At 41.9% G+C, this 57,671-nt stretch carries 40 protein-coding genes and 1 pseudogene (1 of these 41 only partly in view); 19 read left to right on the top strand and 22 right to left on the bottom strand.

What is annotated here, in order from left to right:
* The 5 genes from TOL9009_RS0106345 to TOL9009_RS0106325 form a co-directional block, all read right to left on the bottom strand.
* Nucleotides 1-803: the 5' portion of an alpha-amylase family glycosyl hydrolase gene (locus TOL9009_RS0106345; protein WP_029631931.1), read on the bottom strand. 1,216 nt of this gene lie to the left of the window's left edge; 803 of the gene's 2,019 nt are visible here — the first part of the coding sequence; its start codon is at nucleotides 801-803; the stop codon falls past the left edge of the window.
* Between the two features lie 289 nt (nucleotides 804-1,092).
* Complete coding sequence (locus TOL9009_RS38370) at nucleotides 1,093-1,578, bottom strand: GtrA family protein (RefSeq protein ID WP_051502819.1); 486 nt, start codon at nucleotides 1,576-1,578, stop codon at nucleotides 1,093-1,095.
* Between the two features lie 84 nt (nucleotides 1,579-1,662).
* Complete coding sequence (locus tag TOL9009_RS38365; protein WP_051502818.1) at nucleotides 1,663-12,909, bottom strand: non-ribosomal peptide synthetase; 11,247 nt, start codon at nucleotides 12,907-12,909, stop codon at nucleotides 1,663-1,665.
* Nucleotides 12,910-12,984: 75 nt separating this feature from the next.
* Complete coding sequence (locus TOL9009_RS0106330; protein ID WP_029631929.1) at nucleotides 12,985-22,089, bottom strand: non-ribosomal peptide synthetase; 9,105 nt, start codon at nucleotides 22,087-22,089, stop codon at nucleotides 12,985-12,987.
* Between the two features lie 18 nt (nucleotides 22,090-22,107).
* Nucleotides 22,108-22,683: an aspartyl/asparaginyl beta-hydroxylase domain-containing protein gene (locus TOL9009_RS0106325; RefSeq protein WP_029631927.1), complete on the bottom strand. Its 576-nt coding sequence runs from the start codon at nucleotides 22,681-22,683 to the stop codon at nucleotides 22,108-22,110.
* 271 nt (nucleotides 22,684-22,954) lie between these two features.
* Between TOL9009_RS0106325 and TOL9009_RS0106320 the strand changes: the two genes are divergently transcribed.
* Nucleotides 22,955-23,719 carry an SDR family oxidoreductase gene (locus tag TOL9009_RS0106320; protein WP_029631926.1) on the top strand — a complete coding sequence of 255 codons (765 nt, stop codon included), beginning with the start codon at nucleotides 22,955-22,957 and terminating at the stop codon, nucleotides 23,717-23,719.
* A 270-nt stretch (nucleotides 23,720-23,989) separates the two neighbouring features.
* Here the strand turns inward: TOL9009_RS0106320 and TOL9009_RS38360 are convergent.
* Together TOL9009_RS38360 and TOL9009_RS0106310 are read right to left on the bottom strand one after the other, a co-directional pair.
* Nucleotides 23,990-25,345 (bottom strand): annotated as a pseudogene (locus TOL9009_RS38360) (CIA30 family protein); the annotation flags it as partial.
* Between the two features lie 162 nt (nucleotides 25,346-25,507).
* Nucleotides 25,508-26,248 carry a dienelactone hydrolase family protein gene (locus TOL9009_RS0106310; protein ID WP_029631924.1) on the bottom strand — a complete coding sequence of 247 codons (741 nt, stop codon included), beginning with the start codon at nucleotides 26,246-26,248 and terminating at the stop codon, nucleotides 25,508-25,510.
* 517 nt (nucleotides 26,249-26,765) lie between these two features.
* Here TOL9009_RS0106310 and TOL9009_RS0106305 point away from each other — a divergent pair.
* Nucleotides 26,766-27,791, top strand: a complete 1,026-nt coding sequence (locus tag TOL9009_RS0106305) for a J domain-containing protein (protein WP_029631922.1) — start codon at nucleotides 26,766-26,768, stop codon at nucleotides 27,789-27,791.
* Nucleotides 27,792-27,856: 65 nt separating this feature from the next.
* Nucleotides 27,857-28,738, top strand: coding sequence for an alpha/beta fold hydrolase (locus tag TOL9009_RS0106300; protein WP_029631919.1), 882 nt, complete (start codon nucleotides 27,857-27,859; stop codon nucleotides 28,736-28,738).
* Between the two features lie 224 nt (nucleotides 28,739-28,962).
* Here TOL9009_RS0106300 and TOL9009_RS43160 read toward each other — a convergent pair whose 3' ends face one another.
* A complete protein-coding gene (locus tag TOL9009_RS43160) occupies nucleotides 28,963-29,196 on the bottom strand; it encodes a hypothetical protein (RefSeq protein WP_029631917.1) in 234 nt (77 codons plus the stop codon).
* Between the two features lie 31 nt (nucleotides 29,197-29,227).
* Here TOL9009_RS43160 and TOL9009_RS0106285 point away from each other — a divergent pair, with 31 nt between their 5' ends.
* Nucleotides 29,228-29,860, top strand: coding sequence for a hypothetical protein (locus TOL9009_RS0106285; protein ID WP_029631916.1), 633 nt, complete (start codon nucleotides 29,228-29,230; stop codon nucleotides 29,858-29,860).
* Here TOL9009_RS0106285 and TOL9009_RS46950 read toward each other — a convergent pair.
* The 4 genes from TOL9009_RS46950 to TOL9009_RS0106270 all read right to left on the bottom strand — a co-directional run bounded on the left by TOL9009_RS46950 (nucleotide 29,847) and on the right by TOL9009_RS0106270 (nucleotide 32,318).
* Nucleotides 29,847-29,999 carry a histidine kinase gene (locus TOL9009_RS46950; protein WP_186227495.1) on the bottom strand — a complete coding sequence of 51 codons (153 nt, stop codon included), beginning with the start codon at nucleotides 29,997-29,999 and terminating at the stop codon, nucleotides 29,847-29,849. The genes TOL9009_RS0106285 and TOL9009_RS46950 overlap by 14 nt on opposite strands.
* Nucleotides 30,000-30,179: 180 nt before the next feature.
* Entirely contained in the window at nucleotides 30,180-30,527 is a 348-nt protein-coding gene (locus TOL9009_RS38355; RefSeq protein ID WP_242055073.1) for a hypothetical protein, read from the bottom strand.
* 166 nt (nucleotides 30,528-30,693) lie between these two features.
* Nucleotides 30,694-30,903: a hypothetical protein gene (locus TOL9009_RS0106275; protein ID WP_029631914.1), complete on the bottom strand. Its 210-nt coding sequence runs from the start codon at nucleotides 30,901-30,903 to the stop codon at nucleotides 30,694-30,696.
* Nucleotides 30,904-31,013: 110 nt separating this feature from the next.
* Nucleotides 31,014-32,318, bottom strand: coding sequence for a glycosyltransferase (locus TOL9009_RS0106270; protein ID WP_029631912.1), 1,305 nt, complete (start codon nucleotides 32,316-32,318; stop codon nucleotides 31,014-31,016).
* Nucleotides 32,319-32,433: 115 nt separating this feature from the next.
* Between TOL9009_RS0106270 and shc the strand changes: the two genes are divergently transcribed.
* Together shc and TOL9009_RS0106260 are read left to right on the top strand one after the other, a co-directional pair.
* Entirely contained in the window at nucleotides 32,434-34,335 is a 1,902-nt protein-coding gene (shc, locus tag TOL9009_RS0106265) for a squalene--hopene cyclase (RefSeq protein WP_029631910.1), read from the top strand.
* Nucleotides 34,336-34,457: 122 nt separating this feature from the next.
* Nucleotides 34,458-35,267: a prohibitin family protein gene (locus TOL9009_RS0106260; protein WP_029631908.1), complete on the top strand. Its 810-nt coding sequence runs from the start codon at nucleotides 34,458-34,460 to the stop codon at nucleotides 35,265-35,267.
* Nucleotides 35,268-35,442: 175 nt separating this feature from the next.
* Here TOL9009_RS0106260 and TOL9009_RS0106255 read toward each other — a convergent pair whose 3' ends face one another.
* Complete coding sequence (locus tag TOL9009_RS0106255) at nucleotides 35,443-35,901, bottom strand: hypothetical protein (protein ID WP_029631907.1); 459 nt, start codon at nucleotides 35,899-35,901, stop codon at nucleotides 35,443-35,445.
* A 512-nt stretch (nucleotides 35,902-36,413) separates the two neighbouring features.
* On the opposite strand from TOL9009_RS0106255, the gene TOL9009_RS0106250 reads away from it, so the two are divergent.
* Complete coding sequence (locus TOL9009_RS0106250; protein WP_029631906.1) at nucleotides 36,414-37,607, top strand: serine/threonine protein kinase; 1,194 nt, start codon at nucleotides 36,414-36,416, stop codon at nucleotides 37,605-37,607.
* 69 nt (nucleotides 37,608-37,676) lie between these two features.
* On the opposite strand, the gene msrA is transcribed toward TOL9009_RS0106250, so the two are convergent.
* From msrA to kdpA, 5 genes are all read right to left on the bottom strand, one after another.
* Complete coding sequence (msrA, locus tag TOL9009_RS0106245) at nucleotides 37,677-38,336, bottom strand: peptide-methionine (S)-S-oxide reductase MsrA (protein WP_029631905.1); 660 nt, start codon at nucleotides 38,334-38,336, stop codon at nucleotides 37,677-37,679.
* Nucleotides 38,337-38,411: 75 nt separating this feature from the next.
* Complete coding sequence (kdpC, locus tag TOL9009_RS0106240; RefSeq protein WP_029631904.1) at nucleotides 38,412-39,035, bottom strand: K(+)-transporting ATPase subunit C; 624 nt, start codon at nucleotides 39,033-39,035, stop codon at nucleotides 38,412-38,414.
* Nucleotides 39,035-39,304, bottom strand: coding sequence for a potassium-transporting ATPase subunit F (locus TOL9009_RS0106235; RefSeq protein WP_029631903.1), 270 nt, complete (start codon nucleotides 39,302-39,304; stop codon nucleotides 39,035-39,037). The genes kdpC and TOL9009_RS0106235 overlap by 1 nt, the downstream gene beginning before the upstream one ends.
* A 230-nt stretch (nucleotides 39,305-39,534) precedes the next feature.
* Nucleotides 39,535-41,661: a potassium-transporting ATPase subunit KdpB gene (kdpB, locus tag TOL9009_RS0106230; protein WP_029631902.1), complete on the bottom strand. Its 2,127-nt coding sequence runs from the start codon at nucleotides 41,659-41,661 to the stop codon at nucleotides 39,535-39,537.
* Between the two features lie 181 nt (nucleotides 41,662-41,842).
* Entirely contained in the window at nucleotides 41,843-43,588 is a 1,746-nt protein-coding gene (gene kdpA, locus TOL9009_RS0106220) for a potassium-transporting ATPase subunit KdpA (RefSeq protein ID WP_029631901.1), read from the bottom strand.
* Between the two features lie 423 nt (nucleotides 43,589-44,011).
* Between kdpA and TOL9009_RS0106215 the strand changes: the two genes are divergently transcribed.
* From TOL9009_RS0106215 to TOL9009_RS0106200, 4 genes are all read left to right on the top strand, one after another.
* Entirely contained in the window at nucleotides 44,012-45,136 is a 1,125-nt protein-coding gene (locus TOL9009_RS0106215; protein ID WP_260675853.1) for a sensor histidine kinase, read from the top strand.
* 11 nt (nucleotides 45,137-45,147) lie between these two features.
* The gene (locus TOL9009_RS0106210; protein WP_029631899.1) at nucleotides 45,148-45,819 is read left to right on the top strand and encodes a response regulator transcription factor; all 672 of its coding nucleotides are present in this window, start codon (nucleotides 45,148-45,150) and stop codon (nucleotides 45,817-45,819) included.
* A gap of 73 nt (nucleotides 45,820-45,892) precedes the next feature.
* Nucleotides 45,893-46,507: a hypothetical protein gene (locus TOL9009_RS0106205; protein ID WP_029631897.1), complete on the top strand. Its 615-nt coding sequence runs from the start codon at nucleotides 45,893-45,895 to the stop codon at nucleotides 46,505-46,507.
* 59 nt (nucleotides 46,508-46,566) lie between these two features.
* Nucleotides 46,567-46,839, top strand: coding sequence for a DUF2281 domain-containing protein (locus tag TOL9009_RS0106200; RefSeq protein WP_144238170.1), 273 nt, complete (start codon nucleotides 46,567-46,569; stop codon nucleotides 46,837-46,839).
* 151 nt (nucleotides 46,840-46,990) lie between these two features.
* On the opposite strand, the gene TOL9009_RS0106195 is transcribed toward TOL9009_RS0106200, so the two are convergent.
* Nucleotides 46,991-47,371, bottom strand: a complete 381-nt coding sequence (locus TOL9009_RS0106195; protein ID WP_029631894.1) for a hypothetical protein — start codon at nucleotides 47,369-47,371, stop codon at nucleotides 46,991-46,993.
* Between the two features lie 388 nt (nucleotides 47,372-47,759).
* On the opposite strand from TOL9009_RS0106195, the gene TOL9009_RS38350 reads away from it, so the two are divergent.
* The 7 genes from TOL9009_RS38350 (at nucleotide 47,760) to bioF (ending at nucleotide 52,301) form a co-directional block, all read left to right on the top strand.
* Entirely contained in the window at nucleotides 47,760-48,122 is a 363-nt protein-coding gene (locus TOL9009_RS38350) for a hypothetical protein (protein ID WP_063628679.1), read from the top strand.
* A gap of 176 nt (nucleotides 48,123-48,298) precedes the next feature.
* Nucleotides 48,299-48,559, top strand: a complete 261-nt coding sequence (locus TOL9009_RS0106175) for a hypothetical protein (protein ID WP_029631890.1) — start codon at nucleotides 48,299-48,301, stop codon at nucleotides 48,557-48,559.
* Between the two features lie 87 nt (nucleotides 48,560-48,646).
* The gene (locus tag TOL9009_RS0106170; RefSeq protein WP_029631889.1) at nucleotides 48,647-48,919 is read left to right on the top strand and encodes a hypothetical protein; all 273 of its coding nucleotides are present in this window, start codon (nucleotides 48,647-48,649) and stop codon (nucleotides 48,917-48,919) included.
* Nucleotides 48,916-49,293: a hypothetical protein gene (locus tag TOL9009_RS0106165; protein ID WP_029631887.1), complete on the top strand. Its 378-nt coding sequence runs from the start codon at nucleotides 48,916-48,918 to the stop codon at nucleotides 49,291-49,293. The genes TOL9009_RS0106170 and TOL9009_RS0106165 overlap by 4 nt, the downstream gene beginning before the upstream one ends.
* A 335-nt stretch (nucleotides 49,294-49,628) precedes the next feature.
* Nucleotides 49,629-50,375 (top strand): sucrose-phosphate phosphatase, encoded by a 747-nt coding sequence (locus TOL9009_RS0106160; RefSeq protein WP_029631885.1) that lies wholly within the window; start codon nucleotides 49,629-49,631, stop codon nucleotides 50,373-50,375.
* Nucleotides 50,375-51,013 (top strand): Holliday junction branch migration protein RuvA, encoded by a 639-nt coding sequence (gene ruvA / locus TOL9009_RS0106155; RefSeq protein WP_029631884.1) that lies wholly within the window; start codon nucleotides 50,375-50,377, stop codon nucleotides 51,011-51,013. The genes TOL9009_RS0106160 and ruvA overlap by 1 nt, the downstream gene beginning before the upstream one ends.
* 124 nt (nucleotides 51,014-51,137) lie before the next feature.
* Nucleotides 51,138-52,301, top strand: coding sequence for an 8-amino-7-oxononanoate synthase (gene bioF, locus TOL9009_RS0106150; RefSeq protein ID WP_029631882.1), 1,164 nt, complete (start codon nucleotides 51,138-51,140; stop codon nucleotides 52,299-52,301).
* Between the two features lie 297 nt (nucleotides 52,302-52,598).
* On the opposite strand, the gene TOL9009_RS0106145 is transcribed toward bioF, so the two are convergent.
* The 3 genes from TOL9009_RS0106145 to TOL9009_RS0106135 form a co-directional block, all read right to left on the bottom strand.
* Nucleotides 52,599-52,856 carry a hypothetical protein gene (locus TOL9009_RS0106145; RefSeq protein WP_029631880.1) on the bottom strand — a complete coding sequence of 86 codons (258 nt, stop codon included), beginning with the start codon at nucleotides 52,854-52,856 and terminating at the stop codon, nucleotides 52,599-52,601.
* A gap of 13 nt (nucleotides 52,857-52,869) precedes the next feature.
* Nucleotides 52,870-55,386 (bottom strand): COR domain-containing protein, encoded by a 2,517-nt coding sequence (locus TOL9009_RS38345; RefSeq protein ID WP_072022104.1) that lies wholly within the window; start codon nucleotides 55,384-55,386, stop codon nucleotides 52,870-52,872.
* A gap of 188 nt (nucleotides 55,387-55,574) precedes the next feature.
* Nucleotides 55,575-55,853, bottom strand: coding sequence for a hypothetical protein (locus tag TOL9009_RS0106135; RefSeq protein ID WP_029631878.1), 279 nt, complete (start codon nucleotides 55,851-55,853; stop codon nucleotides 55,575-55,577).
* 645 nt (nucleotides 55,854-56,498) lie between these two features.
* On the opposite strand from TOL9009_RS0106135, the gene bioU reads away from it, so the two are divergent.
* Nucleotides 56,499-57,521: a (S)-8-amino-7-oxononanoate synthase BioU gene (gene bioU, locus TOL9009_RS0106130; protein ID WP_029631876.1), complete on the top strand. Its 1,023-nt coding sequence runs from the start codon at nucleotides 56,499-56,501 to the stop codon at nucleotides 57,519-57,521.
* Nucleotides 57,522-57,671 lie beyond the last annotated feature (150 nt).

Genomic DNA, 57,671 nt, shown 5'->3' with positions numbered 1-57,671 from the left:
TTGACAACATCTAAAATGACAGCAATATCAGCTTCATGAGCTGTCTTCACCAGATCACGCAAACACATAAGTGTACCCAGACGTGGATCTACCATCAATAGATGGATGGGATGATAGCCATGATAGCCGTCAGCCGCATTGACATAGACCGGGCTGAGGATAATGGCTCGAATTCCTAATGACTTTAAATAATCTATCTGCTCAATTACACCCCGAATTGTTCCTCCATGACTTGCATGTGGGGAAGTGGGATCATACTTGACTGCACTCATACCAGCGCGATTGCTGTCTGCACTGCGAGCAAATCGATCAATGATGATGGAGTAAAATAGACGAGAAGCCCAATCATCGGGGCTAGATGTCATTTCAACCCTTGGTTTTGGTCCATATAAAGGCTGATGATTCACGTATCCCAGAAACTCCGAGGGAATTTCAGTCATTGAGCGTGGTGCTTCATCGCAGACAAACAAAAAATGCGATCGCTCTGTTGTATGTTCATTACCAAATGTATCCACATAACCTAATCTGTACTGATATCCTCCCCCATTACTGATAGGGGGTAGGATAGCTGAGAACATTTGGAAGCCATTGTCTATTACATTTTCTTTTTCTGCTGTAATGTGATCTACATCCGAATAACCTTGTCCATCATTTAATTCATAAGCTATCTGCCCAAAATCTGGATGTTTAGATAAGTGAACACCAAATCTGATATAGATTTTTTCGTTAGTTCTAAACACCCAAGTATAGGGTGCAGTATTAGGGTCTAGATGTACTTCACAGTATTCATCAAAATAGCGCATATAGCATTCCTACGAGTTAAAAATAGTACGTTGGCAAACAAGTTTGTACAGGTATAAACTTAATGATTTCATGAATCAAACTTTATTACCAGTAATTAAACTAGTGAAAATGCAACTGTATTAAATGTGTTAAGCATTCTAAGCATTTTCGCCAAGTGACCAAGCCCCGTTGGGGCGGGGTGTGGGGTGTGGTGAGAGAAAGAGCAACTACAACCAGTGGGTCCAAGCCCCGTCCTTCAAGGACGAACGCATTGGTCGGGCATCCTCGCCCCGACCAATGCCGTCTTCCCTACCCCCTACACCCTACCCCTACATCCTTCTTTTTGACTTGCCAGTTCAACCTCAAATTGATGGCAAAATTCCAAAATGTCACACAAATAATTGCTACCAATTTTGCCATATATTCATTCATCCCAAACTTATAAACCAAAAAATTAACAATTAAAATATTCAAAATTAGTCCAAAAAAGCAAATTAGATTGAACTTCAAAAAACGTTGGAATCGTTGATTGCCTAACTGTTCTGGATCAGACACATCACCAAATGTCCATACATCATTCCAGAGAAAATTATTTATGATTGCCACTTCTGTTGAAAGCATTGCACTTGGAGTTAAAGCTAAACCTAATAACGTATGCAGAAAATAGAATCCTCCCAAGTCTACAAATACACCACTAAAACCCACTATGGCAAAACGAATTAGGCGACTGACAAACACCCAGGAACGATTTAATCGCAGTAGTTTTATTCGTTCATTAATTTCACAATAATTCATTCTGCTTCTTCTTGTTTGATATTATTACTCCAAGACTAAAGGAAAGTATCCCCAGTCCCTAATCCCCAGTCCCCAGTCCCTTTTTCAATTGATTTTTCGCTTTGCTTCTAGAAGTTTGGCTTTTTCTTCTGGTGTCATTTGTTTAAGACGTAAAAAGGCTTTGGCTATTTTTTCAGTGCGTCCCGATTGAGGTTCTCGCTCTAATAGAAGTTGTGCCATTTTTTCAATTGTTACCGTGTTAAAAAGTTCGCGTAATTCTAAATCAATCAAGAATACTTTTCTGATACGAGCATGAACTTGACCAGCTAAGAGAGAATGTCCCCCTAGCTCGAAAAAGTTGTCCATTACTCCCACTTTTTCCACTGGCAAAATTTCTTGCCAAATATAGGTTAATGCTTCTTCAATGGCATTTCTCGGCGCTATATAAATGCGACTATCAGACTGATTTGGTAATGGTAAAGCACGACGATCAACTTTATTATTAGGTGTTAAAGGCATAGCATCAAGAAATACCCAATCTGAAGGCAACATATAATCGGGCAGTTTTGCTAATATATATGACTGTAGACTTTCCAAACTGGGTTTTTCGATTTCAGATTTGACAACGAGATAGGCAACAAGTTTTTTACCTGCTACAGTATCGTCAATAGCTTGGACAATAGCTTGAGCGATCGCCTGATGCGTTTCTAAAATTGTTTCGATTTCTCCTAGTTCAATGCGATAACCACGGATTTTAACTTGGTAATCGATGCGTCCCAAAAATTCAATTTCACCATTCGGTAGCCACCGCGCCAAATCACCGGTACGATATAAGCGATCGCCAGGATTTGCAACAAAGGGATTGGGGACAAATTTTTCTGCGGTTAAATCTGGTCTTTGGCAATAACCCCGCGCTAATCCGATTCCCCCAATCAACAATTCACCCACAATTCCTTCAGGAACTGGATTACCAGCACTATCTAAAATATAAATTGAGGTGTTGGCAATTCCTCGTCCGATAGAAAGTGCATCTTCTGGCTGCTGAATTTTCTTGATGGTAGACCAAATTGTAGTTTCCGTCGGTCCGTAAACATTCCACAGATCAACCTGAGAATTGAGAAGAGAAGCCGCTAACTCAACTGTTATGGCTTCCCCACCGCAGAGAATGCGAAAATCATTATTTGCTTTCCAACCTGCTGCTAACAGCAATCTCCAGGTAGTTGGGGTGGCTTGCATGACTGTGGCTTGGGATGTTTGCAATAGTTGGGCTAGCTTAAAGCCGTCTCTGGTGGTTTCTTTGTCAGCTATGACTAATTTGGCACCAGTAATTAGTGGTAATAACAATTCTAATCCAGCAATGTCAAAGGAAATTGTAGTTACTGCTACCAAAGTATCAGCAGATGTCAGTGCCAGTTTTGCTTGGAAACTGAGGAGGAAATTGACTACAGATTCATGCTGAATTTGTACTCCCTTGGGTTTGCCAGTGGAACCGGAAGTATAGATAATATAGGCTAAATGATTGTTACCCACAACCGCAGGCGGTGCTGTATCTGGTTGTGGAGATAGGGCATCTAGCAATAGAACTTTTGCTGATGATGGTGGAAGTTCACTCTTAATTTTCTCTTCGGTGACGATCGCACTTGCCCCGCTGTCTGCAAGCATCCAAGAGAGGCGATCGCGATTTAAGCTAGGATCTAGTGGTAGGTATGCTGCACCTGCTTTCATAATTCCCAGCAGCGCGATGGGCAAACCTGCATGACGTTCCAGACAAACTGCTACCAAAGTTTCCCGCGTTACACCTAGTTGCAGTAGTGCGTGGGCAACTTGGTTAGATTTGCGTTCTATGTCTGCGTAAGTTAGGTCAGGAAAAACAGCGATACCTGCGGCACGCTTAACAGCGATCGCATCGGGAGTCTGAGAGGCTTGTTGACTAAATAATTGATGTATGGGGGTAATGGGTACTTGGTAAGGGGTAATTGGCTGTGTTAAATCAGCTACTTCCCCTGGCGACAACAAACCAATTTCACCGATAAATTGCGGTTTTTCTGTAGCAATGCTAGTCAGTATTTGCGCTAGATGATGTAATATTTGTTCTCGTTCTTTGGCACCGCCGATATGCTGCCCAAAGGCAACTTTCAGCGTCAAATCATCTCCTGGCAAGGCGTAGAGACTGATGGGGTAATGGTTTTTCTCCAGAGATTCCACAGAATGAATCGCCAGTTCTCCTGGGTTTTGACGTAGACTTTCTGACACTGGGTAATTTTCGTATACCACGATGGATTCAAACAACGGTTCTCCCCTGGGAATGTCACTCCAGGCTTGAATATCTACTAACCGAGTGAAAGAATAGTGATTGATTTCCGACAAGCGATCGCGTAGTGAGTTTAACCATTGTGGTAAAGGTGTGGCTGCATCTAATTTCAAGCGTAAGGGTAGGGTGTTAATAAATAAACCCACCATCTCTGCAAACCCTGATAATTCAGTTGCACGTCCCGACACGGTGACACCAAAAACCACTTCCTCACCACCGCTATATCGGCTTAAAAGAATGCCCCAAGCAGCTTGGACTAATGTACTTAAAGTTACCTGATTCTTTTGGGCAAAGACTTTAAGTTGGGTGCAAATCTCTTTGGGAATGGTAGTTTGTAAGGTTTGATAATCCTGATTCGAGTCTTTTTTAATACCAAAATTAGTAGCTTCCCGGAAACCACTTAATTCTTGTTGCCAGAAAGATGCTGCGGAACTAGATTCTTGTTTGTGTAACCAAGCGATAAAGTCGCGGTAAATGGGTGGTTGGGGTAAATTTGGTTTAGCTTGGTAAAATGCGATCGCGTCTCGAAAAACTAGCGGTAATGACCAGCCATCTAACAACAAATGATGGTGAGTCCACAAGAAACGCCATTTTTGTGCTTGAGTTCTCACTAAAGTCATCCGCATCAGTGGTGCTGTTTCTGGTGATAAGTTTTGCTGACGGTCTGTTGTTAATAACAATGACCATTTTTCACCTATTTCATCAGCATTGAAATCGCGCCAATCTTCATATACAAAAGGCAAATTCACTCGGCGATGAATGCGCTGTAATGGTCGGGGTAAATCTTGCCAGACAAAGGAAGCGCGTAAACTCTGATGACGGTTAATACAAGATTCCCAAGCAGTTTTAAATCTTTCTACATCCAAAACTCCCTCAATTTCACCACTCACCTGTTGCAGGTAAATATCTTTTTCTGATTCATAGTTTGCATGGAAAAGTATTCCCTCTTGCACAGGAGAGAGGGGATAAATATCTTCTACATCGATATTCCCTGCTAAGGCTATAGTTAATTGTTCCGCATTGAGTGCAGCTAGGGGAAAATCCTCAGGGGTGAAACTGTATTCTTGATTACGACTAGTTGCTAACAGAATCTGCAAATGTTTAGAGAAACTATCTGCTAAACGGCTAATCGTTGCTTCTTGATGCAAAGCTTTGCTAAAAACAAACCGCATTTGTAATTTATCGTTAGCAATTAAACTAGTAATTTCTAGTTGAAAAGCACGTTTATTTTCTGGATGTCGGGATAGTCCCACATCTTCAGTCGCGGGGGTAAAGGGTGCTGAAGAACCAAAACTTTCATCAAATTGTCCCAAATAATTAAAGAGGATACCTTCAGGAATTGGCGGTAAGATAGAAGCAAATTCTGGTTTTTGAGAGAGGATACCGTATGCAAAGCCATTATTTGGCAAGTTCCGCACCTGTTCTTTAACGCTTGCCAAATTTTCTAAAATGCCGCCTTTCTTCTCTAATTTACAGGGGTAAAGAGATGTAAACCAGCCTACAGCATCAGAGATATCAATTGCCGTAAAATCGCTTTCTCTACCGTGACTTTCTAGGGCAATTAAGATGTTTGATTCACCTGTCCATTCTGTCACTACTGACAACAAAACAGCTAAGAGAACTTCCTGAATTCTGACTTTGTGGGTGCGTGGTAATTCGTACAGCAGACTATCAGTTTCATCCTGACTGAAATTGCACTCTATTTGAGTGGCAGAACTTTCTTTGTTATCTGCTATGCGTTCTGGAAAATCTAGAGGAATTTGGGAATGAGAAATATGTTGCTGTTTCCAGAAACCAACTTCTTCTTCCCATGTGGAATTTTCAGTTAGGTTATGTAGATGTTGAGTCCATTGTGGGAAACCGACACTATGAGTAGCTAAGGAAATTTTTTGTTGCTGTTGTAAAGCATTACAAGCTATTCCTAAATCTTGCAAAATAACGCGCCAGGAAATACCATCAACGATGAGGTGATGGATAATTAGTAGTAGTTTATCGGATGTATTTTCGTTAGTCTGGAAGTAGACGGCGCGAAACAGAGGTCCGGTTGCTAAATTAAGTTGAGCTTGAAATTGACTAGAGATGCTTTGCAGTTGTGCTGATAATTCTGCTTGGGGAATAGCCTTGAGGTCAACAATATCAAAGTTGAAAACCTGACTCTTATCGTCTAACTTTTGTATCCAACCAGTTGCAGTTTGACGGAATCGTAGGCGAAAAGCTGGGTGAATTGCAGTAATATGACTTAGAGCAATTTGAAATTGTGCGGCATTAAATTTTGGGTTAACATCCAAGAAGACAGCTTGATTCCAGTGTTCTGGATGGGCTAAAGACTGCTGAAAAAACCATTTTTGAATGGGAGTGAGCGGTACTTCACTACCTACAGGAATTGCTAAAACATTGGGAATCTTTGCCGATGTTCTTACTTGTGATGCTAGAGTCTCAATTTGAGGATTTTTAAACAAATCTTGTGGCGTGAAATAAAATCCAGCATCCCGCGCTTTCGCAATAATTTGTAAAGCGAGAATGGAGTCTCCACCTAATTCAAAAAAGTTATCAGCAACTCCAACACGAGATACTTGCAAAACTTGTTGCCAAAGTTGGGCAAGGATTTTTTCAGTTTCAGTTTGTGGGGAAATATATTGTTGATGCGTAACAATATTTTCCTCATCAGGAACAGGTAAAGCGTTGAGGTTAATTTTCCCATTTGGAAGTAAAGCCCAAACATCGACACTGACAAACAGCGAAGGAATCATATAATCCGGGAGTAGCCCAGATAAATGCGATCGCAATAATGTTTGCCAATTTGCTGGTGGTGTATTCAGTTCCACATAAGCAACCAGTCGATTGGGTTGATCATCAGTAGCAATAGCTTTAGCAACAGCTCGAACTACCCAAGCTGGTTGTTCCAAAGCTGCGACAACTTCCCCAGTTTCGATGCGGAAACCCCGGATTTTGACTTGTTGATCGACACGTCCCAGAAACTCAATTCTACCATCAGGTAAATAACGAGCGCGATCGCCTGTGCGATACATCCGACTCCCTGCATTTTCTGCAAAGGGGTCAGGTAAAAAGCGTTCTGCGGTCATCCCTGGTGCATAAGCGTATCCCCTAGCCAATTGACAGCCAGCCACAAACAACTCACCGATTGTGCCAATAGGCACAGGCTGCATCCGCGAATTCAGAATATATAATCTAGTATTTATAGCTGGTTTGCCAATGGGAATTACATCAGTATTTTCACTTGGTTCACAATAATGGAAAGCTACATCAATTGTTGTTTCCGCCGGTCCATAAAGATTCACCAAAGGAATCCCCAAAATTTGCTCAAACTCATCCCAAACCCGTTTTTTCAGTGCTTCACCACCACTAAAAACTAGACGCAGAGATGAACATTCAGCAAATTCTGGTTCACCTAACAGTATTTCTAAAAGGCTCGGCACCAATTGTAGCAGAGTCACATTTTCTTCCACAATAGTGTTGACCAAATATGCCGGATCTTGATGACCCCCCGGCTTTGCCATCACCAATTTAGCACCCACCATTAGAGGAGTCCAGAATTCCCACACCGACGCATCAAAACTGAATGGTGTCTTTTGTAACACCACATCGTCACAAGTTACCCCAAAAGTCTCTAAAAACCAACCCTGATGATGTGCTAAAGCCTGATGAGAAATCGTAATACCTTTCGGTCGTCCAGTGGAACCAGAAGTAAAGATGATATATGCAATATTCTCATCGAAAACTGCAATCCCTAAATCTTCAACAGATTTAAGCGCAATTTCTTCCCGATAAACATCAACATAGACAACTTGACAAGCATCACCCAAAGTTTCATTTTTACCATTGAAAATTTCTAAATCAGAACGAGACAACAGCAGACTAACCTTAGCATCTGTCAACATCGACTGAATACGAACAGCCGGATAATGCGGGTCAATTGGTACATAACAACCACCTGCTTTTAGAACCGCTAAAATAGCACAAACCATGTCTAACGAACGTTCCAAACAAATACCTACAGGCTGTTCTACACCAATACCAAAATCACCCAAAAATCGCGCCAACTGATTAGCTTTTTGGTTTAATTGGCTATATGTCCAACTTTCACCCTCACAAATAACGGCGATCGCATCAGGATTCTCATCTGCTTTTTGAGCAACAATTTCATGTACTGGGGTAACTGGTAATTGGTAATTTTCTTCCCATATTCCTATATCCCCATATTCCCATATGCCTATCTCCCCTTGGGGATTAGCAATTACAGCCTGAATACTGGTTTGATAATAATTAGCAATCTCCGAGATTTGCTCATCATCAAATTCTTGGCGGTCATAGGTAATATTAAAAGAAAGATTTTCAGCATTTACTTCCTCATTCCAACTGACAGCAAAAGGAATATTTGTCTCATCCAAAGATTCCCCTGCAATTAATTCTACTTCCCGCCAATTTAGCAATCCTTGATAAACGTGGAAATGGACAAAATTAAAGGAGGTTTCATAAAGACTTTGAGACTTTTGTAACCGCTGAATTTCTGCCAAGGGAAACCGACGATTAGGCATCAATTCTTGTTCAGCACGCCAAGTTTCTCTAATCAAGTCAACCCAAGAACCTCTCGGTAATGACAAGCGCAATGGTAATGTATTTAAGAATAGACCTAAAACGCGATCGCTGTCAGTTTCTGTTGGTCTACCATTACTCACCAATCCAGTGACAATTTCTGTTTCCCCAGAGTAAACACTAATAACTTGGAGATGAACCGCTAGCAATAATGTTTTTAGAGGTACACCTAATTGCTTAGATAAGGCTTTTAAAGCTTGAGAAATTTTTTCTGGCAAAGTAATATCAAATTTTCCCATCTTTGGTTCTAAAGGAACCATACCCGGCAAGCGTGGCAGTTTAGTGAAGGGAATTCCTGCTAGTTGATTTTGCCAAAATGCTCGCTGTTTTACATCAGCTAAAGCCTGCTGTTCTAAAGCAATAAATCTGGAATATTCTAAAGCTGGTGCTGGGGGAAGTGCAGGCACACCCCTATTCATCAGATGGAGATATAAACCTGTTAATTCTGATAAAAAGTTGGCTAAACTCCATCCATCCATGATGGCATGATGCAAAGTAAAAGATGCTTGCATGACATTTTCATCAAGGAGATGAATATGAAAACGTATCAATGGCGGTTGTTTATAATTGAAGCGATTTGCCCGTTCTTCAGCAATAAATGCTTTGACATAATCATCCTGTGCTGATGCCGATAAAGCTCTTAAGTCAGCAAAAACAATTTGTGCGGGTACTTCCTTGAGAATTACCTGAATTGGCTGACTAAATTCTGCTAAATAAAATGCCGTTCTTAATACCCGGTGTCTCACAAACATTTGGGTATAAGCAGCTTCCCAAACCTGGAGGTCAAAAGGTATGCGAATCCGGAAGCTAAAAACATCATGATAAGCTGTAGAAACTTCCGAATATTCACCATGAAATAACATCCCTGCTTGGAGTTGTGCCACAGGATAGGCGTCTATGGCTTGCGCCAAGCTATCGCTAACAGCCCAATCTTGTAGTTTTTCTCGGTCTGAGGACACAATTAACGCAAAAGGTTGTGCATCAACATCATGAGTTTCTGCGGCTGTTTCTGTCTCCAACAAAGCGGCTAAATCTGATAGCACCGGATGACCAAAAATTTGCTCTAATTTTAAGTTTAATCCCTGAGATTGTGCGAGGGAAACAACACGAATACTGCGGATCGAATCGCCACCTAAAACAAAATAATTATCAAATCTGCCAACCTGATTCACTCCTAAAACTTCTTGCCAGATATTAGCTAAATTTTCTTCAATTTGTGTAGCGGGAGAAATAAAGGCAATTTCGAGGTTTTCTCTTTTAATTTCTGGTTTGGGTAACGCTTTTCTATCCAGCTTACCGTTAGGTGTCAGGGGAAATTTTTCTAAATAAACAATCTGCGAAGGTATCATGTATTCAGGCAGTTGCTGTTGCAAATAATTTCGCAGAGTTTCGATGGTTGGTTGCTTTCCAGGGGTACAAACTATATAAGCAATTAGCCGTTTTTGATTGGTTTCAGTATCAGAATCAACCAAAACTATTGTTTCCTGCACTTGTGGAAACCGGGAAATCGCCGCTTCAATTTCGCCAATCTCAATTCGGAAGCCACGAATTTTCACTTGGTCATCTATGCGTCCCAGGTATTCCAAATCGCCGTTAGGGAGAAAGCGACCTAAATCACCAGTCCGATACAAACGTGGTGGTGAATTTACGGTGAAATCTTTCTCTTCTGGTGCCTCGGCTACGCCAACAAGACGCTGGGCTAACACCTGACTTTTCACGGGATCTGGAAAACCTCTCTCCTGCAAGGAGAGAGGCTTTGAATTCTCCCCCTTCCCTTGTAGGAAAGGGGGCTGGGGGGTTAGGTTTCGCGTTTGTTTTTCCACATCACGGGAAAAGTCATTTGAATTCTCCCCCTTCCCTTGTAGGGAAGGGGGCTGGGGGGTTAGGTTTCGCGTTTGTTTTTCCACATCACGGGAAAAGTCAGGTGCTAACACAAACCGTTCTGCTGTCAGTTCCGGTCGGTTAAGATAACCACGCGCTACCCCCGCACCTCCAACATAAATTTCACCAATTACCCCGGTTGGTAGAGCATTACCATCAGGATCGAGAATATGAAGTTTTAAATCGGGGATTGGTTGACCAATTAAGCTACCAGATGCATTATCTATATCTTGTTTACTAATTGGTCTATAGGTGACGTGGACTGTCGTTTCTGTAATCCCGTACATATTCACCAAGCGCGTCTGATGTTCCCCATAACGCTCAAACCAGGGACGCAGACTTGGGAGGTTCAGGGCTTCGCCGCCAAATATAATGTAGCGTAAGCCAGAGAGGTTGCAAATATCTCTACAGGCTAGTAATTGAGCAAAAGCTGAAGGAGTTTGATTGAGGACAGTTACTTGCTCATTTTGCAGCAATTGCAGGAAATTTTGGGGATCGCGGCTGACATAATAAGGAACGATGACTAACCTGCCGCCATAAAGCAAAGCACCCCAAATTTCCCAAACGGAAAAATCAAAGGCAAAGGAATGGAAAAATGTCCAAACGTCGTGCTGATTAAATGCAAACCAGTGTTGGGTACTGCGAAACAGACGTGTAACGTTGTGTTGTGTGACTAACACACCTTTGGGTTTACCTGTCGAACCAGATGTGTAGATAATATAAGCCCCTGACTCAGGGTCAAGGATTTCTACTGTCAAAGGTTCCGTGCTTTCAGTTAAATAGGGCGCATTTTCCCCATCTAAACAAATTTTCAGTGTCGATTCTGGAAGTTGGGAACTGATAGCAGTTGTCGTGAGAATTAATTCCGCTTCACAGTCAGAAATAGTAAATTCGATTCTTTCACGCGGATAAGCAGGATCGAGAGGAACATACACACCCCCCGCCTTAACTACACCCAGCATGGCAATAATTAATTCTGGAGAACGTTCCAGACAAATTACCACTCGTTTATCTGCACCAATACCTTGTTTTTGCAGATATCGGGCGATACGATTAGAACGTCTATCTAATTCTTGATATGTCAAACTTTCTTGATCAAAAGTCAGAGCAATTCTTTCGGGATATTTGCTCACAACTTCGGCAAAAATTTCTCTGAGAGTTTCTTTGCGTCCCAATTGGTTCGTTTTTACATCTAATATCGGTAAGGGAGAACTGGGAGGAAGTAAAGATAAAGACTGCAAAGGCGCTTGAGCATTATTTGCCATATTAATTAGCAAATTGTTCAATTGCTCTAGCAGTAATTCCATAGCGATCGCATCAAAACGAGCCGCATTATAACTTAATTTCAGAGATAGCCCATCCCCAGGAACTACCACCAAAGTTAAAGGATAATGGGTAGTTTCAAAGAAAAAAGACTCTGGAACATTCAAACCAAAATCTGCTACTTTTAAGGTTTTATCAACAGGAAAATTCTCAAAAGCCAGCAAACTTTCAAACATTGGTTGTCCGCGAGGAACATCACTCCAGGCTTGAATATCTGAAAGGCTGGAATGTTCAAATTGACGTATTAATGCAGCTCGTGCTTGCAGGTTTTGCAACCAAGAATCAAGGCTTTCTTCTCCAGAGATTAACACACGAAATGGCAAAGTATTAATGAAGGGACCAATCATCCCTTCTACCCCTGGTAGTTCCGGGGGTCTTCCCGCTACTGTAATTCCATAAACTATGTCTTTGTTACGGCTGTAACGGTTGAGTAATATTGCCCAAGCCCCCTGAATTATCGTGTTGAGGGTGACGCTACAATTTTGGGCTAATTTCTGCAATAAAGTTGTAATTTCCGGCGATAGTAGTTGTTGGATTTCTCCGCTAATAAAAGCACTACCAGGCTTGGTTTTGGACATCATTAATAGGGGTGTCGCGCTTTCAAAACCCCCTATATATTCACGCCAAAAGGCTTCACCATCTTGGGGCTTTTTCTGTTTGAACCAAGCAATAAAATCACCGTAAGGACGGACATTCGGTAGGGATATCTCTACATTTTCTTTAGCTGCTTTGTGCAACATCAAGAATTCACGTAGTAGTATGGGCCATGACCAACCATCTAAAATTATATGGTGGTGACTCCACACTAAATGCCAGCAGTCTTCCCCTAGACGAATTAATGTTACCCGCATCAATGGGGGACGATTTAAAATAAATCCTTTTCGTTTATCTGCTTCCAGAAATTCTGTCAGGCTGATTTTTTGGGCGGAGTTACTCAGTCCACGCCAATCTTGTTCAGTAATGTTAAATACAAGATTCCGAAATACAATTTGTACGGGTTCTGTTTGCCCTTTGGTGATAATTGCAGTCCTTAAAATTGGATGGCGATCTACTAGGGTTTGCCATGCTTGACGTACTGCAATTACCGAAACATTTCCTTCTAATCGGCAATGAAATTGCTCGAAATAAATGCCTGATTCTGGTTCGTAAAGGGAATGAAATAGTAGTCCTTTTTGTAGGGGTGTGAGAGGAAAAATATCTTCGATTTTATCTTTTAAGTTCATATATTTATCCTTTTTTTTACGAACCGCTTTCGCCCTTGGCGTCTCCGTAGGAGAAGGACACGAAGGAAGAGAAAATTATTCTAAGTCGTCTAAAATAGCATCGAGTTCTGTTTCTGATAAATCAACTAGGTGAAAGTCGGTGGCGCTATAAAATGCGGCGTTGGTAGATGTTGAATTTGTTAGGTATGAACGCAGGTTTTTCTCATAAATTTCTGCTAGTTGATTGATGGTTTGCTGATGATGTATATGCTGGCTGTAAGACCAATCTATTTGGAGATATTCGTTTTGGACGCGAGCATTAATTGCTAAGAGGTGGGGACGTTGTTGTTTGGCAAATAGTCCGGTTCCTGTGGGAGCATTACTAATGTTGAATCGGCGATCGCTTTTGGCTACGCTGTCCGTCTGTCCGAGATAATTGAAACTGATGGCGGGTTTTTGTACCTTGGTTAAGGTTGGCTCTTGACTGAGATAACGCAACAAGCCAAAGCTAATTCCATGATGGGGAATGGCTCTGAGTTGGGTTTTAATTTCTTTAATTAACAAATTTTGCTCTGCATTAGCGGTAGGTTGTTTGAGCAAAATTGGATACAGGGAAGTAAACCAGCCTACTGTTCTGGAAAGATCCAATTTATCAATAAGTTCTTCTCTCCCATGTCCTTCTAAATCGATCAGCCAAGTATCAGCTTTGTAAGCATCGGTGAGGGATTTCACTAATGCTGCTAGCATGATTTCTTGGACGCTAGCATGATAGGTTGTGGTTGCTTGTTTGAGTAGAAGATTTGTTTCTTCTGGGGTTAATTGGCAAGATATTATAGCTGTGCTGTCTACTGTGTTGTGATTAGGGATGACTGGATAATCAACCGGTAATGTCGCTACAGAAGTTGAGAGCATGTTTTGCCAAAATGGGATATCTTTGATGATTTCAGTCGAGGCAGCCTGGTTTTGCAAAGATGTAGTCCACTGTCGATAGGAGGATGTTTTGGGAAGTAGAGAAATGGGTTGTTTATCTATAGCTTGTTGATAAGCTTGGTTTAAATCTGCCAGTAGAATGCGCCAAGATACTCCGTCTACCACTAAATGATGTCCGAAGAGTATCAGGACGTTGCCATATTCACTGAGGTTCGTGGCGTATAGCACCCGTAGCAGAGGCGATCGCTCTAACTGGAAACTCCCATGTTCAGCTTCCACCAATGCTATGAGAGCATCTTGCTGTGTTTGGGGCGGATAGTTGCTAAAGTCTGCGCTCCGCAAAGGTGGACTTACAGCCGCCCCAGAGTAAAATTGCTCCCATTTTCCCTGATTTTGAGAGAATATCAAGCGTAATACATCATGATGCCAGATTATAGCATCTAATGCCATCACTAACGCATCTATTTTTAAGGGTTCATCAATACTCAAGGCTACTGCTTGGTTCCAGTGGTGGGGATGGGGCAAATTTTGGGCAAAAAACCAATGTTGAATGGGGGACAGAGGAACCAGCCCAGTTAACGGTTCGATAACTTCCACTTGTTGGCTTAATGGTTTAGCCCTTGCTGCTAGTCGGGACAGAGTTTGAGCTTCAAAAATATCTTTGGGGTTAATCTCCCAGCCAAGCGCACGGGCGCGAGATACTATTTGCAAGCTAATTATTGAGTCTCCCCCTAACTCGAAGAAATTATCTTGGGGATTGACGGTTTCTAGTCCGAGAACTTCTATCCAGATTTGGGCAAATATCTCTTCTGTTTGGGTTTTTGGGATGGACGGGGTGGTTAGTAATTCGGGTGCTGGTAGGGCTTGGCGGTCAATTTTGCCGTTGGGGGTGAGAGTCCATTCTGTGACTAACACCACGCCACTAGGAACCATATAAGCTGGTAGTACCTCTGTTAAATAATCCCGTAATTCCTTGGTAGTAGGTGGGTTTTCTTTGGGGATCAAGGCGTAAGCTATTAGTCGTTTGCGCCCTGGTAAGTCTTGGCGTACCATGACTACTGCACTGTCTACCGCTGAATGTTTAGTTAAAGCGGCTTCGATTTCTCCTAATTCAATGCGATATCCGTTAAGTTTGACTTGGGCATCTTTTCGTCCGACAAAGCGGATGTTTCCTTGTAAATCATAAACACCGCGATCGCCTGTTTTGTAAAGTCTCGCCCCAGGTTCTAAAGAAAAGGGATGGGGAATAAATGCGGCGGCTGTTAAATCGGGGCGATGTAAGTAACCCCGTGCTAAACTGATACCCCCAATATAAATTTCTCCGGTGACACCAGGGACTACTGGTTGCAAAAATGAGTCTAGCAGATATATTTCTACATTGGCGATCGCTCTGCCAATACTTGGTTCACCGAGTAAGTGGGAACAATTTATTAAACTGGCACACACTGTCGCTTCTGTGGGTCCGTAGGCGTTAAAACAGGAGCGTTTTTCTCCACCCCAACGCCGGAATAAATCCCCAGAAGCTGCTTCCCCAGCCATAATCAAGGTTTGCAATTGCGGTAAATTTGCAGGTTCAATGGCGGCTACCAGGGAGGGGGGAAGGGTGATATGGGTGATTTTCCAAGCGGTTAATTTTTCCCACAGTGCAGCCGATGGAGTCCGATTTGCTGTTTGTTGAGGCAGTCCGGTCTTGGGGGTTTCCCCCAAGAGGAACTGCCGTTGCAGATATAGGGTGGCACCGCTACCCAAAGCCATAAATATCTCAGAAATAGCAGCATCAAAATTCAGAGAAGCAAATTGATAAATGCGACTCTCGGCTGTGACACCAAAACTCTGAGTTTGAGAGCGTACTAGATTTTGTATCCCTGCATGGGTGACGAGAACGCCTTTTGGTTTACCTGTGGAACCAGATGTATATATAATGTAGGCGAGATTTTCTGCTCTGACTCCTAAGTTAGGACGACTAGCGCCATGTATGGGTGATTGTCCCTCATTTTCTAGCAATATAACTTTGACTTCATCTGGAAATAATCCAGGTGGCGGGGTTTCTGCGCTGATAATCAAAGCAGTTTGGCTATTTTCCACCATGAATTGCAGCCGCGCTTCGGGATAACTGCGATCTAGGGGGAGAAAGGCAGCACCTGCTTTTAACACCGCTAACAGAGCAATAATATAGTTAATTGAAGGGTCGAAATATAAGCCGACAATCGACTCATAGCTGATACCTGCCAAGATTAAAATGGCGGCTAATTGATTCGCTCGTTGTTCTAATTCACCATAGGTAATTGCCTTATCGTCACAAACTAACGCCACTGCATTCGGATGTAAATCTGCCTCGGCTTCAAATAACTGGTGTGCCGTGCGGAAGTCTCCCCAAGTTATAACATTAGCTTTGCGATCGCGCTCTTGTGCTGATAAACCTGGAATTTCTCCTAACACCTCATCGGGGTGTTGTGCCAGGTTTACCATAATATTTCCCAGGCGTTCTAGCAATATGTTTGCGGCTGTGGCTGACAAAAATTTTGTCTGGTAGTTGAGTTTTAACAACAGTCCGCTATCGGGAATTACACCTACTGTCAAAGGGTAATTAGTTCTTTCATAAAACTGGATGTCATCAACTTGAAAATTTTGACGCTGCTCTTTTAAACTTTGATCAGCAGGATAATTTTCAAAGACTAAAATACTCTCAAATAAAGATTCACCCGCAGCTAAGGGAATCTCTTTTTGAATATCTGTGAGTTTGCTATATTCATATTCCCGCATCTGTACATGATGCTGTTGAATATTTCCTAGCCAAGTCGCAACGCTAACAGCCGGATTGAGACGAACTCGCATGGGTAGAGTGTTGATAAATAACCCTACCATATTTTCAACTTCTGCAAGTTCCGTCGGTCGTCCGGAAACAGTAACGCCAAATACTACATCTTCCCCAGCACCGTGTTTTTGTAAACACAATGCCCAAGCACCTTGAGCAATAGTATTTAATGTGATTCGCTGGGTTTTTGCCATTTTTTGCAATTGGGCAAATTCGGCTTGATTTAGGCGTAATTCTGTTTCTGCATAAGCAGGTAAATTCGTGACTATTTCTGTTGTTTCTAATTGCCAAGATAGCCGAGTTGATGTAGAAATTTCCGCCAATGTTGAGCGCCAAAATTCCTTGGCTTGTTGACGATTTCGCTCTTCTAACCACTGAATATAATGGCGATAAGGGGGAACTGGTGGTAGGGAATGGGGAACTTGTTGACAGGTTGATTGATAAACAGTCAGTACTTCTTTAAAGATGACTGGTAGTGACCAACCATCAAGAATGATATGATGATGACTCCAAATCCATTGCCAGGTAGAATCATCTAAGCGGATTACAGTAAACCGCATTAAGGTAGGCTGATTCAGGATAAATCCGGTTTGGCGATCGCTAATTAAATATTGCTGCAATTCATCTTTTTGTTGTGTCGTTGATAAATTGCGCCAATCTTGTTGTAAAATAGAAAAATCAACATTTTTGTTGACAATTTGCAGTGGCTGGTCTTGGTTATCCCAAATAAAAGCACTGCGAAGAATTGGATGTCTTTCCACAATCCTTTGCCAAGCAAAGTTAAAATTATCGACATCAAATTTACCGCTAATTTTACCTGTTACTTGTTCAAAATAAATCCCTTCTTCTGGGTTATAAATTGTGTGAAATAACATTCCTTCCTGCAAGGGGGAAAGGGGATATATATCTTCTAAATTCGGAAATCTTGCTTGCAGAGTATCTAAATCACCTTGGGAAATTCGCGCTAAGGGAAAATCTGATGGTGTATATCCACCCACACCAACTTCACAACAATGGCTGAGTATTTCTATCAGGTTTTTATGAAAATTATCAGCCCATTGAGTAATTGTTTCTTCTTGGTGTAAGTTGCAACTATACAACCAATCAACGCGCAATTCTCCTTCGACAACAATGCCATTAATATCAATGATATGTGGGCGTAAGCCTTCGGGATCGCGTGTGGGTTCTATATCTTCATTTAATAAGCGGAATAACTTGTTTTTACCGCTTTCATTTCGCACTTGACCAAGATAATTAAAGCTGATTTGCCCTGTTGTTGGCAATGTCTCTTGGTTAATATATTTTAACAAGCCATAGCCAAAACCGCGTTGCGGAACCGAACGGAATTGTTCTTTAACAGTTTTAATTAAATTATTGCAATTATCCTGGTTTAATTCCAAACGCAGAGGATAAAGTGTAGTGAACCAACCCAGAGTCCGAGTGATATCTAATTCTGAAGATAATTCTTCCCTACCGTGTCCTTCCATCATAATTTGTAGGGTGGAATTTTGGGTAATCTGGCTCAAGGTTTTACCCAAAGCTGCGAGTAATAATTCTTGGGGTTGAGTGCGATAAGCTTTATTCGCTTGAGTGAGAAATCGGTGCGTTTGTTCTTTGGTTAATTGCAGAGAAACTTTTTTAACTGATGCTTCTAAGTTCTCTGTCAAAGAGTTGGGGAAATCAAGGGGTAATTTAGCTGTTTCTCCTTTGACAGTATCAAGCCAAAATTGTGTTTCGGCTTGCATTTTGGTGGAGGTAGCAAACGTGTGTAGAAATTGACTCCACTGTTGAAAAGATGAAGTTCGCGGTGAAAGTTCATTACCACTAATTACTTCCACTAAATCTTGCAATAAAATCCGCCAAGAAACCCCATCAATAATCAAGTGATGGATAACTATTAAAAGTCGAGGCTGACGATTTTCTCCTAAATTAAACCACATCGCACCAGCCAGGGGTCCGTTATGCAAATTTAATGATTTTTGCAAGCGATCGCAAGCTGACTGCATAGCAGCATTTTGTTCTAATTCAGTGAAGAATGCTAAATCAATTATTTCCCAAGAAAAAGTAGCACTGTTTTCTGTATAAAACTGTCGCCAAACTTCTTTCTCTTTTTCAAATCTTAACCGAAAACTATCGTGATGAGAGGAAATCACTTGGATTGCTGAAGCGACTGTTGCTGGTATTAATGATTTATGGACTTCTAAAAGTAAAGCTTGATTCCAATGATGAACATTGGGAATATTCAGGTCAAAAAACCATTTTTGAATGGGACTGAAGAGAACTTCACCTATGGCTGTGGTGGCGGCTATTTCTGGAGCATACATCATTTTGGCTACCGCACCCAGCCGCTGAACTGTTTGTTCTTGAAAGATTTCTTTAGGCGTTAATAACCACCCTTGGCGACGCATTTCTGTGACGACTTTTAATGCTAAAATGGAATCGCCACCTAAATCGAAGAAATTATCTTCAATTCCGATAGAATCTAAACCTAAAACTTTCTCCCAAACGTGACAAATTACCTTTTCTGCATCAGTTTTTGGCGCTGTAAAACTGCGTTTAGCAGCAGCTTGATTCCAATCTGGAATTGGTAAGGCTTTGCGGTTAATCTTACCTTGGGCAGTCAAGGGCATGGCATCAAGAAATATAAAAGCCGCCGGGATCATATAATCAGGCAATCGCTCTTTTAGTTCTGTCCGCAATTGATTTCTATCAATCTGTCCGCTGGGTACTATATAAGCTACCAAACGTTTATCTTCTGGAGTTTCTGAGTAAACGATAACTGTGGTTTCTGCTACTTGTGGGAGTGCGGCTAAAGCTGCTTCAATTTCCCCTAATTCAATCCGAAAACCACGTACTTTTACTTGTAAATCACGACGTCCGAGATATTCAATATCACCATTAGTCAAACGTCGTGCTAAATCTCCCGTGCGATACAGTCTAGCACCTGGTTGTTGGCTGTAGGGGTTGGGAATAAACCTTTGTGCGGTGAGTGTCGGACGATTGAGATATCCTCTAGAGACACCCATACCACCCACATAGATTTCTCCGGAAACGCCCAGAGGTGAAGGTTCTAGGGCATCATCTAGTATATATATAGATAAGTCGGGAATCTGTACACCAATGACGCTACCGCGATTTTGGAAAATATCTTCTTTGAGGATTGGACGATAGGTAACGTGTACGGTGGTTTCTGTAATCCCATACATATTAATCAAACGCGGATAGTTGTCCCCATATCGTTCTATCCAAGGTTTGAGGCTTTGTAATTCTAATGCTTCCCCACCAAAAATAATTGCTCGTAAGCTTAATTTGTCTGCAAATTCTTGGTCAGCGCGTATAAGTTGACGAAAGGCAGATGGAGTTTGATTGAGGATGGTGACGCCTTCTTGTTGTAGCAGTCTGCGAAAAGCTTCGGGAGAACGACTTTCTAAATATGGAACTACAACTAGCTTTCCTCCATATAATAAGGCTCCCCACATTTCCCACACAGAAAAGTCAAAAGCGAAGGAGTGAAATAGTGTCCAAACATCACTTTCGTTAAAGTCAAACCACGCTTCTGTATTCCGCATCAGTCTGACTACATTGTTGTGCGTCACTAAACAACCTTTTGGTTGTCCGGTGGAACCACTGGTGTAAATAATATAAGCTGCTTGCTGGGGGAGAATTTCCGCAGTGAAGGTGAAATCTGCGGTAAATTCTATCCTGTCAATGACCAAGATTTCCGGAACCTTTACCGGTAGATTGGAGAGTAAATTCTCTGCGGTTAATAGTAGGGTAATACCACTATCTTCGGCGATAAAACTTAGTCGTTCTGGGGGATATTGGGGGTCTAAGGGTACATAAGTACCACCTGCTTTCAAAACTGCTAGTAACGAAATTACTAACGCCGCATTTCGTTCTTGAAAAATCCCAACTCTTGTTTCTCTCCCAACTCCTTTTTGTTGTAAAATATAAGCTAATTGGTTGGAGTGTTGGTCTAGTTCCTGATAGGTTAATTTTTGTTCAGCGGTGCTGACAGCAATTTTATCGGGGTGTTTACGGGCGCTATTAATAAAGAGTTCTACTAAGTTTGTCGGTTCCCATTCAGTAGTTAGTCTACTAGAACCTAAAGTTAAAAGTTCTTTGCGTTCGTATGCCGTTAACATCGGTAAAGTGTTAATGCCAACATCCGGCTGACTAACAATGCTAATTAACAGTTGTTGATAATGCGTTAATAACCTCTGGGCTGTTTCTGTGGTGAACAAGTCAGTATTATATTCCAGTGCAACTTGCCATCCTGCGCCAGATGGTTCTAACATTAGACTGAGGTCGAATTTAGCGCCGCCATTATCTATATATATAGGTGTAGCAGTGAGTCCTGGTAACTTAATTTCGCCGATGGGTGCATTTTGTAGGGCAAACAGGGTTTGAAAAATCGGCGAACGACTAGGATCGCGTTTGATTTGCAGTTTATCTACTAAAAGTTCTAAGGGAACATCTTGAAGGGCGTAAGCTGCTATACAAGTTTTAGATATCCGTTGGAGAAATTCTCTAAATGTAGGCTGACCAGAGAGGTCGCCACGTAAAGGTAAACTGTTAATAAAACAACCGATGAGATGAGAAATTTCACTACGTTGACGATTAGCGATCGCACTACCAACGATGATATCAGTTTGACCAGAATAACGAAATAGTAAAACTTGATAAACTGCTAATGCCACCATGAAAAAGGTAGCACCTTCTGATGAAGCCAATGATTCCACCCCAGCGGTGAGGGATACTGGCAGAGGTTCACGCAGCACAGCACCATTGAAAGTTTGGGATGCTGGACGTAATTTGTCTAGAGGCAAATCTAGAATCGGTAAAGGTGCTAATAGGGTGTTTTCCCAATCAGCTAATTGTTGTTGAATAGTCTCTGTTTGTAACCAGCTTACTTGCCATTCAGCATAATCTCCATATTGAATTGGCAGTTCTGGTAAAGAAACTTTTTTGCCTTCAATAAAGGCACTATAAAATTCAGTCAGTTCTTGAACAAATATACCCAAAGACCAGCCATCACTAATAATATGATGCAGATTAATTAACAGAATATGTTCTTGGTTGGATATCTCATACAAAACCGCTCTCATCAATGGTCCAGTGACGAGGTTGAAGGGAAGTTGCGCTTCTGTCTCTAAGATTTGTCTAATACTATCTGCTGCATCTAAAGGTAATTCTAATATCTTCTGCTCTAACTCAAATTCCTGTTCTGTGTGGATAAGTTGAACAGGTTCCCCATCTTCTACAGCAAACGTCGTCCTCAGAATTTCATGACGGTGAATAATTTGACGGCAGGATTTTTCTAAAGCTACTTGGTCAAGATTACCCACCAAATGCAAGGCAATAGGAATATTGTAAGCAATGTTACCAGGATTTAAGATTTCCTGATACCATATCTGCCTTTGCGCCAAAGACAGAGGCAATACATAAACTTCCATAATTTACAGTTGATGTTATTACTTGGAGGTGTTTTCAGTCTGAGACAAAATCTTTAACCAATACTCTTCATCAATGGCTTGATTGCCGGCTAATGGTTCTGTTATAGTTGATGCAGGTCGCTGAAAATCTATGAGTAAAACAATTCTCGTTTGATCAGATTTATTCCAGGCTTCATGCTCAAATGTATCATCAAAAATTAAGCATTTACCTTTTTGCCAACTTCTGGTTTCTTTGTCTACTCTGATAGCACATTCATCGGGTACAATCACGCCCAAATGACAGCGCAACACTGCTTTAGTCACTCCATAATGAGGACCAATATAAGTTCCAGGAGCCAAGGAAGAAAACCCCGCCGTCATCATACCCGGTATCGTTTCAACTAACTTAGTTGTTTGGGGACACAATCGGCAATTCTCCTCTATCTTTTGACCAAAAGCATACAGTCCAAAGACCTCCCATCCTTGGTTGTAAATATTTTTTTCTGGCCAGTCAATAAAGTTTTTGGGTTGCAGTTGCTCTAACTCTTGGCGGATAGTTAACCAATTTGCTTCTAAAGAGGTTGCAAATTCAAAATCACTTGATTCAAAAAACATTTTTTCCAGTATCTTAGTCCTAGTTGGATGTTTTTAAATTAACCTTGAGTAGTCTACCATGCTTTTAACATGTTGTATGACCTAAGTCTAAAAGTTACACAATTACCTTGCCTATGAATGATTCACTTTTAGATAATAAAATACTATGTTAATGTATTTTTCGTAGTGGAGCGAACGTTTGACTACATAAAATACACTGAATTGAGGTTTTTTTATACAAGTATCATCAGAAATTCTCAATACTCAACTCCCTGAAATTTGAAAAATTAATATGAAACTAGAAAATATTCGCGCAATAGTTACTGGAGCAGCCAGTGGAATTGGACGTTGCATCACCTTAGAATTAGCGCGTGCGGGAGCTCAAGTGGTTGGTGGTGATTTGGATGTAGACTCTCTCAAAGAACTGGAAACAGAAAACGTGGGACTACCCGGTAAAATTTACGGTATTCATTTAGATGTAGCTAATGAAACATCGGTCAAGGATTTTATTACCCAAGCTTTTGAAAAGATAGAAGATATTAATACATTAGTCAATAATGCGGGTATTCTCCGTGATGGGTTACTAGTTACACGCGACGAAGAAGGTTGGCTACGGAAATTGCCGACAGCACAATGGAAGCGGGTAATTGATGTGAATTTGACCGGTGCGTTTTTGATGGCACGAGAATTTGCAGCTGCGGCAATTGAGAGAAATATTGCTTCAAGTTTGATAGTCAATATCTCCTCTGTCACAAGATCAGGCAATCCCGGTCAGTCGAATTATAGTGCTTCCAAGGCAGGACTAGATGCAGATACACGCACATGGGCTTTAGAATTGGCACCCTTTGGATTTCGGGTAGCAGGTATCGCACCTGGATTGACAAATACCCCAATTCTCAGTCGGGTATCTCCAGAAGCTTTAGCCCAAATGACAGCCCAAATACCCCTTGGTCGCATAGCTGAACCTTATGAAATCTGGCAGGCAATGCGCTTTATTATTGAATGCGACTATTTTACTGGTAGCGTTATAGATGTAGATGGCGGTGCCCGATTTTAACCCGCAAAAAACCTAGTATCGCAAGTCAAAAGTCAAAAGTCAAAAAGTTTATAGGGCAGTCTTTTTGGCTATCTGGAATAGGTGGTTTATTTATGCGGTACTGTACTATAGCGTTTCCCATGTGGATGAAGTACAGAAGAAAACCTCACCCCCAACCCCTCTCCTTACTAAGGAGAGGGGAGATAAAGCGCAGCTTTATCGGGGTGAGGTTTAGTTGTATCTCAATCAACCGAGAAGTGCTATAGGTAAATCTATATATTATGACCCTTTCTAGGGTAAGGGCATTTTTTTATCAGGTTGCAGATGAGAAAATAACCTCTGCCAATCGATATAATTAGCGTTATCTTCTTTCTGTTTCACCTCAAAGGTGACATTACATGCATTTGAAAATTGTAGCGATCGCACGCAAAGTTCAGCTACATCCTCACGGCTGATTTTACCTCTGATATTATCACCTTGCTCAAAAATTAATTCCTTTCCTCCAGCTTCTTCAGTTAACGCGCAAGGTCTAATAATTGTATAAGCAATTCCACTTTCCCTTAAACTATCTTCTGCCTTTAACTTCCAAGTCAGAATTCCCCCCAATTGTTCATTTAATCTGACTGCTGGTGGTTCTTCCTCTAAATTAATTCCCGGTCTTCCGGGACGAGTTACACCGGCTGAACTCACAAGAACAAACTGTGGTAAATTTGTCCCGTAATAAGCTTTAATTGATTGTAACTGCAAAGAAAAACCACCATCAGAAAACTTAGAATTTAAAGCACCATCGTATTCAAACTTACTTAACATCAATTGAAAGGAGCGGATTTTGCTCTTCTCAATTGGGGGACAATCTTTAACAGTTTTTGCCCGAAATACCGGAATCAAATCGGCAAACGGAATGCGAACATCTATCCAAGTATTTGCCACAGTATCGAAAGAATAGCCGTAACCAATGCCATCCCATACTGCTTCTGTCCGCAGAAAGATTTTATAACGTTTACCGTCACCTCTAACGCGCAATTCGATACCCTCGTAACCAGATAAATTAAAAGGTGGAGTGAAATTTGTAGTTCTCACTGAAGCGAAACCTCCAGAATTTGCGGTGGAAACATTGCCAGTAAATAAAGCTGTATCCTCCACAAATTGCATATTACTTGCACTCACACCACCCATAACTACATCATCCAATGCACCCCAAGTATTCTTCAACTCATCTGATATATTTGCGAAATCAAATATTATCTTTTCGACCGGTTTTGGCAGAGATTTAGCTGCCGCTTGTACCAAGTTTTTCACACCTTGATATTCCACGTTTTCAGGAGTATCACCGACTATTTCCGGTAGGTAAAATTTGATGCCTTGATTGTATTTGGCTCTATCTGCGGTGTCTCCTTCTACAGGCTGGACTCGCACTGCTGTACAACACACCACAGCTTCAATATTACTCATTACCAGGGAAGTCAAAGTTTCCGGTTTAGTAATATCCCCAACAATTAAGTCAACATCATTACCTAAAATATTTCGTGCTTTGTCGATATCTCGGACGAGACATTTCACTTGATAATTTTTTTCCAGCAGTCGTCGCACTACACGCTTACCTACACCACCCGTTGCACCTGCTACCAGTATTGCACTCATGCTTTTTCTCCTAATGGTTTATCTTTATTATCGTTGGCACGACAGATGAAGGAGCGCAGATCTATCTCCAAACCTCAAAGATAAATTAAATATAGGCTGGTAGTAAGCGCTGAAGCGCTTATTTGAACGACTAAAGTGCTTACTACGAGTAAAAAACTTGCTTTTTCTTTAGACTGCAAACATCCGCGCAAAGAAAGCGACTATTTCCGACCAAGCAGAGGTAGTAGCAGCAGAATCGTAGCGATAACCGTCGTCACGCATGAAAGTATGTTCCGCTTCATACAAGAATACTTGGTGAGGTATACCAGCATTCTCAAGTGCTTTAATTAAAGTTTGCCGGTCAGAGTCTGGGATATGGGGGTCAAGAGTACCGAACACCATTAGCATTTCCCCTTTGATTTCGCTTACCCGCTTGATTGTATCAGCTACCCCTTTACCCAGTTTACCACTGGGAATACCCGTAGGATAACAGCAGGCTGCTGCCTTAATTTCGGTTTCAAAGGCTGCCCGAAAAGCTAAATGTCCACCAATACAAAAGCCGAGAGTGCCTATCTTGTCAGAAGAAACCGAACTTTCTGCCTTGAGGAATTCTATCACAGCACGGCAATCAGCATCATAATCTGCGATCGCTGTTCTACGAGCATTATCATTACCCCGCATCCGACCAATATCGTCTGGTTCAATAACCAAACCAACTGATTCAGTTCGATGAAAAATTTCTGGAGCTGCTACCACATAGCCATATCCTGCTAAATAGTTAGCTAGACGAATCATTGCACCGCCTAACTGATAAATATCACTGTAAAATATAATCCCTGGATAAACTCCTGGGGAAGACGGTGCTGCTAGATAAACACGCATTAAACTGTCATCAATTCTTAACTCTACATTGCGTTTAGTGATTTGCACTTTTTTGTCTCCTGTTACACAACTTGGTTAGAGGATGTTTGAAAAGTCTACGGTTGTATCGAGATCCCCCCTAACCCCCTTTTTTAAGGAACAACCTTCTCAAAGTCCTCCTTAAAAAGGAGGATTTAGGAGGATCTAAAATTTTTGATACATCAGCCACCACCTTTGAAACATCCTCTTAGAATGCGCGAATACCTTAATATTGTGATGCAAATGAATGCATTCTTTAATTATTTTCCTTTCTTTCTATATGTAAGTTTTATTAGCATACTTTTATCTAAATTTTTATGTTCTACTTCCGAACCTTATTTAGTTTTCGGAAGGTTTAACAGATATAATTTGACAGCATTTTTAATTTAAATAAACCACAAATGAGACTTAACTTTTTTGTCACTTTCGTAAAATTGGCGTATCAGGTATAAATAATCAGCGAACTAAGTAACATAAATTTGCTACACTAGTCAAAACAAAAAGCCCAATCTAGTTAACTTACACCTTAAATTAACTCATAGCTTTTATGCCTCGTCGAACCTCAGCACCGAAACGCGCTACCACCACAACTCTAGCACCTTCCACCGTCCACGTCCGCCTAGAGGGACTGGAAGGACAACACCAACGTCTCTTAACACAAATTAAGAAAAAACGCACCGAACTGAATAACTTTGTTGAGCAGATGCGCTCTATTGCTACACAAATTTATCAGCGCACTACTCCCAAATTTCAAAAAATAAATGCTCTTGATGAAGAAATTCATGCTCTATTTAATGAAATCCTAACTAAGAAAAAACTTGCAAAACAAACCAGACACAAAATTGAACAAATTTACCGCAATCTTCAACTTGCAGGAATCATCAGTCAAAAAGTCGATGACGACGACGAAGATATAGAATTTGACGAACTATTTGAACCCCACGAAGAAGAAAAGGAAATTCCACACGAATACCGTCAACAACAACCTGAAATAGAATCACCCTCCGCTGCTAGAACCGAGGAATCAAAAAAGATTCGTTCATACTTTTTGCGGTTAGCCGAAATCTTTCACCCGGATAAAGCCACTGACAGTGAAACGCAAATGCGTCATACCGAGATAATGAAAGAAATTAACAAAGCTTACCAAGAAGGAGATTTAGCACGACTGTTGGAAATTGAAAAGAAACATGAGGTAGGAGAAATTATTGATAGCAACAGTGAAGATGATTTAACAAGAAAATGTAATCGTTTAGAACAGCAGAATGAATTCCTCAAAAATCAATACGAAACATTAAAAAAAGAACTTCGCAGCTTTAAGAATACTCCAGAAGGCGCAATGGTTTCCGAATGCAAGAAAGTCAAGAAAAAAGGATTTGACCCAATTGATGAAATATCATTAAAAATTGAGTCTCAGATTAAAATCATATCAGAAATACGCGATTATGTCAAAGACTTTAACTCGGCAAAGATGACTATTAAAGAGTTTCTCGAAGGTCCGGCTGTTCTGAGTTCTTTAAATCAGAGTATGATTGAAGATTTTCTCGATCAGATGTTAGAAGAAATGGGTGAATAAAATATAAAATTAGATATTTTTGCCTCTAAATCACTGGAAATATAAATTCATCAGAGTAGTACATTATGCTTCGATTTCAACCTCCTGGTTTTGGGCATAAAGTCGTCAATACTTCCTTGGGAGGAATGGTTTACTATACGCAAACCACTCCACCTTGGTTAATGGCTGACATTGAGTTACCACCGCTACTGTTTTTGCATAACTTTGGTGGTGGAGCATCTGCTTATGAATGGTCTAAAGTTTACCCTGCTTTTGCCGCCAATTACCGGATATTGGCACCAGATTTAATTGGTTGGGGTGATTCTGCTCATCCAGTGCGAGATTATCAAATCAGCGATTATTTAAATACGATCGCTCAATTTATCACTCAAACTTGTAACACTCCTGTAACTGCGATCGCAGCTTCTCTGACAGGTGCTTTGACAGTGCGTCTTGCGATTCAACAACCTGAATTATTTAAAGCACTGTTTCTCGTTTGTCCTTCTGGATTTGATGACTTTGGGCAAGGTGCCGGACGTAGACTTCCACTTGGGTTAATTAATACGCCACTTTTGGATAATTTAATATATGCCCTTGGTGCTGAAAATGAAATCGCAGTTCGGAATTTTTTACAAAACTTTTTGTTTGCTAAAGCCGAACGGGTATCGGAAGAAATGGTACAGGCTTATTTAACTTCCGCACAACAATTCAATGCTAAGTTTGCTGCATTGGCATTTTTACGCGGCGACCTTTATTTTGACTTAAGTTTGTATATTAAGCAACTGAGAATTCCAACTGTGATGTTTTGGGGTGAAAAAGCACAATTTACCAGCGTCAAATTAGGACGAAGATTAGCAAATCTAAATACAGATGCAATTCGAGATTTTCAGGCGATCGCATCTTCCGGAGTCCTGCCACATTTAGAATTACCAGAGGTGATGATTGGTTTGTTACAGCGCTATTTTTAGGCAATGACGTGAAGTAAGGTGGCAAGATGAGGAGATGGGGGGAGTGGGGGACAATTCTTTACAAAGAAGGGCAAAAGGGGAAAGGGCAAGGGGTAAAGGAAGAAGAAAAAACTTTTCCCTACATGGTATAAAGCCCCTCCGCATTAAATATGGGGTTTATGAGTCCCCTTTCCCCTTTCCCCCTCTTTCTCATATTACCCATTACCCCTTACCCATCTTTTTCATCACTGACTGGTATACACGGATTCTTTTGTTTTGGGTTTCTTCTTGGATTTGATTGACTTGGTGGGAGGTTTTTGGACTTTTAGTTTGGGAGGACGACAGCGATCGCAATACAAGGGTTGTGATGGAAAGCAAGTGCGTTCAACCACCAGATTGCATGATTTACAGACAAAGCGATACACTTTTTGCTTAATCACACGAACGTGAGCCTTGACAAAAACTTCCTTAGATTCCACCGATTTGTTCCTTTCACTGAATAGTAATTTTATGTCTGAGTTGTCTGAGATTCTGAGTTTACTCGAAACAGAGCGCGATCGCTACGTCTTAGAAGTAGTTGAGTTAGAACGTCGTCTATCATTAGTCCGCAAGCAGATTACTACTCTAGAAGCTCTAATATCAGGGTACGCCCTAGAAGAGCAAATGTATCAACCTCAAAGACGTATATCTGATTCAACCTCAAGTACAGCTGTGCTCTTGAATAGTCAAGATGAAGTTGAGCACTCCGAAATTGAGCATTCCGAACAGACAGCTTCTCAACTAGTTGATTCTACCGCTCTTGTCAAAAACGAACCGGACATTTCTGACATTCCCAAATTGACCATTGTGAGAAAACCCGGAACTTTACCTTTACTAGAAGAATTCCAAGATTACTCGATTCAGAATGCCATTTTAATTTTGATGCGTCGGCGACCAGAACTGCATTTTCACGTCGATGCAATTGTCCGCGACTTATATGGCGATCAATTAACGTCGTCACAGTTTAAAACCGCAAAAACCAACGTGAGTAAAATGCTCTCCACAGGTGTGCAACTGGGTTTATGGTATCGGGTATTTCGTGCATTGGGTGTCTATACATTACGTTACGAAAAAGGAGTGACAAGCAAATCTATTGGGAAATAGGGCATGGGGCATTGGGCATTGGGCATTGGGCATTGGGCATTGGGCATTGGGCATTGGGCATTGGGCATTGGGAATGGGTTATTCCTCTCCCTTGTCTCCCTTGTCTCCCTTGTCTCCCTTGTCTCTCTTGTCTCCCCACTGCCTTAGATGTGGTTTACTTAATAGTGGCACAGTGTAACTGTTGTTCAGCAAATGCTGTAAAGCTAGGGGGTGCAATGTCTAGAGTGAGTATTTGTTGGCGCTGGTTCTTGAATATTGCAATAAGTAGCATGAGTGAATTATTGGGCTTTGAGACGAGTATTAAGTCCTAGTCGGCGCTTCAGCGCTGAAGCGCTAATCTACATATTATTATCGCGAATGAGGCTTTGAACTCCATTAATGAGGCTTTGAACTCCATTAATGAGGCTTTGAACTCCATTAATGAGGCTTTGAACTCCATTAATGAGGCTTTTAGCTCCATTAATGAGGCTTTGAACTCCATTAATGAGGCTTTTAGCTCCATTAATGAGGCTTTTAGCTCCATTAATGAGGCTTTTAGCTCCATTAATGAGTTTATCCTGAATGCGATTCCCCAATGCCTCATTAAGGCACCAAAAGACGGAAGACCGCAACCGACAATCAGAATTAAACGCTCTTTAAGTAACCAAACAAAATTAATTACAGTCATTGCGACGCAAGGAAGCAATCGCAAGTGCTGAGATTGCTTCTCCTGTCGGAGACGCTCCGCGAACATTTCGCTTTGCTACATTCGCTTCGGACATTGTGTAATTAATTATGTTTACCTACTTATAAAACCCCCATAAGCGTGGGCATTACTGAGTTTAAGCTTTTTACTACTGCACTCCTGCCTCAGCAAGTGCCTCTAGATGAAAGGCAAGATTGTTAAGCGACATTTGAATTTCGTTACTGTAAGAAAGGCTTCTCCATCTTCGAGTCGTGGCATTATCTAGCGCCGTTGTATCCAAGTATCGCGCAAAAACTACTAGCCTCTGTGAGTCAGTTTCCGCTAGCGCTAAATCTTCTAAGAATTCTTGAGGTGTCATAATTTCCAATTCCATTCATGTTCAAGTTCCGAGCCTTTATATTTTTGCCACACCTGCATTTAAATTTCTGATATCAGCTTACCCAGATTCAAAAGCTTGAGCGAATGAGTTTATCCGGGATACACTCGTCCTTTCCAAGCACCCCCTCGTCCTTGCCAATGACGCAAAGCAGAGTCTAAAGTCATGAAAGTATAGAGAAAAGCGATCGCACTCAAGCAAAATATTAACCATACAGGACATTTATAAAAGCGGATGGTAGGTAAATAAGCCAGACTCATCAGCAGCCATGTCAACAAACCTATAAATGCCATTCCCCAATGCCCCATCAAGGCACCCAAAATAAGACCCAAAGGTGGAACGATATAAATCAAAGTCATCCCCACTAAAGTCAAAATTAACAGCAATGGCGAATAATTCAATTGCGTATAAGCAGTACGCGCAACCATATCCCAAATCGTAGTTAAAGAAGGATAGGGACGCAAACTGCGAGTTAAAGTACTTAATCCCAGCCAGATGCGACCGGTGGAGGAGGATGGGGAGATAGGGAGAGGGGGAGATGGGGGGAAAGAATTATTTATCCCCTTTTCCCTAGTTCTTAGTCCTCCAGACTTAATGGCGTTAGCAAGAGCGCAATCATCAATTAAAGCGTGTCGTACAGTTTTAATTCCACCGATGCGATTTAAGGCTTCTCTACGAATTAGAATACAGCCTCCGGCAGCTGCGGCTGTTGGATTATTTGGATCGTTAACCCAGCGAAAGGGATAGATTTTTTGGAAGAAAAAGACAAAAGCCGGAATTAAAAATTGTTCCCAAAGGCTTTTACAGCGAAGTCGCACCATCACCGAAACCAAATCTAAGTTATCTTTTTCAGCTTTGGCAACAAGTCGGCGAAGATTTGCAACATCATGCTCAATATCTGCATCCGTGAGCAAATAATAGTCTGGTTTTTCTAAAGACGCGACATCTGGTTTTTCTAAAGACGCGACATCTGGTTTTTCTAAAGACGCGACATGTCGCGTCTCTACAGCTTGAATGCCTTGTTCAATTGCCCATAGTTTACCAGTCCAGCCGGGAGGTAGGGCTTGGGCAGAAACAATATGTAATTGTTGTGATTTATTTAAAGCGTGTGACACACCTAAAGCTATATCTGGAGTGCCATCTGTGCTGTGGTCGTCTACTAAAAATACGCTGAAGGAACCGTGATAATCTTGACGTAGAAGCGATCGCAAACTAATTGGTAGCAAATCAGCTTCATTACGTGCCGGAACTACCGCACAGACGGTAGGTAATGATTCTAGCATTGTTTCTCCTACCTCTAGCCGCTGGTCTGTTCGCCAAAACTGACCCCGCAAAGTTAATAATCCAATCCAAATTACCAAACATAAGAGCATTACCCCGAATATAATTCCTTCCATAACCTCTTGCCAATTCACTGCCTCTGTGAGCAAAATACTATGTTTGCTGATTGTAAGCAAAGAACTTTTTTTGTAATGCTGTGTCGGTAATCTTGTTCAGATTGAGTAATATTACATGCAAACTCAAGATAGGGTAACAGTCAATCAAGTTACAGAAGCGATCGCCAAGAGCCAAAATCATCTTCTCTCGATTCAAAATCCCGGTGGTTATTGGTGGTCAGAGTTAGAATCTAATGTCACTATCACCGCTGAAGTTGTCCTTCTACATAAAATTTGGGGGACAGACTCTCAAAGACCTTTACACAAGGTCGAAACCTACCTACGTTCTCAACAACGACAGCATGGTGGCTGGGAACTCTTCTACGGCGATGGCGGAGAACTCAGCGTTTCCGTAGAGGCTTATATGGCGCTGAGGCTGCTAGGTGTCTCTCCAAGCGATCCGGCAATGAGAAGGGCGCGAGATTTTATTTTACAACGCGGCGGCGTCAGTAAAACTCGCATCTTTACAAAGTTTCATTTAGCACTGATTGGCTGCTACAACTGGCAGGGCATTCCCTCGATTCCACCAGCAATTATGCTTCTGCCGGATGCTTTCCCATTTAATATTTATGAACTGTCGAGTTGGGCAAGGTCAAGCACTGTCCCTTTATTAATTGTCTTTGATGATAAGCCGATTTATCAAACCGATTCAGCGATCGCTTTAAATGAGTTGTATGTTGAAGCTGCAGATATCCAATTTGAATTACCTCGCAATGGCGATTGGACAGATTTATTCATCACTTTGGATAATGCTTTCAAGTTAGTAGAAAACTTGAATTTAATGCCTTTGCGCTCTGAAGGTATCAAAGCCGCAGAAAAATGGATTTTAGAAAGACAAGAAGCAACCGGTGATTGGGGCGGAATTATTCCGGCGATGCTAAACTCAATGTTAGCTTTGAAGTCGCTTAATTACGATGTTAACGATCCGATTGTCGTTAGGGGTTTGCAAGCAATTGATAATTTTGCCATTGAAACTGAAGATTCCTACCGAATACAACCTTGTGTTTCTCCAGTTTGGGATACAGCTTGGGCAATGCGTGCTTTAATCGAATCTGGTTTAGCAGCAGATCATCCGGCAGTAGTTAAAGCTGGACAATTCTTGTTAGATAAGCAGATTTTGGATTATGGTGATTGGGCAGTTAAAAATCATCAAGGTAAACCCGGTGCTTGGGCATTTGAGTTTGAAAATCGCTTTTATCCAGATGTAGATGACTCTGCTGTGGTTGTCATGGCGTTGCAGATAGCGAAACTACCTAATGAACAATTAAAGCAGCAAGCGATCGCCCGCGCTATTAATTGGATTGCTTCGATGCAATGTCAAGCTGGTGGTTGGGCAGCATTCGATCTCAACAACAATCAAGAATGGCTTAATTTAGTGCCTTATGGTGACTTGAAAGCGATGATCGATCCAAACACCGCTGATGTCACTGCCAGAGTATTAGAAATGCTGGGGGAATGCAAACAGTCAATTGATACTCAAAGCTTTGAGAAAGCGCTTTTTTATCTCATCAACGAACAAGAAACCGATGGTTCCTGGTTTGGTCGTTGGGGAGTAAACTACATTTATGGAACTAGTGGTGCACTTTCCGCTCTTGCTTTAGTTGCACCGCAGACTTACAAAAGCAGTATCGAACGCGGTGCAACTTGGTTACTCAAATGTCAAAACCCCGATGGTGGTTGGGGTGAAACTTGTCGCAGTTACAACGATCCTAGTCTGAAAGGACAAGGAAAAAGTACAGCATCCCAAACTGCTTGGGCAATAATAGGTTTGATTGCAGCAGTTGAAGCGATCGCAATAATAGCACTGCCCGCAATTCAAAAAGGAATTAACTACCTTTTAGCGACTCAACAATCAGATGGTACTTGGGACGAATCAGAATTTACAGGTACTGGCTTTCCCTGTCACTTTTACCTCAAATACCACCTTTATCAACAATATTTTCCTTTAATAGCTTTAGCCCGCTATCATAATCTCTAGCTTTAGAGACGTTCCACCGGAACGTCTCTACGACGGTAGATATGTTTTTATTACTGTTAATTAAACGGACATGATATCATCTAAACATTCATTTTCAGACGTTACCTATTTGAGAAATAACTATGAAAAAAAACAAAGCTTTTAGCAGTGCTGGAAAACTCACAGCGCTTTTATTCTTAATAACTATTTTTCTTACCCCTTTTATAATAGTAAACGCTGGACAACGCGGCGTATTAATGCACTTTGGACAAGTTCAAGACACAATACTAGGAGAAGGAATTCACGTAATTATTCCTGTAGTTAATACTGTCCAAAAAATGAGTGTTCGAGTCCAAAGTCAGGAAATTCCGGCAGAAGCATCCTCAAGAGATTTACAAGATGTATTCACCGATGTAGCGCTCAACTGGCATATTATCCCAGAAGAAGTAAATGCCATTTTTCAACAAATTGGAGATGAAAAAACTGTTATACAGCGGATTATAAATCCAGCGGTTCAAGAAGTACTCAAAGCCGTGATCGCAAAGTATACTGCTGAAGAAGTTATCACAAAAAGGGGAGAAGTGAAAGCAGGAATTGACAATGCACTAAGCACACGTCTAATTAACTATCATATTGCAGTTGATGATATTTCTCTAGTGCATGTCCACTTCTCTCCGCAATTTAGCCTAGCAGTGGAAGCAAAACAAATTGCTGAACAAGAAGCAAAGCAGGCAGAATTTATCGCGTTGAAGGCATCAAAACAAGCTCAAGCAAAAGTGAATCTTTCAAAAGGAGAAGTAGAAGCAAATAGTTTGCTGCGTGAGACTTTGACTTCTCAAATACTGCAACGTCAAGCAATAGAAAAATGGGATGGCAAGTTGCCATTAATTATTGGTAAGGACGTTCCCAAATTTTTAAATTTGAGAGATTTGGTAGATGCTAATAAAAATTGATGGTATTGTTGGTTGTTGGTTGTTAGTTGTTGGTTGTTGGTTGTTAGTTGTTAGTTGTTAGTTGTTAGTTGTTAAGATTTACCACTATCCACTAACCACTATCGACTATCCACTATCCACTAACCACTATCCACTATCCACTATCCACTATCCACTAACAACTAACCACTTTTTATTAACCATTAGAGAATAAAAGGGGAGTATCAAGAATCTTAAACTGGATTAAGAGGATAATCACTAGAGTAAAGACTGTTGAGGAAACTAAACCCGTGAATATCTCTTTTTTCAGGTTACGTTCTTTATGCTCATTTTGAAAAACATCTACAGACCCTAATTGCATTAAGAGAATTCCGATAACGTTAGATAGCCAGTAGCCGATAATTGAACAAGGTACAAGTAACTTTGGAGAAAATAAACTACACATATATCCAAAACCATAAGCGATTGGCAGATTGAATAATAAATCATTCCACCAACATAATGGCGATAGTAAATATCCAAGTACTAAAAAGAATCCCCCTCGGAGTTTTTTCCAAATGTCTGGTTTGATGACCTCATTCGCGGTTTGTGATGATTCGTCAGACGTGGTTTGTCCAGCTACGCTCAATTGAGTGACTTCTTGGATAGTTGCCATATACTTCCATAATTCCTGTCGGCTTACCGTAGTTTATATAAAAACGCAGGAAAAGTCTACTCTACCAATAGAAAGATATCTATGCAGTGGAATGCGAACGCCGAGAGCTTGGGGTGATATCATGTCCTAATAATCACACATACTGTAGAGACGTTCCGGCGGAACGTCTTTACGACGGTAGGTAGGTTTTTATTAGTGTTAATTAAACGAACATGATATGAGGCAGCAGGTGCGAGAAACGGTGCAGTGATATTCCGCTTGATTTGGTAGAAGGAGTTAGATGGCGATCGCTACCGGGAGATTTTCCGTCTTGGCAGACGCTTTTTCATTTTCTGGTGCGTCCCATCAATAAGCTGAACTTTTCCCTAGAGTTTCACCGGAGATAAATCAACTTCAGGATTAGCGATCGCTTTCTCATAAAAATTCTAGCTTTATTACTATCAAAGTTGTCAGTACTGGCTAACTTCTCGTTACATTAGAGAAACTACGCTGGTGACTCACCCAGGTGTCGAATGCTGCAAGTAGAACAGATATTACAAAATCGTTACCAAATTCAACGTCAACTCGGCAATAATGGAGTTCGCCAAACTTGGCTAGCAACAGATTTACAAGCGACTGACGTTGATAATTCTCTTGTTGTAGTTAAACTCCTTGCTTTTGGCGGTACTGTACAATGGGATGATCTTAAACTTTTTGAACGAGAAGCACAAATTCTCAAACAGCTAAATCATCCCCGCATTCCCCGATATCTCGATTATTTTTGTGTCGATGACCGAACACTTTGGTTTGGGTTGGTGCAAGAATATATTCCCGGTGAATCGCTCAAAGAACAACTGAATGCCGGGAAAAGGTTTAGCCAAAAAGAAGTTAGAAAAATTGCTGTAGAGATTTTAAAGATTCTCATGCATTTGCATGAGTTAAATCCTACAGTATTGCATCGGGATATTAAACCGAGTAATTTAATTTGGGGTGAAAATAATCATATTTATTTAGTTGATTTTGGCGCAGTTCAAGATAAAGCGGCAAAAGAAGGTGTAACTTTCACTGTGGTGGGAACTTATGGTTATGCACCGATGGAACAATTTGGAGGTAGAGCGGTTCCAGCGTCGGATCTCTATGCACTGGGAGCGTCTTTAATACATTTATTAACAGGTACTGCTCCATCTGATTTACCAGTGCAGGAATTACGGATTCAATTTACTGACCGAGTTAATCTTAATTCGGGTTTTGTCAGTTGGCTGCAAAAGATGGTAGAACCCGCGCCAGAACAGCGATTTACAAGTGTTCGTGAAGCTTTGGAGGCACTCAATAATGGTCTTGCTCTCAAAAGGGCTAGAAACAATCAAGAGTTGCAGCGTAAAGAAATAATAAATAACTCTGGGTGCGGGATAAATAATACAATAGAACAAGTTCCTGATGAGATTAAGGGGTGGAACTGGGGTGCATTTCTATTGCCTTGGTTTTGGTTGTGGACTAATCAAGTTTGGGTAGGATTATTATGTTTTGTACCGCAAACTGGTTTTGTCGTTACCCTCGCTCTCGGTGCAAAAGGTAATGAATGGGCTTGGAAAAGTAGAAGGTGGCGGAGTATCGAACAATTTAAAGAACATCAAAGAGGTTGGGCGATCGCTGGGCTGATGATTGGTGTACCAATTAGTTTAGTCATCTGGTGGGGTGCGATCGCTTTTATTGCCTCAATGCTGTAATTAGAAATTGGGCAATGGGCAATGGGCATTGGGAATGAGAGATTCTTTCTATGCCCTATGCCCCATGCCCTATGCCCCTTGCCCTATACCAACAGGACAAGCAACATTTGTGCCACCTAACCCGCAATAACCGCCGGGATTTTTGGCAAGATACTGTTGATGGTAGTCTTCTGCGTAATAAAACTCAGAAGCATCTAAGATTTCTGTAGTAATCTTGCCATAACCTGCGGCGTTGAGGGCTTCTTGATAAGCATCTCTTGATGCAATAGCCTCTTGCTTGTGAGTGTCAGAATAAACGTAAACTCCGGAACGATATTGAGTGCCGGCATCATTTCCCTGACGCATTCCTTGGGTGGGATTATGGCTTTCCCAGAAGGTTTTGAGCAATTGTGAGTAACTAATCACCTTGGGGTCAAACACAACTAGCACAACTTCATTGTGACCGGTCATGCCACTACATACTTCTCTATAGGTAGGGTTGGGAGTTGAACCCGCAGCATAGCCTACAGCAGTAGTGAAAACTCCGTCAAGTTGCCAGAATTTGCGTTCTGCACCCCAAAAGCAGCCCATACCAAACACTGCCGTTTCCATACCTTGGGGGAATGGTGGCTTCAACGGATTACCGTTAACATAGTGACGGTTGGTTAGTGGCATTTCTTCTGCCCGTCCTGGCAAAGCTTCTTCAGGAGTGGGTACGGTTAGTTTTTTACCAAATCCAAATATCGCCATTGTTTTTGCTTTAATTTCTTTACCTTAGTTTACATTGTAAAGATTTTGGGTATGTGATGGTATTCGGCGATCGCCCTAAATTCCAGGTTTTAACCGATCCAAAGCCAGATTTAATTTTAAGACATTGACTCCAGGTTCACCAAAGATGCCGAGAAAGCGATTATCGGTGTTTTGAGAAATTAGAGTTTCGAGTTGGTTGGGTTGGAGTTGTCGCGATGAAGCTACACGGGCAATTTGCGCTTTTGCTCCTTCCGGGGTAATGTGGGGATCAAGGCTGGAAGCAGAGGTGTAAACTAAATCTGCTGTCGGTTGCACCCCGGCTTTTTTCAAACGAGGTAAATCACCTTCGTCGTTTTTTCCAAGGATGCGATCGCGCAATGCCGGATTACTAGGAGCCAAGTTGCTAGCACCAGATACCCCAGTTTTTAACACTCCGGCTTCATCTTTTTTCGGGTCTGCTGTACTATAGCTAGTGGTGCTGGGACGACTATTAAAGTAGCGATCTGAAGTAAAAGGCTGACCAATTAAGGCAGAACCGACAATTTGATTTTGGGCATTCTTAATTAGACTACCATTTGCTTGAAAGGGAAATGCAATTTGTCCGAAGGCAATCATCAGCAAAGGATAAATAATAGCCGTAATCACCCACAATAATAAGGTAGAACGAACGGCTCTACCGGCATCGCGTGCAAAACTCATTAGAATTTCTCCGGTACAAACATTACAAAAAAGAGATATGTTGAAAGACTCACAACCACTAATCCTAATAGTCCTAATGCCCAAGATTGAGGACGGGAAAGTGTTTCACCTGTAGTAGCGTAGACCATAGGTGCTACTATTAAGTTGAAACACATTGCTAAGAACAAATACAATGGCAGCTTTTGTCTGCGCCATTCATCCCAAATTTCGGTTACTGTTTCTAATGTTTGGGCTGAGATTTGTTGTGATGGTACAAGATGTTTTTTCATTGTCTTGCTTTGTAGTCGGCGCTTCAGCGCTGAATCGTTTATTTTGATGACATTATGTAGCTTTGTAGTCCGTGCCCAAGCGCTGTTAGCGGAGCTTTCCCCTAGGGTAGCGCTTACTACGAAAGAGAAAAATTAATAGGACTTACGCAAAAACTCTCCCAAACTCTTATTTCTCTGTGTCCTCTGCGTCCTCTGCGGTTCGTTCTCTCTTAATTTGGCGTAAGTCCGAATTAAGATAAGGGTAGGATAATATCGATCAGCTTGATGGCAATAAAGGGCGCAATTACGCCACCAACACCATAAAGTAGGATATTACGTTTTAGCAGTTGATCTGCTGTTAGGGGACGAAACTTGACCCCTTTGAGTGCTAGGGGAATTAGTGCCGGTATAATTAAAGCGTTGTAAATCAGGGCTGAAATGATTGCAGATTGGGCGCTTTTGAGTCCCATAATGTTAAGAGCGCCAATTCCTGATGCTGCGAAGATTGTGGGAATGATGGCAAAATATTTGGCGATGTCGTTGGCAATAGAAAATGTGGTTAATGCTCCACGGGTAATTAGTAACTGTTTACCAATGGTCACTAAGTCAATTAACTTTGTGGGGTCGGAGTCTAAGTCTACCATATTCGCAGCTTCTTTCGCCGCTTGCGTTCCAGAGTTCATCGCTACCCCCACGTTTGCTTGAGCTAGTGCCGGTGCATCGTTGGTACCATCCCCGGTCATGGCTACAAGTTTACCTTGTGATTGTTCAGAGCGAATTACCTCAATTTTGTCTTCTGGAGTGGCTTCGGCGATAAAATCGTCAACTCCCGCCTCTTGAGCAATTACCTCAGCGGTAATGCTATTATCACCTGTAAGCATGATGGTTTTCACACCCATCCTGCGGAGTTGATCGAAGCGTTCGCGCAAACCTGGTTTGACTATATCTTTGAGATAAATAACCCCGTAAATATCATTCTCCTGACAGACGGCTAAGGGTGTACCTCCTAAGCGGGAAACTCGCTCATAAGCTGCGTCTAAGTCGTCGGGAATTTTACCCCCACGGGAACGAACAAAGCCTTTAATTGAGTCCACCGCACCTTTACGGACTTGTTTACCATTGGGTAAATTAGTACCACTCATGCGAGTTTTGGCGGAAAACTCCACACCCTCTGCATTTTTAGGATTTAAGCTTGTCTCAACTTGGTATTTTTCTGCTAGTGTGACGATTGAGCGACCTTCGGGCGTATCGTCAAATACACTACCAATTAAAGATATTTGCGCTACATCTTCTACTGAATGACCGTTGACTGGAATAAACTCATTAGCCATCCGGTTGCCTAAGGTGATAGTGCCGGTTTTGTCCAGTACTAAGGTGTTGATGTCACCGCAAGCTTCTACTGCTCGTCCAGATGTGGCAATGACGTTGAATTGGGCAACTCTGTCCATCCCCGCAATCCCGATCGCACTCAACAATCCACCAATTGTAGTAGGAATCAAAGCGACTAGCAGGGAGATTAAAATGGCAACGCTAACACCAGCACGCAAACTGCTACCCGCTTGGGCACCATAAATTGTGCTGACAAAATTGGCAATGTAGCCGGCGAAGGGGGGAACTGTGGAAACTACAATTAAGAATACTTGCGTCAGCACCGCAAGCAGTACTGTGAGAGCGATTTCGTTGGGTGTTTTGCTGCGTTCGGCGCCTTCTACCAGAGCAATCATGCGATCGATAAAGCCTTGACCGGGATCGGCTGTAATCCGAATGACTAATTCGTCAGAAAGCAAGCGTGTACCACCAGTAACAGAACTCGAAATATCTGTTCCCGGTTGCTTCAGTACAGGGGCAGATTCTCCAGTAATGGCAGACTCATCGACTGAGCCGATACCTTGTATAACTTCGCCATCAGCGGGCATCATATCACCAGCAATCACCTTTACTTGATCGCCCCGCCGCAATTCGGTAGAGTTAACTTCTTGAATTGTACCATCGGGCAGCATTTTACGAGCGTTGGTATCCGATCGCGTAGATTTGAGTGCATCTGCTTGAGCTTTACCGCGTCCTTCGGCAACGGCTTCGGCAAAGTTGGCAAAAACAACTGTAAAAAATAAAATCAAGGTGATCAAGCCATTTAACAAGCGTTGCTGGTTGACATCTGCTTCAATTGTGCCGAATAAGTTGGGGTTGAGAGTTACTAAAAAAACGACAATTGTCCCGATCCAGACAATGAACATTACTGGGTTTTTGACGGCATTTCGCGGATTTAGCTTGACAAATGACTCACGAATTGCTCTTTGGTAAAGTCCGCGCATATCTGCTTTGGGAGTGTGTCTGCGCGATTCACGGGTTTGTTGTTGGGGGGAAGTGGTGGTTTGCATATATTATGGGGGACTGGGGACTGGGGACTGGGGACTGGGGACTGGGGATTGGGCATTGGGCATTGGGGAATGCGGACTGGGGACTGGGGATTGGGCATTGGTAATAATTATTTTCCTAGTCCCTATTCCCTATTCCCTATTCCCTATTCCCCAGTCCCTAGTCCCTAGTCCCTAATCCCCATTACCCAATACCTTTTGCTATTTGAAAGGCTTCACCAATTGGTCCTAATGCTAGGACAGGGAAGAAGGTGAGGGCGCCGAGGATGAGAATTACACCGGCAGTTACTCCTGTAAATAGTCCGGTATCGGTTCGCAATGTCCCAACTGTGAGGGGAACGGGTTGTTTGCGGGATATACTATCGGACAGAAATAATAAACCGACGATGGGGACATAACGTCCAACTAATAAGCTGAAGCAGGTACTCAGATTCCACCATAAAGCGGTTGCGGTTGGTGCTGTACCTGTGGCGATCGCTAACGGGGATGGTTGAGAATCGCCTAAGCCTTCAAATCCAGATCCGTTATTAGCCGCAGCTGAGGCGTATTCGTAAATAACTTGGGAAAAGCCGTGAAAACCAGGATTGCTAATTCCCGCTAATTGGTCGGGAAATGCTAAAGTTATCCCCGCAGGTATTAAAATCGCAATGGGGTGGACTAACAAAATTAGGAAACTGGCAAGGACTACTTCCCGCTTTTCAATTTTGCGTCCGAGAAATTCGGGGGTGCGTCCCACCATTAAACCTGTGGCAAATACTGCCAAAATTAAGTAAGCAAACAAATAAGCGGTTCCTGTACCCTGTCCCCCAAAGACTATCTGAAGGAACATATTCGATAGGGTGACGAAACCTCCGTTGGGCATAAAGGAATCGTGCAAGCTATTGACGGCGCCGCACATGGTTGCGGTGGTGAAAACGGCAAACAATGCAGATTGTGCCCAGCCAAATCTAACTTCTTTACCTTCTAAATTTGGCTGCTGTGAACCTAAAAGCGTGTTGATGGTGGGATTTCCGTTATATTCACCGATCGCTGTAATGATGATAAACACTACCAGAATTGCCAAGGGAATGCTGTAAACTAACCATGCTTGTTTGAGGTTATTTGCAAACACTCCATAGGTATATATCAATGAGGTAGGTACTGACATCAGTGCTACAACCTGAATTAAGTTAACTAAGGGATTTGGATTTTCAAATGGGTGTGCTGAGTTGATGGCAAAAAATCCACCTCCATTTTCCCCTAGTTCTTTGATGATTTCAAAGTGAGCAACCGGACCGCGAGCGATCGCCTGACTAATGGTAGGATCTTCTAAGGTGGGAACTACTACAGCACCGGCTAAAGTTTCCGGAACTCCAGCCGCCATCAGCACAATTGCCCCAACAATACTAATGGGTAGCAAAATCCGCATAATTGCGCGAATTAAGTCTACATAGAAGTTGCCCAAAGGTCTACCTGTCAAACCCCGAATAAAGGCGATCGCTACTGCAATTCCTGTAGCTGCCGAGGTAAACATGTGATACCCCAACCCTAACATTTGGCTGGCGTAACTCATATAAGTTTCACCAGAATAATGCTGCTGATTGGTATTGGTGATAAAAGAAATGGTAGTATGTAATGCTGTATCCCAAGTCGGCGCACCTATTTTGTTCGGGTTCAGCGGTAGCCATCCCTGATTCATAATGATGAAGAATATCAGGAATGCCATGACTACATTACTGTACAAAATTGCCCGTGCATATTGCCAGCCAGTCATGCTTTCTCTAGCTTGAACTCCGATTAAGGAATACAAAACTCGCTCAACGGGGTTTAAAATGGGATCGAGAAAGGTTCGTTGTTCGAGAAACACACGCGCCATGTATCGCCCAAATATCGGGGTAATCGCTACTACAATTGCTACCGTTAAGGCAATTTGAATCCATCCTTGTAACATTTTTCAACTAATTATTACTAAAATTTTTACAAGCAGAAAGAATTACTTAGCATTTGAATAAGTGGAATAGTTTCTATCATTTCTCAATTTCTTAATGGAAACAAGGGATAGAGGCATATAAAATTAGTTTATTTTTATGTTTAGCGTTTATTAAACTAAGTAAACGATGTTTAGAAAAAATATATCTTTGCCAAATAGCATATATTGTAGAATTGTAGAGACGTTACGCCGGAACGTCTTTACTTAACAACCGGCGGAAGGTCTTTACGATGTTTAGAAAAAATATATCTTCGACAAATAGCATATATTGTAGAGACGTTCCGGCGGAACGTCTCTACTGTTATGGTAAAATTAGTCAAGATAAAATATTGATTTAATATATATAAAGAAATAAATAACATAATTTAGTCTAAGGATGGTTTCGTGAATGGTAGATTTAAAAGGATTTTACTGGCTAACAACTCACGCTTAGGCAAATCTTTGCTGATTGAGGGATTGTTTATCATTGTTTTAGTTTTGGAGTTTTCCACGCCCAGTGATTATGTATTTGGGTATCTTTACACTGGACCGATTCTGCTGGCAAATTCTTGGTTAAATGAGAAAGCAACCTTGCAAGCAACATGCGTGGCAATGTTTTTAACGATGTTGAATTTGTGGGTACCTGGGGGTCAACCAATTGTTGCTTCAACGGTGGCAGATCGAGCGATCGCAGTTATGGCTTTGATGGTAACAGGACTTTTAAGTCAACGTCTACGACGAACCCAAGAAGCGATCGCACTCACGCAAGGGAAGCTAGAAGCACAGGAACAATTAGTTAAACTAAGAGAAGATTTTGCTTCTACACTCACTCACGATTTGAAAACACCTCTTTTGGGAGCAATTGAAACTCTCAAAGCTTTCCAACAAGAAAAATTTGGCATCGTTTCGTCGCAACAGCACAAAGTCTTAGCAACGATGATTCATAGTCATGATAGCTCTTTGCAATTTGTGGAAACTTTATTAGATATTTATCGTAATGATACTGAAGGTTTAAAGCTGCATTTAGAACCTGTGGATTTAACTGTATTGGCAGAAGAAGTAGCCACTACTTTGATCGAAGTCGCTGCAACCCGACGAGTTAATTTATGCTTTCGCTATGGGGAGTCAGATTTTCGCTCGTCGTTGTGGGTAAAAGGTGATGCTTGGCAATTGCAACGAGTATTGACAAATTTACTGATTAATGCAATAAACCATTCCAGAAGAGGCGATCGCGTGGAAGTAGTATTAGAATCTCAAACTTGTTATCAAGTTGTCAAGATTTTAGATACTGGTGCAGGTATTGCCCCAGAACAGTTTCCCCACTTATTTGAACGATTTTATCAGGGACATAGCGATCGCCAAGCTAAAGGTTCAGGATTGGGGCTTTATTTATCTCGGCAAATTATTGAAGCACATAACGGTATAATTTGGGCAGAGAACAGAACTTATTCTCAAGATATCTCCACAACTACCAAAAGTGGAGCTATGTTTGGGTTCAAGCTCTCAGTTTACCCATATCAGCCTTCTTAAGCTGTGCTGTGATGCCGTCCACTGAACTAAAAATTCTCTTGGTTGAGGATGATGAACTTTTCCGCTTGGGATTGCAAGTACGATTGCAGCAAGAAGCTGGCTTAGAAATTGTAGCTGAGGCTGAAGATGGAGAAACCGCCATCGAGCTAGTAAATCATCATGCGGTTGATGTTGTCCTTTTGGATGTAGGATTACCGGGAATTGGGGGAATCGAAGCTTGTCGACAAATAAAGCAGCGATATCCCACTTTACCGATATTAGTTCTTACTTCCCACTCCCAGAATTCACTGATTGCGCGGTTGATTGAGGCGGGTGCTCAAGGCTATTGCTTGAAAGGAATTGCAGCAGAAAAGTTAGTTTTAGCACTGCGTTCTGTGGCTGCTGGTGCTTCCTGGTGGGACGAAAATGCTACCAAAGAAATCCGTTCTACTTTTGCATCTCAACCCATCCAACTTGATTCTAAGTTATCTACACCCGGAAATCCTCTCACCCACCGGGAGCAAGAAATCTTATTATTGTTAGCAAACCGCAAAACCAATCAAGAAATAGCCGAAGCGCTTTACATCACACCGGGAACAGTTAGAGTCCACGTTCATGCTATTTTACATAAATTGGGAGTAAGCGATCGCCATGCGGCTGTTATGATTGCTATACAAAAACAGTTAATTCAAAGCGACTCGTAGCGATCGCTCAAATCATTCCACACGATTGTAGAGACGTTCCGCCGGAACGTCTTTACGAGGTTTTTTTGGTAAAATGAGGCGAACATTGGAAAAAATTATTACGCAAGAGTTTATCACTTTATTAACACAAACCCAAGAAGCTTATCGCGGGCAAAAAATAGAACGTCCTCCTGCTGAAGCGGTTGTAAATGCTTTATTACAAGCAGAAAAAGCTGCCAAACAACAACGACTAACGTACCCGTTTGCATCAATGCTTGGAAAATGGCGCCTGTGCTTTACAACTGGAACTAAAAAGGTTAAACATCGTAGGGGAATTAAGTTAGGCAACGGCTTTTATCTGCCCAAATTTGCAGCAGCGCACATTGATTTTAGTGCTGCCCAAGATGCTGACAAAGGGGAAATTACTAATTCCGTTGAATTTGCTTCACTCAAACTAAAACTAACTGGACCAGCTAAATATCTGGGTAAGAAGAATTTACTAGCATTTGAATTTACCCAAATGCAAATCAGTTTATTTGGTCGTACTATATATAATGGTCAAATTCGCGGAGGCAAAACGAAAGCTGAGAATTTTGACAATCAGCCGATAACTACTCTACCTTTTTTCGCATTCTTTTTGGTGACACCAGACTTGATTGCCGCGCGTGGTCGTGGGGGTGGGTTAGCACTTTGGATTCGAGATAGTTGAAACAAAAATCCATTGAAGTGGGAATAGTAAAATCAGTAGTTTCTTATAATTTAGTAATCATGGCTTCTCTTGAGAAAATTCTGGAAAAATTACAAAATCTTTCTGAAACCTCACTCCAAGAAGTTCTAGATTTTATTGAGAATTTGGAGTCTCGAAATCGAACTGATAAACCTTTATTATCACCAACAAATAATAACGAATCCCGACTAATCGAGTTAAAAAAAGCAAATGAACACTATCAAAATGGAATCACAAAGTTGCAATTAGGAGAATATCAAGTTGCGATCACAGAATTTAATTGGGCATTACAAATTTATCCAAATTATTCATGAGCTTATTACTAGCGTGGTAAAAGCCGACACAAATTAAATGATAAAGAAAGTCAGCAAACCTAAAAGTTCTGCGATCGCTTGAATCGTATTGGAGTATAAATACTCAACTAATTGCCGAGAATTGGCTGGCAACGGATGGGGTCCCGCTTACCTACTGATTCTTATTGTTATTGATGTGACAAGTCAAGGTACTGTTACCATTCGCAGAAACTACACTCATACTATCATAAGTTAACCCCAAGAAAGTTCCACAAGGAAAGCCCTTCTGAATGACGGCATTCCCATCTGAAGGCGGAGTCACTTGTCCTTGACACTGTAAGATAGTGTTGTTCCCGTTACCAGTAATGACTGACTTCGTATTGCCATCGGCAAATACACTATTTCCATTTCCATCGAAAACACCGCAGCCAAAGTCGTTAAAAAGTTGAGCTTGAGCATTGACTGCTTGTGGAGCAATAAACGTTGCACCAACCGTGAAACCCAAAAAACCTAACGATGATGCTACAAACGCAATTTTTCTTTTGTTAATCATGGAAATATCTTCAAAAATTTATAGTGGTATTCTATCAAGAATATTAATTTTGTCAACTATCATAATTGGTAAATTTCACCTTCCTAAGATTCCGGCGTTGCGATCGTCTCGAAGCTCATCATCCAGACGCTCAAATCTGGATTGTTCGTGTTGGCTCCCGTCATGTGCGTCGATTTGGGGGACGCTTGAAAAAGACTCTATGATCGCTGGAATCGTCAATGGGGATTTTGAGCCGATCATTCTACTATCAATATAGCGCTTCTTGTTTGAATCAAGTACAGATTTATCTGCGTTCATCTGCGTTCATCTGCGGTTACTTAATTCTTTGATATATTGCACCCAACTGATAACCGCTATATATAGAACTAGACTACTAGGAGACTGCACCATGAGTCCACAACTTGAAGTAGCGATCGCTGCCATCCAATCACTCTCACCTACAGAGCGTCAACAACTGCTCCAAATCCTCATTCAAGGTGATTCATCCTCAAATTCCCAAACTGACCTGAAAATGCTCAGTGACCAGTTTTGCCAAGGCATTACGCTCCAGCAGTTGCTTACCAGCCAAACCCCTACAACCGTTAATAACATCAAGGATCTCGCTGCTGATTTTTGGTCTAAAGAAGACTCCATTGAAGACTTCCTCTCCTTTTTGCAGCAAGAACGTAAGACATTTCTTCAAACAGCTAAGTCCTTGGAGTTGCAAGGTGAACCTGATTGGTCAGAGCGAGAGAATATCTGCGGTGGATAATAGTCAACGTTACCAATCATCGGTTTCAAACTGCCGTTCAATTTGTGCGATCGCAACTAAGCCAGAATTCGCACCACTTCCTGCTCATCATTAAGCCTCAATTCCTAAAGAATGGATCAATCAGATCGTAAAATTAAAAAGTCGAGAAAATAAGCAATCAATATAGTGAGGTGCTGATGACATATGCAGAACTGCGTCAGAAGATCGAACAGCAACTAGCTCAACTACCACCGGATCAGCTTTTCCAGGTCAGTGACTTTCTTGATTCCCTTCAAAACAAAGGGAGTACTAGCGATCGCACACTCCGTCGGTTGCCTCCGATTAAACGAGGAAGTAAAGCAGTCGATTTGTTGAAGTTTGCGGGAACTTGGCAAGGCAACGATTTAGAAGAGTGCCTCCACTTTGTTCATGAAACCCGCTCCAAAGCTCAGTTTTAATCTCCTAAATCCATCACAACAGAGTAATACCTTAAAGGTATCACCCAAACTAAGATAAAGGAGTAAAGCCAAAACTAGCTCAACCCTATGACACTCCGACAACCCCGCTACAGCAAAGAAGAATTTGCTAGACGTGGTGACGAAATCTACCAAACTCAGATTAGTAAACAAGTCGAAGCTGGCAATTACGGCAAGATTGTGGCGATTGACATTGAAACCGGTGACTGGGAAATTGATAGTAGCGAAGTAGCTGCTTGCGATCGTCTCGAAGCTCATCATCCAGACGCTCAAATCTGGATTGTTCGTGTTGGCTCCCGTCATGTGCGTCGATTTGGGGGACGCTTGAAGAACACTCTATGATCGCTGGAATCGTCAATGGGGATTTTGAGCCGATCATTCTACTATCAATCTGTAGTGTCACGGGGCAGATTTACACGCAAGATGCCATTGTGGATACAGGTTTTAACGGCTGGCTATCATTGCCTCCAAGTCTTATTGCTGAACTGGGACTAATCTGGAAACGACGAGGACGAGCTATTCTGGGAGATGGTAGCGAATGTATATTTAATGTCTACGAAGCGGTTGTGTTGTGGGACGGAGCAATTCTTACAATTCCTATTGATGAAGCTGATTCAGAACCACTGATTGGGATGTCGCTGATGGAGGGCTATCAGCTAACAATTCAAGCAATTGACGGTGGTCGTGTGGAACTGAACAAGCTAAACGCGGTTTAACCCCACCGTACAAAGATTGTTGGTGCGATCGCTCTTGATATCTGCGGTGGATAATGGGCAACGTTACCAATCATCGGTTTCAAACTGCCGTTCAATTTGTGCGATCGCAACTAATATCATGTCCGGGCAATTAAGCAAACAGATCCCGAACCCCAATGAGCCAAAGCAGCGCTTTCGCTCCCCTCCCCGCTTGCGGGGAGGGGTTGGGGGTGGGGTTCTTTTTTGACTCTTATTGAATATTTTTAGAAAAATCTACCTGAGGGCGATCGCACATCAAGAGCAAAAAGGACATAAACTTTTTGATGGGAAAGCTGGCAACATAATCAGAGGTAGCTGTGAATAAATTTCTTTTTGTAACAGACTTAGATAATACCTTCGTGGGTAATGACGAAGCTTTAACAGAACTTCAGCAAACACTGAGCGAACATCGCCAAAAGTATGGTACGAAAATTGTTTATGCGACAGGGCGATCGCGTGTCCTTTATCAAGAATTGCAAATTGAAAAAAACCTGATAGAACCAGATGCTTTGGTGGTTTCTGTCGGAACAGAAATTTATTTTGATGAGAGCGATACTCCCGATTTTACTTGGTCAGAGCGACTTGCCGATGGCTGGAATCGTGATTTGGTATTATCTGAGACTGCAAAATATCCTGAATTAGTCCCCCAACCTGACTCAGAACAGCGTCCTTTTAAGATAAGTTTTTTCCTCAAAGAAGAATCAGCACATAAAATTTTACCATTACTTGACACAAAGTTGTCAAAATGTGGTTTAAATATAAAGTTAATCTATAGCAGCGGTGTTGACCTTGACATTGTACCCCGCCACAGCGATAAGGGTCAGGCTATGCAATTTCTCCGCCAAAAGTGGGGAATTGCAGCAGAGGAAACGGTTGTCTGTGGTGATTCTGGCAATGACATTGCTTTATTTGCCGTGGGGAACGAAAGAGGAATTCTCGTTGGGAATGCCCGTCCGGAATTACTCCAATGGCACAATGAAAATCCCGCTGACTATCGTTACCTCGCACAAAGCTTTTGTGCAGGTGGAATTCTCGAAGGTTTAAAACACTTTGGCTTTATTTAATGATTAGCTATCTAAAAGGTTTGGTTGCTGGTGTACAAAAGTGTGGCGCGAATCGCGTCATACTGACTCTTGAAGTAAATGGCATCGGGTACGATTTACAAATTCCCCAACGACTGGAACAACAGTTACCACCAACGGGAGGGGAAATACAAATTTTTACCCATTACCAAATTCGGGAAGAATTGCCTTTCCTATATGGCTTTGCTTCACCAGCCGAAAGAGACTTATTTCGTCACTTTTTAAGTGTAAATGGGATTGGTGCAGCAAGTGCGATCGCTTTATTGGACACTCTGGAATTACCAGAATTAGTCCAAGCCATCATCGCTGCTAATATACAAATCTTAATTCAAGCCCCAGGAGTGGGCAAAAAGACCGCTGAACGCATCTGTTTAGAACTAAAAAGCAAGTTAATCGAATGGCGTAAATCAGCAGGCTTCTTCGTGGCTACAGGTGGTCCTGCACCAAATATTCTCGAAGAAGTGCAAATGACCCTCTTCGCTTTGGGATATACTGCTCATGAAGTCAGTCACGCTTTACACGTAGTAAGTGAGGATATTGGACTACCAAAAGATGCTTATGTAGAAGATTGGATCAAACAAGCGATCGCACTTCTGAGTAGCGAACCAGTTGAATCTTAGTTGGTTGATAGTTGATAGTTGATAGTTGTTAGTTGTTAGTTGTTAGTTGATAGTTGTTGGGTGTTGCTTATTCTCTCCCCCTTGTCCCCCTTGTCCCCCTTGTCCCCTTGTTTCCCACTCCCCCATGGTCCCAAATCCTTATGCTTGGATAAACGAATCTCTGGCAACGATTCACCGGGCAAACTGGTATCGTTCAGTACAAACTATCCACGGTCGCCCTGGTGCGATGGTGATTGTGGATGGTCGAGAGGTAATTAATTTTGCCAGTAACGATTATTTGGGATTAGCGGGGGACGATCGCTTAATTGAAGCCGGGGTTGCAGCTACCAAACAATTTGGGACGGGAAGCACTGGTTCGAGATTACTCAGCGGACATCGAGAATTACACAGAGATTTGGAAGTGGCGATCGCTTCTCTCAAACAAACAGAAGATTCTCTAGTATTCAGTTCTGGCTATTTAGCAAATTTAGGAGCAATAACCGCTTTAGTAGGCAAGCGTGATTTAATACTTTCTGACGAATACAATCATTCCAGCTTGAAAAATGGAGCGATTCTCAGTGGTGCGACGGTTATTGAATATCCGCACTCTGATGTAACAGCTTTAAAAAATCTCTTGAGTCAGCGGCAAAATTACCGACGCTGTTTAATTATCACCGATAGCGTCTTCAGCATGGATGGGGATTTATGTCCTCTACCCACGCTGTTAAATTTAGCTGAAGAATTTAGCTGTATGCTGCTAGTTGATGAAGCTCATGGTACTGGGGTGATGGGTAAAACTGGCGCCGGTTGTGTGGAACATTTCGGCTGTACAGGAAAGCAGTTAATTCAAGTTGGCACTTTGAGTAAAGCTTTAGGCAGTTTAGGCGGTTATGTCACCGGCAGTGCCACTTTAATTGACTTTTTGCGAAATCGCGCCCCCAGTTGGATTTATACCACCGCGCTGTCACCCGCAGATACCGCAGCAGCGTTAGCAGCAATCAAGATTGTACAACTTGAACCGCAACGCCGCGAGCAGTTATGGGCAAATGTCGATGAGTTGAAAAAGTTGCTGCAATTATTACCCAAGTTGAAATTATTGCTTTCGGAATCTCCTATATTATGTTTTCAATTGCCAAGTGCAGCAGCAGCTTTAGAAGCGGGAAAGCAACTTAAAGCTTCTGGCATTTTTGCAAGTGCAATTCGTCCCCCAACTGTTCCCACAAGTCGCATCCGCATTTCTTTGATGGCAACCCATGAATCGACGCATATTCAGAAGTTGGTGGAAGCGCTTTTAAGTATCTATATATAGTAGACCTCTTGCACTCATTCCATAACACCCCACCCCCAACCCCTCCCCGCAAGCGGGGAGGGGAGCGTTTGCGTCAGCAAATGCGGGGTGGGGTTCTTAATTTTTGATTTATCCAAGATGTCTAGTGATTAATTCAAGATTAACGCATTCACAGAACCGCACAGATGCACAGAGAAGTCCTCGCTGTGGTTTCCAACGCTGATGATAACGCTTTCGGAACCGCACTGAATCGGGGTATTGTCAGGCTATAGTTCGACAAGTGCGATGATCGCTCAGTTCATAAATCTGTCTTGATGTCTAATCCTCATCTGCACTGAAGCCATCGAGGAATGCAAGTCCTGCTTTGTAAACTACATTGCCTTCCACATAATGTTTAGCAACCTCACTCAAAGCTTCTTTGCCACCATTAAACCAACGTTCCCGATTCAATAGTTGTCGCCGAAGTTTCTGCCATTTAGTTGGTTGATTGCTTATAATCTCTTCAAATTCCGCCTCAATTATTTCCTCGGCTTCTGCCTCAGTCGCAGTTGGATGTTTCTGTTGTATTTTGCTCAATATGCCGATGATCTCAGTTACTGCCTCTTAGATTTTGCTCAATTTTGTCCAAGTCTCTCTCTAAGTGTGACAGTTGAGTTTCCTCAGATTGAATTTGTTGCTGTAACTGAAACTTAATGGCAGTGCCTACCTCAATTGCATAATCCAAACGCAGTTTATTCAACTTTTCGCTCCTTAGCTGCCACTCTGCCTGAAGCGTGTTTTGTCGCTGTTTTAAATGTTGTCGTTGTGAGTCTGTTAAGCTAGGTTGTTCAGCAACTACATCGTCAATCAAGCCTCGAACGTTTACCATCTGGTAACTATTTTGACACTGAATCTGAGTTTGTTTGTCATCTATAAATTTATATAGCACCTGTAATTGGTAGAAGTGGGGTGTTTGATTACCCTTGCAGGCTTGGCAATTGCAGGGAACTAGTATTTTATACTTCAAACGTTCGTAAGAAGAGTGAATTTTGTCGAGTTCGTGCCTGACTGTAACCAACAAATCTCGCTTACGCTTTCCGGAAACACGAATCCGAATCTCTCCTTTGTGATAGCGATAATACTCAATCACCTCTGCCTGCGCTTGATCTTTACTCAAGACAACACCGCTTCTCCAAACACAGGTTTGTCCTTCAATCCATGAGTGCATCTCGACGATGAAACGAGTCACTATACCTTTGGGCATGAATTCATATTCGTAGCGCAACAGCAAGTTATCGTTTTCTTGCCACTCATACTCTGGTTGGTTAGGGTTAAGTAGTTGTGGAGCAATGTAAGTACCAGGGCAACTGGGAATTTCATAACACAATTTAAAATTCATCATTAATCGCAACAGTTCTGCCCGCATGTTGACGTATTTATCTTCATTCCAGATGTTTGCTAAATCATGACGGTCAAATTTGCCCAAATTTTGAATTACTTGTGAGTTATCTAATACTTTATAAGCCGCATCTGTACCCCAAGTTGGCTTGAGAATTACGGTTTTTATTAAAAGGTCATCTTCTTGGAAATGAAGGCATACACCTAAATCATGCAGATAGCCACTAAGTTGGAGTTTGTCCTTTTGTGTAGTAAACCCATTATCCTCACAGATACTTAGATATTCTTGCAAGCTAATATAGTCGCGGAAGTCATATTCTAGAGCTTCCCGTACTTTAATCCAGGTTTTGGGCAGTTCTGTTCCTACATGGGGTAGGTTACTAATATAATGTTTAATTTTATTCAGAATTTCTGGCAGACCGCGATTAGTAGCAAAGTTTGTAGCGAGTGTTTCTTTAAGATTGGTGAATTCACCTCGTAATTGTCGCTCGTTTATTTCGCGTTTGCGCTCCTGCTTTTCATTTTTAATAATAAGTAAGGGACTGTTTTCGCTTAACAGTTCTACTACATTCAGCCAGTAATAAAAATCTGTGTCTTCTTTTCGAGTATCAGCAACCAAGATATAAAGGGAGCGTTTGGTCAAGAAAAACTGGTGGGTGGTATGGTAAATCTCCTGACCACCAAAGTCCCAAATATTAACCTGAAATTTTCTGTCATTTTCTAATAAAAAGCTCCATTGGATTATATCAATACCTTTAGTGGAGTTTTCATCTTGCTCTAGCTGATAATCTGAGTTTTGAATTTTTTTTGCTAAGGTAGTTTTACCTGCACCACCTTCTCCCACAATGAGTAATTTAGCTTCGTAGAGGCGATCGGTTTCTTGTTCTAGCTGTTGTTTGTAAAAGTTCAGGATTGCTCTCAAGCCTTTCTCGCGGATTTCTGGGGGAAGTGATAGTTGTTGATTACCGCTGAGGTCAAGCTTGCTGAGGTTGGAAAGTTGACCAATCTCTGCTGGCAGCTTTGTCAGTTGATTGTCGCTGAGGTCAAGCTCGCTGAGGTTGTAAAGTTGACCAATCACTGCTGGCAGCGTCGTCAGTTGATTGCGGGTGAGGTAAAGCACGCTGAGGTTGGAAAGTTGACCAATCACTGCTGGCAGCGTCGTCAGTTGATTACCGCTGAGGTCAAGCTCGCTGAGGTTAGAAAGTTGACCAATCTCTGCTGGCAGCTTTGTCAGTTGATTGCTGCTGAGGTAAAGCACGCTGAGGTTGGAAAGTTGACCAATCACTGCTGGCAGCGTCGTCAGTTGATTGCCGCTGAGGTAAAGCACGCTGAGGTTGGAAAGTTGACCAATCACTGCTGGCAGCGTCGTCAGTTGATTGCCGATAAGGTAAAGCACGCTGAGGTTGGAAAGTTGACCAATCTCTGCTGGCAGCTTTGTCAGTTGATTGCTGCTGAGGTAAAGCCCCCTGAGGTTGGAAAGTTGACCAATCTCTGCTGGCAGCGTCCTCAGTTGATTGCTGGTGAGGTAAAGCTGACTGAGGTTGGAAAGTTGACCAATCTCTGCTGGCAGCTTTGTCAGTTGATTGTTCCTGAGGTTAAGCTCGCTGAGGTTGGAAAGTTGAGTAATCTCTGCTGGCAGTGAAGTTAATTTCTGATAAGAGAGATTTAACTTTGCCACTCTATCTTTAGCAGCTTTTTTAATCACTTCCAGCAGTTCTTCATTCGTCATCAGAAATCCTTCTACGTGAGTAATGCTTGTCTTGTATCCTAATCTTTACCTAAATGATTGCCCAAGCGTGTTTATTGCAACTAAGTCTAGCTAAAATACGTAAAATATTACTGTTTCAATATAATTTGTCTTAAATTTTACTTTTATTCAGATTGAAGAGTCAGAGCAATCGGCAATCGGCATGATTTTTAAGATGGCGTTTCTGCCTGTAAATGGGGATTTAATGCAATAAACGACTGCCCGAATTCAATAAACGACTGCCCGAATTCAATAAACGACTGCCCGAATTCAATAAACGACTGCCCGAATTCAATAAACGACTGCCCGAATTCAATAAACGACTGCCCGAATTCAATAAACGACTGCCCGAATTCAATAAACGGCTGCCCGAATTCAATAAACGACTGCCCGAATTCAATATAAAAACTTAGCAAACCTGCTTTTATTAAACACAAAAGCGATCGCATTTTTAATTATGCGCTTGATGCGATCGCATGTAAAAAGTAACGCTGTACGGGTGCAGGTAATGTAGCAACCATATCTGCATTAAATCGCTCATGGGCAGGTGGAGATTTTAGCGCGTCCCAAACTCAACTAATTTGTTGATTGGTTTGGATTTGCATCCAGGATAAAATTAATAAAGCGATCGCGCTGAGAATAACTATAGCGCTTCTCAGTTGGGTGCAATACATCAAAGAATTAAGGAACCGCAGATGAACGCAGATGGACGCAGATAAATCTGTGTTTGATTCAAACGAGAAGCGCTATATACCCAGGAAACACCCTACCCCCTTTGAAACGGTAAGGCTTTGAGAAACATCATAAAAATGTGCTTGTTTCATATTTTGCGGGAGCGTTAATCGCGATCGTGCAAGGCTAACATCTTGCACCATTCTCAATTAACTTACAATCCCACCCGGAATTTAAATTCCACAGATTATAGCATAAGTCCTCTGGAAGAGGACTTTCACTGTTAGACAGGGACTTATAGTCCCTGGCGGGTTATGATACCTAATGAGAATTGCTGAGATATAAGGCACATAAAGCGCAGCCTCACATAGAATTAATATTACATAATAAAAAAACATCAGTCAGCCAAAGAACCGAGGATAATGAATCCAGAACAAATCAAGAGTTCTCATAATTTACCAAAAGCAATGCGCGTCGGAGTGCTGGGTTTTGGTGGTTTAGGACAAGCTGCCGCTAAAGTACTCGCTGGCAAACGGGAAATGATTTTAGTCGCAGCAGCTGACAAAGAAGGCTATGCATACACCGAATCGGGTTTAAACGCTCAAAATTGTATTACAGCTTATAACTCTCAAGGTTCAGTGGGTTATTTAGAACCAACTGGCACTTTAACAAATCGGAGTATTCAAGATTTAATCGAAAGCGCTAATTCTGTAGATGGGTATTTTCTCGCTTTACCAAACCTACCCAATAACTTTATTGCTTCTGTAGCGCAGGAATTCATTAAATCCGGTTGGCATGGTGTCCTAGTTGATGCAATTAAGCGCACCAGTGCGGTAGAACAACTACTAGCGATGAAAGAAGAATTGCAAGCAGCGGGAATTACTTACATGACTGGGTGTGGTGCAACACCAGGATTATTAACCGCAGCCGCTGCATTAGCTGCCCAAAGCTACGCCGAAATACATAAAGTTGAAATTACCTTTGGCGTAGGAATTGCTAATTGGGAAGCTTACCGTGCCACTATCCGCGAAGATATTGCCCATATGCCAGGTTACAGTGTAGAAACTGCCAGAGCAATGACAGATGCAGAAGTAGAAGCATTGTTGGATAAAACCAATGGCGTGCTGACGTTAGAGAATATGGAACATGCCGATGATGTGATGTTGGAATTAGCCGGGATAGTGGAACGCGATCGCGTTATAGTTGGTGGCATAGTGGATACTCGCAACGCCAAAAAGCCCCTCAGCACCAACGTAAAAATCACCGGTCGCACCTTTGAAGGGAAAATTTCCACCCATACCTTCATCTTAGGTGACGAAACCAGCATGGCAGCAAATGTTTGTGGACCAGCCTTTGGCTATCTCAAAGCCGGTATGCAATTGCACAAACGCGGCATTTATGGTATATTCACCGCTGCGGAAATTATGCCCCAGTTTGTCAAATAATAGTTAGACGTTGCTTAATTCAGGTATGAATCCGGATGTAGAGACGCGATATATCGCGTCTCTATAAGGGTTTTGACATCATATCATGTCCGGTAGCTTACCCATAATTCATGAAGAACCCCACCCGCCTGTGGCACCCTCCCCGCAGGC

It is taken from the genome of [Scytonema hofmanni] UTEX 2349, assembly GCF_000582685.1.
Lineage (GTDB): Bacteria > Cyanobacteriota > Cyanobacteriia > Cyanobacteriales > Nostocaceae > Hassallia > Hassallia hofmanni.
The sequence above is the reverse complement of the archived record's forward strand: the minus strand, read 5'-3'. Positions and strand labels throughout refer to the sequence as shown.

Excerpts from the sequence above, each read along its gene's own strand:
- TOL9009_RS38370 (WP_051502819.1), bottom strand. The coding sequence starts at position 1,578 with ATGAATTATTGTGAAATTAATGAACGAATAAAACTACTGCGATTAAAT.
- TOL9009_RS38365 (WP_051502818.1), bottom strand. The coding sequence starts at position 12,909 with ATGAACTTAAAAGATAAAATCGAAGATATTTTTCCTCTCACACCCCTA.
- TOL9009_RS0106330 (WP_029631929.1), bottom strand. The coding sequence starts at position 22,089 with ATGGAAGTTTATGTATTGCCTCTGTCTTTGGCGCAAAGGCAGATATGG.
- TOL9009_RS0106325 (WP_029631927.1), bottom strand. The coding sequence starts at position 22,683 with ATGTTTTTTGAATCAAGTGATTTTGAATTTGCAACCTCTTTAGAAGCA.
- TOL9009_RS0106320 (WP_029631926.1), top strand. The coding sequence starts at position 22,955 with ATGAAACTAGAAAATATTCGCGCAATAGTTACTGGAGCAGCCAGTGGA.
- TOL9009_RS0106305 (WP_029631922.1), top strand. The coding sequence starts at position 26,766 with ATGCCTCGTCGAACCTCAGCACCGAAACGCGCTACCACCACAACTCTA.
- TOL9009_RS0106300 (WP_029631919.1), top strand. The coding sequence starts at position 27,857 with ATGCTTCGATTTCAACCTCCTGGTTTTGGGCATAAAGTCGTCAATACT.
- TOL9009_RS0106285 (WP_029631916.1), top strand. The coding sequence starts at position 29,228 with ATGTCTGAGTTGTCTGAGATTCTGAGTTTACTCGAAACAGAGCGCGAT.
- TOL9009_RS38355 (WP_242055073.1), bottom strand. The coding sequence starts at position 30,527 with ATGACTGTAATTAATTTTGTTTGGTTACTTAAAGAGCGTTTAATTCTG.
- TOL9009_RS0106275 (WP_029631914.1), bottom strand. The coding sequence starts at position 30,903 with ATGACACCTCAAGAATTCTTAGAAGATTTAGCGCTAGCGGAAACTGAC.
- TOL9009_RS0106270 (WP_029631912.1), bottom strand. The coding sequence starts at position 32,318 with ATGGAAGGAATTATATTCGGGGTAATGCTCTTATGTTTGGTAATTTGG.
- shc (WP_029631910.1), top strand. The coding sequence starts at position 32,434 with ATGCAAACTCAAGATAGGGTAACAGTCAATCAAGTTACAGAAGCGATC.
- TOL9009_RS0106260 (WP_029631908.1), top strand. The coding sequence starts at position 34,458 with ATGAAAAAAAACAAAGCTTTTAGCAGTGCTGGAAAACTCACAGCGCTT.
- TOL9009_RS0106255 (WP_029631907.1), bottom strand. The coding sequence starts at position 35,901 with ATGGCAACTATCCAAGAAGTCACTCAATTGAGCGTAGCTGGACAAACC.
- TOL9009_RS0106250 (WP_029631906.1), top strand. The coding sequence starts at position 36,414 with ATGCTGCAAGTAGAACAGATATTACAAAATCGTTACCAAATTCAACGT.
- msrA (WP_029631905.1), bottom strand. The coding sequence starts at position 38,336 with ATGGCGATATTTGGATTTGGTAAAAAACTAACCGTACCCACTCCTGAA.
- kdpC (WP_029631904.1), bottom strand. The coding sequence starts at position 39,035 with ATGAGTTTTGCACGCGATGCCGGTAGAGCCGTTCGTTCTACCTTATTA.
- TOL9009_RS0106235 (WP_029631903.1), bottom strand. The coding sequence starts at position 39,304 with ATGAAAAAACATCTTGTACCATCACAACAAATCTCAGCCCAAACATTA.
- kdpB (WP_029631902.1), bottom strand. The coding sequence starts at position 41,661 with ATGCAAACCACCACTTCCCCCCAACAACAAACCCGTGAATCGCGCAGA.
- kdpA (WP_029631901.1), bottom strand. The coding sequence starts at position 43,588 with ATGTTACAAGGATGGATTCAAATTGCCTTAACGGTAGCAATTGTAGTA.
- TOL9009_RS0106210 (WP_029631899.1), top strand. The coding sequence starts at position 45,148 with ATGCCGTCCACTGAACTAAAAATTCTCTTGGTTGAGGATGATGAACTT.
- TOL9009_RS0106205 (WP_029631897.1), top strand. The coding sequence starts at position 45,893 with ATGAGGCGAACATTGGAAAAAATTATTACGCAAGAGTTTATCACTTTA.
- TOL9009_RS0106200 (WP_144238170.1), top strand. The coding sequence starts at position 46,567 with ATGGCTTCTCTTGAGAAAATTCTGGAAAAATTACAAAATCTTTCTGAA.
- TOL9009_RS0106195 (WP_029631894.1), bottom strand. The coding sequence starts at position 47,371 with ATGATTAACAAAAGAAAAATTGCGTTTGTAGCATCATCGTTAGGTTTT.
- TOL9009_RS38350 (WP_063628679.1), top strand. The coding sequence starts at position 47,760 with ATGAGTCCACAACTTGAAGTAGCGATCGCTGCCATCCAATCACTCTCA.
- TOL9009_RS0106175 (WP_029631890.1), top strand. The coding sequence starts at position 48,299 with ATGACATATGCAGAACTGCGTCAGAAGATCGAACAGCAACTAGCTCAA.
- TOL9009_RS0106170 (WP_029631889.1), top strand. The coding sequence starts at position 48,647 with ATGACACTCCGACAACCCCGCTACAGCAAAGAAGAATTTGCTAGACGT.
- TOL9009_RS0106165 (WP_029631887.1), top strand. The coding sequence starts at position 48,916 with ATGATCGCTGGAATCGTCAATGGGGATTTTGAGCCGATCATTCTACTA.
- ruvA (WP_029631884.1), top strand. The coding sequence starts at position 50,375 with ATGATTAGCTATCTAAAAGGTTTGGTTGCTGGTGTACAAAAGTGTGGC.
- bioF (WP_029631882.1), top strand. The coding sequence starts at position 51,138 with ATGGTCCCAAATCCTTATGCTTGGATAAACGAATCTCTGGCAACGATT.
- TOL9009_RS38345 (WP_072022104.1), bottom strand. The coding sequence starts at position 55,386 with ATGACGAATGAAGAACTGCTGGAAGTGATTAAAAAAGCTGCTAAAGAT.
- TOL9009_RS0106135 (WP_029631878.1), bottom strand. The coding sequence starts at position 55,853 with ATGCGATCGCTTTTGTGTTTAATAAAAGCAGGTTTGCTAAGTTTTTAT.
- bioU (WP_029631876.1), top strand. The coding sequence starts at position 56,499 with ATGAATCCAGAACAAATCAAGAGTTCTCATAATTTACCAAAAGCAATG.